We start from the raw sequence: 56,715 nt of genomic DNA on the forward strand, positions 1-56,715 counted from the left end.
AAACCATGCTACAGAGAAAAGGTTTTACGTTGGAAAGTTTTCTTGAGGCAATGAACGAATTCGCCTCTTTTCACGGAAAAAGCACGCGTTCTAGAGGGATTTATCTAAATAGCACGCCGTGCAAAACCACACTTACGCTATATTTTTCATACACTTATGGATAATTCAAGACAAAAACAACCGGGATAAAAAAAGCGCCGCCCGCGCGAAGATCGCGGGCGGCGCCGTTCACACCGGTCCTGCAGCAGATGCTTACTCGCGCTTCGACACCAGGGTCAGGATATCGTAGCTGGCCACCAGTTCCTCGTTCTGGTTCGTCACCTGCACGTCCCACGCGACCACGCCCTGGCCCACGCCAAACACGTCCTTGCGGTTGCGGTCGACCTTGCGCTTGCACGTCAGGCGGGCGCGGATGGTGTCGCCAATGGCGACGGGGGCGACGAAGCGCAGGTTGTCCAGGCCATAGTTGGCCAGCACGGGACCGACGCCGGGCGAGACGAACAGGCCGGCGGCGGCCGACAGCACGAAGTAGCCGTGGGCGATGCGCTTGCCGAACTGCGACTCTTTCGCCGCGATTTCGTCGAAGTGCATGTAGAAGAAGTCGCCCGAGATGCCACCGAAGGCGACGATGTCCGCTTCGCTGACGGTGCGGCGGTGCGTGAGCAGCGAGTCGCCCGTCTTCAAGTCCTCGAAGTGCTTGCGGAACGGGTGGATCGGGCTTTCGTTGACGTCCGCGCCGCGCACGTATTCACCGGTGATCGCCGCCAGCATGGTCGGCGAGCCTTGCACGGCCGCCCGCTGCAGGTAGTGGCGCACGGCACGCACGCCGCCCAGCTCCTCGCCACCGCCCGCGCGGCCAGGGCCGCCGTGCTTCAGTTGCGGCAGGGGCGAGCCATGGCCCGTCGAATCGACGGAAGCGACGCGCTCGAGCACGTGGACGCGACCATGCGTGGCCGCCACTTGCGGCACCACGCGCGCGGCGATCTTCGGATCGCGCGTCACCAGGGTGCTCACCAGGCTGCCCTTGCCGCGCGCGGCCAGGGCCAGCGCCTCGTCGATATCGTGGTAGCCCATCATGGTGCTGACGGGGCCAAACGCTTCCACGTCATGCACGGCGTCGTTGCCAAACGCATCGCGGCACATCAGCAAGGTCGGCGAGAAGAAGCTGCCGTCCTGCGCGCCATCACCGAGCGGATTGAAACCGTCGGCCGCGCCGAACACCACTTCATTCCCCTGCGACAGGGTGGCCACGCGTTCGGCCACGTCGCTCTGCTGCTCTTTCGAGGCCAGCGCGCCCATGCGCACGCCTTCGATGGATGGATCGCCCACCACCACCTTGGCCAGGCGCTCGCGCAGGCGCATGCCGACGGCGTCCATCAGGTGCTCGGGCACGATGATGCGGCGGATCGCCGTGCACTTCTGCCCCGACTTGCCCGTCATTTCGCGCACGACTTCCTTGACGAACAGGTCGAATTCCACGTCGTCTGGCGTGACGTCCGGCGCCAGGATGGCGCAGTTGAGCGAATCGGCTTCGCCGTTGAAGGGCACGGACTGGGCGATCAGGTTCGGATTCGTGCGCAGCTTGGCGGCGGTGGCGGCCGATCCCGTAAAGGTGACAAAGTCCTGGCCATTCAGGCGGTCCAGCAAGTCGCCCGTGGAGCCGATCACCAGCTGCAAACTGCCGGCCGGCAGCAAGCCCGATTCATGCATCATGCGCACGACGGCCTGCGTCAGATAGCTCGTCGCCGTGGCCGGCTTGGCGATGCAGGGCATGGCCGCCAGGAAGCTGGGCGCGAATTTTTCCAGCAAGCCCCAGATGGGGAAATTGAAGGCGTTGATGTGAACTGCCAGGCCGCCGCGCGGCACCAGGATGTGCGTGCCGGCGAAACCGCCTTTTTTACCAAGCGCGATGGCCGGACCTTCGTGCAGCACGTTCGACGACGGCAGCTCGTTGCTGCCCATGCTGGCATAGGCGAACAGGGTGCCCGTGCCGCCTTCGATATCGACCCAGCTGTCGGCGCGCGTGGCGCCCGACAAATGCGAGATCGCATACAGCTCTTCCTTGCGTTCGACCAGGTACAGGGCCAGCGCCTTCAGGCGCGCTGCGCGCTGCTGGAAATCGAGCGCCATCAGGCCCGGCACGCCCGTCTTGCGCGCATACGTAACGGCTTCGTCGAAGTCGATCTTTTCCGCATGCGTGTGATAGATGACGCGGTTGTTCAAGGCGCTGTGCAAGGGCACGGCGGCACTTTCGCCCAGCCAGCGGCCGGCGATCAGGCTTTGCAGGGTGGATATTTGAGCCATTTTTTTCTCCATAATTGATGTTGGCGGTGGCGTCGGATTACGCGGGGCTTGGCCCCGCTAATCCGACCTACGCCCATATTGCTTATTGCGCGGCGGCGTTCTTGTGCAGGTGCAGCGGCAAGGCGGATTCGAAATTGAGGCGCTGGCGGTTCGCCTCGACTTGCGTCAGGGCTTCCACTTCGCGCATCGTCTGCATGGAGCGCACTGCCAGTTCGTGGTACTGGCCCGTGCCCGAGCTTTTCCATTTGATTTCATCGTCGGTCAGCGCGCGGATGATCTTGGCGGGCGTGCCCACCACCATGCTGCGCGGTGCGACGATCATGCCCGCCTTCACAAAACTCATGGCCGCGACGATCGATTCCTCGCCGATGACGGCGTTATCCATCACCACCGCGTTCATGCCGACGAGCGCATTGCGGCCGATGCGGCAGCCGTGCAGCACGGCGCCATGGCCGATATGGCCATCGACTTCGACCACCGTGTCGCAGCCGGGAAAGCCGTGCATGACGCAGGTATCCTGCAGGTTCGCGCCCTCTTCCAGGATCAATCGGCCGAAATCGCCGCGGATCGAGGCCAGCGGCCCGATATAGCAGCGCGGGCCGACGATCACGTCGCCGATCAGCACGGCCGACGGGTGCACGTAGGCGCTGGGGTGGACGACGGGGGTGACGCCGTTGATTTCGTAGACTTTGACCATATTGCTCTCCAAAACATTATTGCCAGCCGTAGCGGCTGATGTCGGATTACGCGCAAGCGCTAATCCGACCTACGTCATCACATACCCAAGTAGGCGCTCTGCACCTGCTCGTTATGCAGCAATTCGGGACCAGGCCCGGACAAGGTGATGGCGCCCGTCTCGATCACATAACCCACGTCGGCAATCGACAGGGCCGCATGCGCGTTCTGCTCGACGAGGAAGATGGTGATGCCCTGGTCGCGCAGTTCGGCCACGATGCGGAAGATTTCCGCGATCAGGAGCGGCGCCAGGCCCATGCTCGGCTCGTCGAGCAGCAGCAGTTGCGGGCGCCCCATCAGCGCGCGCGCCATGGCCAGCATCTGCTGCTGTCCGCCCGATAGCGTCCCGGCCAGCAGCAGGCGCTTTTCCTTCAGGATCGGAAACAGGCCGTACATGCGTTCCATATCACCGGCCACGTCCTGCGGCGGACGGGTAAACGCGCCCAGGCGCAGATTATCTTCCACCGCCATGGGGCCGAACACCTGGCGGCCTTCCGGCACCTGGCAAATGCCGCTGCGCACGCGCTTGTCCGCGCTCATGCGGCTGACGTCCTGGCCGGCGAAAGCGATGCTGCCGGCGCTGATCGGCTGCACGCCGGAAATCGCCCGCAGCAGGGTCGTCTTGCCGGCGCCATTCGCGCCCACCAACGCCACCAGCTGGCCCTGGCGCACCTGCAGGTCGATGCCGTGCAAGGCCTGGATGCGGCCGTAATGACTGGTCAATCCCTGGATGTCGAGCACCAGCGGTGTCTGAGGTTTTTCCATCTTCATCATGCCGCCACTCCCAGATATGCCGCCACCACGTCGGGATTGGCGCGCACTTCGGCGGCGGTCCCTTCGGCCAGCTTCTTGCCATAGTCGAGCACCAGGATATGGTCCGACAGATTCATCACCAGCTTCATGTCATGCTCGACCAGCACCACCGTCACGCCCGATTGCGCCACCTTGCGAATCAGGGTTTCGATCTCGCCCGTCTCCGTGTGGTTCAAGCCCGCAGCCGGTTCATCGAGCAGCAGCACCTTCGGCTTGGCCGCCAGCGCGCGGGCGATTTCCAGGCGCTTTAATGCGCCATACGACATCTGCCCCGCCTCGTCATCGATATGCCGGCCCACGCCGACAAATTCCATCAGGCCCGCCGCCTCGTCACGGCAGGCGGCATCGGCGCGGCGCACGGACGGCAAACGCAGCATGGAAGCGAACAGGTTCTGGTTCAGGCGCAGATGCGCGCCCACCATCACATTGTCGATGGCCGTCATGTTCATGCACACTTGCAGGTTCTGGAAGGTGCGGCTCATGCCGCGCCGCGCCAGCGCATCGGGCGACATGGCGGCCACGTTCTCGCCATTGAGCAGAATTTCGCCCCTGGTCGGCGTGTAGACACCGGTGATCAGGTTGAACAGGGTCGTCTTGCCGGCCCCGTTCGGCCCGATCACGGAGTGGATATTGCCTTCCTTGACCGTAAAACTGACGTCCTGCACCGCGTGCACGCCGCCGAAGCTCTTGCTCAGCTTGTTAATCGTCAGCATCTCAGACCTCCTGCGCGGATTTGACGGGCGCCTTCGGAGTGGCTGCCCGCTTGCGCGAACGGCTGGCCAGGCTCGGCACCAGGCCCTTGGGCATGAAGATCATGGTCGCCATCAGGATCACGCCGAAGACCACCGTTTCCCAGCCCTCGAAACTGGACAGCAGCTGCGGCAGAATCGTCAGCAGGGCCGCGCCGATGATGGAGCCGAAGATCGACGCCATGCCACCCACCACCACCATCGTCACCAGCTCGATCGAGTGGAAGAAGCCGGCCAGGTTGGGCGTGATGAAGCCGATGTAATGGGCGCTGATGCTGCCCGCGATGCTGGCAATGACGGCCGACAGCACGAACACGCGCACCTTGAAACGCGTCGTATCGACGCCGACCACGCGGGCCGCCACTTCCGAACCGTGGATGGCCTGCAGCGCGCGCCCGACGGGCGAATCGATCAGGTTCAGGGCCAGCCACGTGACCAGCAACAGCAACACGGCGCACACCAGGTACCACGATTTTTCGCCGGCGATGTCCAGGCCGGCGACGCTGAAGGCGGACACGCCGATGCCGTCCGGGCCGCCCGTCCACTGCGTCTCGTTGTTGATGACGATGGAAATGATGATGCCCAGGCCCAGGGTCGCCATGGCCAGGGTATGGCCCTTGAGTTTCAGCACGGGGCGCGCCAGCAGCAGCGCCAGCAGGCCGGTGGCGACGGCACCGGCGGCCAGGGCGGCCAGCGGCGGCCAGCCATAATGCGTGGTCAGCACGGCCGACGCATACGCGCCCAGGCCATAGAAACCCGCGTGACCGAGGCTGATCTGGCCCGTGTAGCCCATCAACAGGTTCAGGCCGATGACGACGATGGCGTTCAGGGCGATGCGGATCGCCACGTCATAGTAGAACGCATTCGTAAGGAACAGGGGCAGGATGGCCAGCACCAGGGCCAGCACCAGCAAGCCGCCGTGGCGCGAGCGTGTGAAAAAGTTGGTCATACACGCTCCGAATTTTTGGCGCCAAACAAGCCTTGCGGCAGGAAGAACAGGATCAACAGGATCAGCACGAAGGGCACCGCGTCCTTGTAGGCCGAGGAGATGTAACCGGCCGTCATGGCTTCGGCGATGCCGAGGATCAGGCCACCGGCAATCGCGCCAGCACCACCGCCGAGGCCACCCAATACGGCGGCGACAAAGCCTTTCAGGCCCAGCATGATGCCCGCGTCATACGAGGTGTAGGTGATCGGCGCAACGAGGATGCCGCCCGCCGCGCCCAAAAGTGCCGACAGGCCGAACGAGAACAGCAGCACCTTGCGCGTGTTGATGCCCACCAGTTGCGCGGCCAGCTTGTTGTGCGACGTGGCCAGCATGGCCTTGCCCATCAGAGTGCGGCCGAAGAACCAGCCCAGCACCAGCACGATGACGACGGTCACGCCCAGCACCCACAGGCTTTGCGGCAGCAGGCTGGCGCCGAGGAATTCGATCGGCGCGTCGCCGGAAAACGCCGGCAGCGAGTGCGTATCCTTGCCCAGCCAGATCTGCACGAGGCCGCGCAGCACGAGCGAGGCGCCGATGGTGATGATCAGCAAGGTGATGACCTGCGCATTTTGCGCCGGCTCGATCACGGTTTTTTCCATCAACAGGCCGACGAGGCCGGTGGCGATGACGGCCAGGATGATGGCCAGCGGCAGCGGCACGCCGGCGGCCGACATCACGGCGGCCAGCATCCCGCCCAGCATGATGAATTCGCCCTGGGCGAAGTTGATCACGCCGCTGGTGTTGTAGATGATGGTAAAGCCCAGCGCCGCCAGCGCATAGGCGGAACCGACCGTCATCCCGGAATACAGAAATTGTAGAAATTGTGCGACTTCCATGGTGTCTCCAATATGTTCGGCGATGCGCGGGCCGCCTCGGGGGCGGCCTCGCGCAGCTACTTCCGGCTTACCTTGTTTCGAACATCATTTCGACAATTGCCATTCACCGTTCTTCACTTCGACCATGCGGAACGCCGACAGGTCCAGGCCCATGTGGTCTTTGGCCGACATGTTGAACACGCCGGTCGTGCCGACAAAACCCTTGGTCGATTCCAGCGCCGCGCGCACTTTTTCGCGGTCCGTGCCGCCGGCGCGCTTGATGGCGTCCACCGACAGGTTCAGGGCGTCGAGCGCATAGCCGCCGAAGGTCGATGGATCGATCTTGTAGCGGTCTTTGTACGTCTTGTCGTAGCCGACAACGACGGCCTTCTGCGCGTCGCTGTCGGGCAGCATGGCGCCGATCAGCAAGGCTGGCGTTGGCAGGCGCACGCCTTCTGCGGCCTTGCCCGACAGTTTCAGATATTCGTCCGACGCCACGCCATGCGACTGGTACAGCGGCAGCGCGGCCATGCCCAGCTGGCCATAGTTCTTGGTCACCACGGCCGGGCCCTGGCCCAGGCCGAAGACGAAGACGGCTTGCACGCCTGCCGTGTTCTTGATGCGCGTGAGCTGCGCCGTGATGTCCGTGTCTTTCGGGCCGTAGGTTTCATCGGCCACCAGGGTGATGCCGTATTTGGAGGCGACGATTTGCGACTCCTTGCGGCCGGAGGCGCCAAAGCCGCTCGTTTCCGACAGCAGGCCCACCTTGCTGATGCCGCGCTTCTTCATGTCCTCGAACACCTTCTCGGCCGCCATGCGGTCCGTATGCGGCGTCTTGAAAACCCATTTCTTGACCGGGTCGATGATCACCACGGCGCCTGCCAGCGAGATGAACGGCATGCTGGCGCGCTCCACCAGCGGCGCCATCGCCATCGTCGCACCGGTGGTCGTGCCGCCGATCAGCACGTCGACCTTGTCGGACTCGATCAGGCGCTTGGTAAAGCCATTGGCCTTGGCGGCGTCGCTGCCATCGTCGTAATGCACGAGTTCGAGCTTGCGTCCCAGGACGCCGCCGGCCGCGTTGATCTTCTCGATGTACAGCTGCAGGGTTTTCAGTTCCGGGTCGCCCAGGAAGGCGGCCGGGCCCGTGACGGACAGCACGGAACCGATCTTGATGTTATCGGCCGCATACGCGCCCGCTGCGGACATGGCCAGCACGCCGGCGATCAGGGTTTTCTTGAAGATATTGGCAATCATTGTGGTCTCCACCAGGTTGGCACTACGGTCAATTATGGTCGGCGCTTTTTTACAAGCCTGCGCCTTTTTTGTTTTTACTTTGTTATACGCGTTCAATCACGACGGCAATCCCCTGCCCCACGCCGATGCACATGGTGCACAGCGCATAGCGCCCTCCCGTGCGCTCCAGTTGGTTCAGCGCGGCCATCACCAGGCGCGCGCCCGATGCGCCCAGCGGGTGGCCGATGGCAATCGCGCCGCCATTCGGGTTCACGTGGGCCGCGTCGTCCGCCAGCCCCAGGTCGCGCGTGACGGCCAGCGCCTGGGCGGCAAACGCCTCATTGAGTTCGATCACGTCCATCTGCTCGATGGTCAATCCCGTCTGCGCCAGCACCTTGCGCGTGGCCGGCGACGGGCCAAAACCCATGATGCGCGGCGCCAGGCCGGCCGTGGCCATGCCCAGCACTTTTGCGCGCGGCGTCAGCTTGTATTTGTCGACGGCGACGGCGGACGCCAGCAAGATCGCGCAGGCGCCATCGTTCAAGCCCGAGGCATTGCCGGCCGTGACGCTGCCATCCGCCTTGACCACGCCCTTGAGCTTTGCCAGCATCTCGATCGACGTATCGGGACGCGGATGTTCGTCGCTGGTGACCATCTTCGGATCACCCTTTTTTTGCGGCACGGCGATGGGCACGATTTCGCGCTCGAACACGCCGGCCGCGTGGGCGGCGGCCCAGCGCTGCTGGCTGCGCAAGGCCAGGGCATCCTGGTCGGCGCGGCTGATGCCGAACTCCACGGCCACGTTTTCCGCCGTTTCCGGCATGGTGTCGATGCCGTACTGCGCCTTCATCTTGCCGTTCACGAAGCGCCAGCCCAGGGTCGTGTCTTCGATCTTCGCCGCGCGCGAAAACGCGCTGTCGGCCTTGCCCATCACGAAAGGCGCACGCGTCATGCTTTCCACGCCGCCGGCGATGATCAGGTCCGCCTCGCCCGCCTTGATCGAGCGCGCCGCCAGGCCCACGGCATCCAGGCTGGAGCCGCACAGGCGGTTGATGGTATTGGCCGGCACGTCGACCGGCAGGCCGGCCAGCAGCGCGGCCATGCGGCCCACGTTGCGGTTGTCTTCGCCCGCCTGGTTGGCGCAGCCGTAGAACACGTCGTCGATGGCGGACCAGTCGACGGACGGGTTGCGGGCGATCAGCGCGGCGATCGGCAGCGCACCCAGGTCGTCCGCGCGCACGCTGGACAGCGCGCCGCCATAGCGGCCAAACGGAGTACGTACGGCGTCACAAATAAAGGCTTCGTTCATGTCTGCTTCCTTGTTCGGGCTATCAGGAGAAAATCTTCGGGCGCTGGTCGACCACGCGGCGGGCCTTGCCCGTCAGGGTGCGTTCGATGCCGGCAGCGGCCACCAGGCGCACGCGCGTGCTCACGCCCACGTGCGTCTTGATGCGGTGTTCCAGCTCGCGGGCCAGGGCGTCCGTCTCGCTGGCCGAAATGGTGGCGCTCAGGTCGATGCGCAGCTCGGCGATCACTTCCAGTTTGTCGAGGTGGCCGTCGCGCGTCACCACCAGCTGGTATTGCGGCGCCAGGCGCGGCATCTTGAGGATCAGCTCTTCGATCTGCGTGGGGAAGACGTTGACGCCGCGGATGATCAGCATGTCGTCCGAGCGGCCCGTGATCTTGCCGATGCGGCGCATCGAGCGCGACGTCGGCGGCAGCAAGCGCGTCAGGTCGCGCGTGCGGTAGCGGATGATGGGCAGCGCCTCTTTCGACAAGGAGGTAAACACCAGCTCGCCCTCTTCGCCGTCCGGCAGCACTTCACCCGTTTCCGGATCGATGATCTCCGGGTAAAAATGGTCTTCCCATATGACGGGACCATCCTTGCTTTCGATGCATTCGGACGCCACGCCAGGGCCCATCACTTCGGACAGGCCGTAGATGTCGACGGCGTCGATGCCGGCGCGCGCCTCGATTTCCGAACGCATGGCGTCCGTCCACGGCTCGGCGCCGAAGATGCCCACCTTCAGCGACGATTCGGCCGGGTCCAGGCCCTGGCGCGTGAATTCCTCGATGATGTTGAGCATGTACGATGGCGTGACCATGATGATAGACGGCTTGAAATCCTGGATCAGCTGCACCTGCTTTTCCGTCTGCCCGCCGGACATCGGGATGACCGTGCAGCCCAGACGCTCGGCGCCGTAGTGCGCGCCCAGGCCGCCCGTGAACAGGCCATAGCCGTAGGAGATATGCACCATGTCGCCCGCGCGGCCGCCGCCGGCGCGGATCGAACGCGCCACCACGTTGGCCCAGGTGTCGATGTCGTTCTGCGTGTAGCCGACCACCGTGGCCTTGCCCGTCGTGCCGCTCGATGCGTGGATACGCACCACTTGCTCGCGCGGCACGGCGAACAGGCCGAATGGGTAATTGTCGCGCAAGACCTTTTTATCGGTGAACGGGAATTTGGCCAGGTCGGACAGGGATTTGAGGTCGTCCGGATGCACGCCCGCTTCGTCAAAAGCGGCGCGGTAATGGGGCACGTTGTCATACGCGTGCTTGAGCGTCCATTTCATGCGTTCGAGCTGCAGCGCCTGCAGTTCATCCTTGCTGGCGCGCTCGATCGGCTCGAGGTCATTCGGGGAAGGCGTACGTTGGACCATCATTGTCTCCTGTTTAATTCTTTAACTGTTCAATCGGTACTGGCAGTTCAAACCTGCTCTTGTCACTTCAATTGCTGATGACTTCACCGGCCACCCGGATCGACTTGCCGCGGAAGAGCGCAATGGCGCGCCCTTCCTGGTTGCTGACCTTAACGTCATAGACGCCGCTCTTGCCGGCCAGCGCCTGCTCGACGGCATGCGCCGTCAGCACGTCGCCTTCGCGGCCCGGCGCCAGGTAGTCGATGGTGCAGCCGGCGCCCACGGTGTTCATGTTGTAGCTGTTGCAGGCAAAGGCGAAGGCGCTGTCGGCCAGGGCGAAGATGAAACCGCCGTGGCAGGTCTGGTGGCCGTTGAGCATGTCGGCGCGCACCGTCATGGTCATGCGCGCATGGCCGGGCCCCACGTCGGCCAGGGCGATGCCCATGGCGGCGGTGGCGTTATCGCGCGACAGCATGGAGGCGGCGGCCGCTTCGGCCAGGGCTTGCGCGGTCATGTTGCGGTCCTTATTTGACATATCATTCGGCATGAAAGCGATCTCCATTGGCGAGTTTGCGGCGCAGCAGCGGCGATACCCGGTAGCGGTCTTCGCCATAGCCTTGCGCCAGGTGCTGCAATACGGTGACGATGTGCTGGATGCCGACGGCATCGGCCCAGGCCAGCGGTCCGCGCGGATAGTTGACGCCCTTCTGCATGGCGATATCGACGGCGGCCACCGTGCACACGCCCTGGTTGACGGCGTCGGCCGCCTCGTTGGCCAGCATGGCGACCGTGCGCATGACGGCCAGGCCAGGCACGTCGTCCAGGCGCGTGACGATGAAACCGGCGGCCTGGAACAGGCCGACGACGGCCGCGTAGGCGGCGTCGCTGCACTGGTCGGCGCGGACCACGGCGATGCGCTTGGCACCGGCATAATCGAGCGCCAGGTCGAACAGCACCGTGTCCGGATGCTGGTTGTCGTGCGCGCGCTGGGTGGCGCTGCGGCCATCGGTGAGGTAAATCGCGGCGCCGTGGCAATGCAGGGCCGGCGCTTCGTCGTGCGCCTGGCCTTCCTGCGTCACGCGGCGGCTGACGGTGATGCCGGCCTGCTCCAGGCGCTGCACCAGGCTGTGGATGATGCCGCTATGGCCACGGCCATCGCCGCCGATGGCGGCCGACAGGGCGACGAATTCCGGGGTCGCTTGCGCGCCTTCCGCCTGCGCCACAGGCGCGCTGGCGCCTTCGCCATACGGGTAGAAGCCACGGCCCGATTTGCGGCCGAGGAAACCGGCGTTGACCATTTCCTGCTGCAGCACGGAAGGCGTGAAGCGCGGATCGTTGAAATAGGCGCCGAACACGGATTGCGTGACGGAGAAATTCACGTCGTGGCCGATCAGGTCCATCAATTCGAATGGCCCCATGCGGAAACCGCCCGCTTCGCGCAGCACGGCATCGATGGTGGCGGCATCGCCCGCCTGCTCGTTCAACAGGCGCCAGCCTTCCGCGTAAAACGGACGGGCGACACGGTTGACGATGAAGCCCGGCGTCGATTTCGCATGCACGGGGTTCTTGCCCCAGGCGATGGACGTGTCGTAGACGGTGGCGGCCACTTGCTCGCTGGTGGCCAGGCCACTGATCACTTCCACCAGCGCCATCAGGGGCACGGGGTTAAAGAAATGCATGCCGACCAGGCGCTCCGGACGGCGCAGCTTGGCGGCAATCGCCGTGACGGAAATCGACGACGTGTTCGTCGCCAGGATGCAGTCGTCGCCGACCAGCGCTTCCAGTTCGGCGAACAGGCCGCGCTTGACGTCAAGGTTTTCCACGATGGCTTCCACCACCAGGGCGCAATCGCTCACATCGGCCAGGCTGCCGGCCGCCTGCAGACGCGCCGTGGCCGCCGCCGCTTCATCTGCCGTCATGCGGCCCTTTTCGGCCAGCTTCGCGTACATCTTGCCGATATCGAGCAGGGCCTTGCTGACGGCCTCCGCGCGCGTGTCGTACAGTTTGACGCGGTAACCGGCGGCGGCGGCCACCTGCGCGATGCCGGCGCCCATGGCGCCGCTGCCGATGACGGCGACGATACTGTTGTTGTCCAAAGCTGCCATATCAATGTCCCTTGAATTGCGGTGCGCGCTTTTCCATGAAGGCGGCCACGCCTTCGCGGTAATCGTCGCTGTTACCGAGATCTCTCATCATGCGCGCTTCCAGCGCCAGCTGCTGCGGCAGGGTATTGGCGCCGCTGGCGGCCAGCGCCTGCTTGGTGTAGGCCAGACCCTTGGTCGGCGCCGTGGAAAAGTGCACGGCCAGCTTGCGCGTTTCTTCGGCCAGCTGCGCGTCGTCCACGCATTTCCAGATCAGGCCCCAGTCTTCCGCTTTTTCCGCAGTCAGTTTTTCACCGAGCATGGCCAGGCCCATGGCGCGCGCCGAACCGATCAAGCGTGGCAGGAAGAAGGTGCCGCCCGTGTCCGGGATCAGGCCCAGCTTGCAGAACACTTCGACGAAGCTGGCCGACTTGCCGGCGATGACGATGTCGCAGGCCAGCGCCAGGTTGGCGCCCGCACCGGCGGCCACGCCGTTGACGGCGCAGATCACGGGCATGGGCAATGCCTTCAAGGCCAGCACCAGCGGCGCATAGTTCTTTTCCACGGATTCGCCCAGGTCCACGCCCTTCGAACCCGGCTCCACGGCGCGGTCGGACAAATCCTGGCCCGCGCAAAAACCGCGGCCCGCGCCCGTCAGCACGAAGACGCGCACGGTGCTGTCCGCATTGACCTTGGCAATCGCGTCGCGCACTTCCTCGTGCATGGCTTGGGTAAAACTATTGAGCTTGTCGGGACGGTTCAGGGTCAGGGTGGCTATGCCCTGCTCGATGGTGAAGAGGATGTTTTGGTAGGTCATGGCGTGTCTCGGTTTTTAGTTTTCAACCCAAGGACAAGTGCCGGGGTCGGACCTTAAGGTCCGACCCCAGTCTTCGCTTGGGGTCTGATGTTATTCAGCCTGGTCGAAGTCGACGACCACCTTGTCGGTCAGCGGAAAACTCTGGCAACTGAGGACGAAACCGCGCGCCACTTCGTAGTCTTCCAGCGCGTAGTTGACGTCCATTTCGACTTTGCCGTCGAGGATCTTGCAGCGGCAGGTCGAGCATACGCCACCCTTGCACGAGTAGCGCATGTCCAGCCCGGCGCGCAGGCCCGCGTCGAGGATCGATTCCTTGTCCTTGTCCATCGTGAAGGTAGTCTGGTTGCCGTCCATGATGACGGTCACTTCCGTTTCCTGCACAGTGTCGGCGGCCAACTGGGCGCGCGGCTTGTGGGCATTTTTCGGGATGCTGGCGGCGAACAGTTCGATCTTGATGTTCTGCTTGGGCATGCCGGCCGCCTGCAGGGCGGCGGACACGCCCAGCATCATGTCTTCCGGGCCGCAGATGAAGGCGTTGTCGTAGTCTTCGACCTTGATCCAGTGCTGCAGGAACTGTTCGCATTTTTCTTGCGTGATGCGGCCGTTGAACAATTCGATGTCCTGCTGCTCGCGGCTCATCACGTAGACGAGGTTCAGACGCTCCAGGTACACATCCTTCAAGTCCGTCAATTCTTCCTTGAAGATGACGGACGACGAAGCGCGGTTGCCGTAGAACAGGGTAAAGCGGCTCAGGGGTTCCGTCAGCAGGGTCGTCTTGATGATGGAGAGGATGGGCGTGATGCCGCTGCCTGCCGCAAAGGCCAGGTAGTGCTTGCGGTTGACGCAATCGAGCGGCACGTTGAAATGGCCCATGGGCGGCATCACCTCGATGGTGGCGCCGGCCTTGAGGGTATCGTTCGCCCAGGTGGAGAAAGCGCCGCCCGGCGTGCGCTTGATGGCCACGCGCAGGGTGCCGTCCTGCACCGCCGAACAGATGGAATACGAGCGGCGCACGTCTTCCGCATTGATATTGGCGCGCAGGGTCAGGTGCTGGCCCTGCTGGAAGCGGAACTGCTGCTGCAATTCAAATGGCACGTCGAACGTGACGGCGATGGTGTCGCGCGTTTCGTTGCGCACGTTCGCTACGCACAGCGGATAAAATTTACTCATGCTTCATCTCCAGTTTCTTCGGAACGTGTGCCTGATTTTTTTAGTGGCACTTGAAGTAGTCAAACGGTTCGCGGCAAGCCATGCATTTGTACAGGGCCTTGCACGGCGTGGAGCCGAACTGGCTGGTCAGCTGCGTATGGGTCGAGCCGCAGTTCGGGCAGATCACGTCCAGCTTCGGCATGGGCTGACGCTTGACGCCACCTGCTGTTCCTCTACCAAGGCCACTGATGTCGATCACCTGCTGCTGCGGCGGGGCGATCCCATAGCCTTTCAGCTTGGCCTTGCCCGCTTCGCTCATCCAGTCCGTCGTCCACGCGGGCGCCAGCTGGTTCACCAGCGTGACCTTGGCCACGCCGTGGCTGCGCAAGGCATCCGTGACGGCATCGGCAATCACCTGCATCGCCGGGCAACCCGAATAGGTCGGGGTGATCGTCACCACGCAAGCGTCGCTGCCGGTCACTTCGACGGCGCGCACGATACCCAGGTCCACCACCGAAATGACGGGGATTTCCGGGTCCGGCACGTCGCCGAGCCAGGCCCATACCTGGGCGGCGTCCAGCGCCGCGGCGCCAGCGGCCGTGCTCATTACCACTCCGCCCCGGGATAGGCGCGCTGCAGGAACTGCATCTCGGCCAGGATAAAGCCCAGGTGCTCCGTGTGCGTGCCCTGCTTGCCGCCCTTTTGCATCCAGGCGTCGGGCGCCGGCATGGTCAAGGTGGCTTCGGCGAAGATCTCGGCCACGTGTTCGAGGAAAGCCCTGCGCAGCACGTCCGATGGCGGCGCGATGCCGGCGGCAACCATGGCCTGGTCGACGGCGTCGTACGTGAACATCTCGCCCGTGTACATCCACAGCTTGTCGGCGGCGGCCTGCGTTTTCGCGTGGCTGTCGGCCGTACCGTCGCCGAGGCGCACGATCAGGTCGCCGCTGCGGCGCAAGTGATACGTGACTTCCTTGATCGATTTTTGCGCCACTTCGACGATGCGCGCATCCGTCGATTTCGTCAGTTCCAGCAGCTGGAAGTAGTGCCAGCTGTCGAAGAAGAACTGGCGCATCATGGTGTCGGCGTAATTGCCGTTCGGCTGTTCGACCAGCAGGCAGTTCTTGAAATCGTGGGCGTCGCGCAAAAAGGCGATGTCGTCCTCGTCGCGGCCCGCGTTTTCCAGTTCGGCCGCATAGCTGAACCACAAGCGCGTCTGGCCCAGCAAGTCCAGCGCCACGTTGGTCAGCGCCATGTCTTCTTCCAGTGCCGGACCCTTGCCGCACAGCTGCGACAGCTGCTGGCTGAGGAGCAGGGCGTTGTCGCCCAGGCGCAAGAGGTAATTGACCTTGTCATCCATTACAGGCGCTCCCATCACAGGTTCTTGACTTCTTCCGGCATCGGGAAGAAGGTGGGATGGCGGTACACCTTGCTGTTCGACGGTTCGAACAGGGCGCCCTTGTCGCCGGGGCTGCTGGCGACGATATCGGCCGCGCGCACCACCCAGATGCTCACGCCTTCATTGCGGCGCGTATAGACGTCGCGCGCATGGTTGACCGCCATGGTGGCGTCGGAAGCGTGCAGGCTGCCCACATGCTTGTGCGCCAGGCCGTGCTGGCTGCGGATGAAAACTTCCCACAATGGCCATTCTTTGCTCATGTTGCTATCCCCTTTTATCGATGTTTTTCAGGCTGCCGCTTTGCTAGCGGCTTGCTTGTCTGCGTAGGCGACCAAGGCATCGCGGAACCATGCGCCGTCTTCATACGCTTTGACGCGCGTTTGCAGGCGTTCGCGGTTGCACGGGCCATTGCCCTTCAGGACATTGTTGAACTCGGACCAGTCGATCTCGCCGAATTCATAATGGCCTGTTTCCGCATTGAACTTCAGGTCGGGATCGGGCACGCTCAAGCCCAGGTATTCGATCTGCGGCACGGTCTGGTCAACCATGCGCTGGCGCAGTTCGTCGTTCGAGAACAGCTTGATGCGCCATTGCGCCGACTGGGCGCTGTTGACGGAGGCGGCATCGGACGGGCCGAACATCATCAGGGACGGCCACCACCAGCGGTTCAAGGCATCTTGCGCCATGGCTTTCTGCGCGGGCGTGCCCTTGCACAGCGACATCATGATGTCGTAGCCCTGGCGCGCATGGAACGATTCTTCCTTGCAGACGCGGATCATGGCGCGCGCATACGGCCCATACGAGCAGCGGCACAGGGGAATCTGGTTGATGATGGCGGAACCGTCGACGAGCCAGCCGATGGCGCCCATGTCCGCCCACGACAGGGTGGGATAGTTGAAGATGCTCGAATACTTGGCTTTGCCCGAGTGCAAGGCGGCCAGCAAGTCGTCGCGCGACACGCCCAGGGTTTCCGCGGCGCTGTACAGGTACAGGCCGTGGCCCGCTTCGTCCTGGATCTTCGCCAGCAGGATGGACTTGCGTTTCAGGGTCGGGGCGCGCGTGACCCAGTTACCTTCGGGCAATTGGCCGACGATTTCCGAGTGCGCGTGCTGCGAAATCTGGCGGATCAGGGTCTTGCGGTAGGCGTCCGGCATCCAGTCCTTGGCCTCGATCTTGATGCCTTCGTCGATGCGCGCCTGGAAAGCGCGCTCTTCCTGGTCCATGTCGTCGAGGGAACGGACGTTCTTGAGGCCGGTTTCAACCATTTGTGCGTACATGATGTGTCTCCCATGTCTTTGATTTGCGCAGCAACGCGGTGCGATGAACAGATAATACGATACAAAAAACGATTTGCATACACTTGATGTGAATCATTTTAAAAATTCGTATCTTGTGCCGCTTTTTTGTGCGTATGATATTGCTTATGAGAAAACACCATGAAGCGCCACCAGCGCTTCCGGCAAATTATTGCCGCGCTACCCGCGCAGCCAAGTAAACTGCTGCTTTTATTGAACCGACCGCTACACGGCCAGACCGGAACCACATGAAGAACACCCGCTGCACGGCATGGATAGCCGATTTCCTGGAAAGCGACCCACCGCGCTCGAAGTCCCTGGTGATGACCATCTTTGGCGACGCCATCGTGCCGCGCGGCGGCGCCATCTGGCTGGGCAGCCTGATCGAACTGCTGGCGCCATTTGGCGTCAATGACCGGCTATTGCGCACCAGCGTGTTCCGCCTGGCGCAGGAAGGCTGGCTCAGCTCGCAGCGCGACGGCCGCCGCAGCGCCTATACGATACGCCCGGAGGCCCTGGCCCGCTTCGAACGCGCCTACCGCCGCATCTATGCGCCGCTGGTCGTGCACTGGGATGGCAGCTGGACCCTTGTGATCGGGCCGGCCGGCAGCATCGGCGCGGCCGAGCGGGGGGCGCTGCGCAAGGAATTATTGTGGGCCGGCTACGGCTTGATTTCTCCCGGCATCTTTGGCCACCCGGCCAGCAATGCGGAGGCGCTGGAAGATATCCTCGTGCGCAACGAGGTGCAGGGCAAGCTGTACGTTTGCCACACAAAAGAGTTGCCGGGTGTCAGCACGCGTCCCCTGCGCGACATGGTGGGCGACTGTTGGGACTTGTCGGAAGTGATGGCCGGCTACGAAAAATTCATCGCCAGCTTCCAGCCCCTGCTGACCTTGCTCCAGCAGGAACCCGTGTTCGACGCGGAGCAAGCGTTCGTCATCCGCTCGCTGCTGACGCACGCCTACCGCCGCGTGCAGTTGCACGACCCGCAACTGCCCGTCGAACTGCTGCCCGAACCGTGGCCCGGCACGCAAGCCTATGCGCTGGCGCGCGACCTGTACCGCATCACGTATGCGGCGGCCGAGGAACATATCCTGGCCACCCTGCGGCGCGAGGATGAGCATGCCCCGGACGTCGAGCCGTGGTTTTTTGAACGTTTTGGCGGACTGAACACCTGAGAAAACGTCCATGGCGGCGTTGCAGGGCCTAGGCGTACATTCGTACTGCCTGCGGCCCTGCGCCTTGCCCTGAACATTTTTCAGGCGTTCAGGAATAAGTCACTACCTGCTCACTGCTTTACCGCCACTTGCTTGGCCCCTGCCAACAAATCCTGCCCCAGCTTTTCCAGCGCATTGGCCTGCACCAGCATGGTGTCGAGGATGGCGACGTTGAAGGTGTATTCGGCCGGCGTCGTATAGCCGGGAAAGCGCAGGATGCGCAGCAATTCCTGCAAGGTCGTGCCCTTGCCCAGGTGCGCCAGGGCGTCGCTGAGGGCGCTGACTTTCTTTTCCAGCTCGTGTATGTGCTTGCCGTTGTCGTTCATGATGCTCTCCCGTGTTGGAACTTCCACGTTAGCAAAGCACGTCCGTCGTCGTTTGCGCCAGCACAAAGGCGCGCCTAAAACGGGTATCATCGCGCCATTGCACACGATGCAAAACCCATACGTTTTTATCAGGAACACACATGACCATTAAAATCAGCCAGCAATTCGACGCCGGCGCGATCGAGGTGCTGCGCGCCGACGATGCCCACTCCATCGAGCTGAACATCCGCAAGGATTCCCACGCCGACATCACGCAGTGGTTTTACTTCCGCCTACAAGGCGCGCAAGGCGAGGCATGCACGATCCGCTTCATGAACGCAGGCAAGTCGGCCTACCCGGACGGCTGGAAAGATTACCAGGCCGTGGCCAGCTACGACCGCGAAACCTGGTTCCGCGTGCCCACCAGCTTTGACGGCACGGTGATGACCATCGAACATACGCCCGAAGAAGAAAGCGTGTACTACGCCTACTTCGAACCGTACCCATGGGACCGCCACCTGGCCCTGATCGACAGCGCGCAAGCGTCGCCGCTGGTGCGCCTGGTCGACCTGGGCAGCACCGTCGAAGGCCGCGACATGAATTTGCTGGTCGTCGGCGACGCCGATGCGGAGAAAAAAGTCTGGGTCATCGCGCGCCAGCACCCGGGCGAGACGATGGCTGAATGGTTTGTCGAAGGCATGCTCGAAGCCTTGCTGGACCAGGCCAACCCGTTTGCCCGCCAGTGCCTGCAAGACGCCGTCTTCTACGTGGTGCCGAACATGAACCCGGACGGTTCCGTGCATGGCAACCTGCGCACCAACGCGGCCGGCGCCAACCTGAACCGCGAATGGATGACGCCGACGATGGAACGCAGCCCGGAAGTATTCCTGGTGAAACAGAAAATGCATGAAATCGGCTGCGACCTGTTCCTCGACGTGCATGGCGACGAAGGCTTGCCTTACGTCTTCGTGGCCGGCAGCGATGCGCTGGAAAATTTCACGCCGGCGCAAAAAGCCGAGCAAGACCGCTTCATCGCCGACTTCAAGGTGGCCAGCCCCGACTTCCAGGATGAGCACGGCTACGAAGACGGCCCGTTCACGCCGGAAGTGCTGACCATGGGTTCGCCCCACATCACGCACGCCTTCGGCTGCCTGTCGCTGACCCTGGAATTGCCGTTCAAGGACAATGCCAACGATCCCGACCCGCAAACGGGCTGGAGCGGCGCCCGCAGCGCTGCCCTGGGCGCGGCCGTGCTGCAGCCTATCCTGTCGACCTTGCGCGCCTGATCCACGCATGATGCCGGCCCGCCACGCATGCGGTGGCGGGCCAGTCCAGGCCGGCGGCTCCCCTGCCGTCGGCTATTTGCCTGCCACTTTCTTGCGCAGCGCAACATCGTAAATCGTTGCCACGCCGCCCATTGCTGCCTATACTGGCCCCAGCACTTCTGTCCCCCTTCTTGCCGACAACTCATCCTGCCCATGATCACTCGAGACCAGCCATGCGCCACGGCGCGCTTTTTCAGGAGCAAGTTTGCACACGTGTGCATATTTTTGTTTGCCAGCTTGTCTGGCATGCCAGGCATGGCGGCCGAACTCAGCCCGGCCGCGCAGCTGGGACGGCAAATTTTCCACGATGCCAGCCTGTCCGCCTCGGGCAAGCAGTCCTGCGCCAGCTGTCACGACCCGGCCCACGCTTACGCGCCCGGCAACAAGCTGGCCGTGCAACTGGGAGGCGCCGATGGCCAGGCGCCCGGCTACCGCGCCACGCCATCGCTGCGCTACCTGGAACACACGCCCCCTTTCCGCTTTGATGAGGAAGGCGCGCCCAACGGCGGCATCAACCGCGACGGCCGCGCCGCCAGCCTGGCAGAACAGGCGGAGCGGCCGTTCCTGGCAGCGCACGAAATGGCCAATGCCAGCACGGATGCGGTGGTGGAACGGCTGCGCAAGGGCAGTTACGCGCAAGCATTCCAGCGCGTCTTTGGCGAGGCCATCTTTGCGCAGCCACAACAGGCATTCAGCCGCATCACCTATGCCTTGCAGCAATTCCAGCAGGAAGAGCCGGACTTCCACCGCTACGATTCCAAATATGACCTCTACCTGGCCAACAAGGTTCCGCTGGAACTGGCCGAATTGCGGGGCCTGGCCCTGTTCAACGATGAACGCAAGGGCAATTGCGCCGCGTGCCACCCCAGCGTGCGGGGCGACCATGGCACGCCGCCCTTGTTCACAGATTTCAGTTTCGACAATCTGGGCGTGCCGCGCAATACGCGCATTCCCGCCACCGCCGATCCTGCCTATTTCGACCTGGGCTTGTGCGGCCCCGACCGCACGGACCTGGCGACAAAAGGCGAGTTATGCGGCGCCTTCAAGGTGCCCAGCCTGCGCAATGTCGCCACGCGGCAGGTGTTTTTTCACAACGGCGTGTTCGATAACCTGACGGATGCCCTGCGTTTTTATGTGCGGCGCGATACGCATCCGCAAGAATGGTATCCGCGCGACAAACGGGGAAAAGTGCAGAAATTCAACGACGTGCCGGCCCGGTACCGTGCCAGCGTGAACACCACCGAGGCCCCGTTCGACCGCAGGCGCGGCATGGCGCCCGCGCTGACGGCGGGCGAGATCGAGGATATGGTGAAATTCCTGGCCACCCTGACGGATGGCTATCAGGTACAGCAATGACGGCGGAGGGCGCCTCCGCATCCATCAGGTGCGAGCCACCTTGCGCAGGGCATCGACCAGCTTGTCCAGGTGCGACTCCGGCGTAAAGATGCCTGGCGTCACGCGCACGCACGCGCCCGACGCGAGGCCGTCGCGCGGCACGGCAAAGATGCCGTGCTGCTGCACCAGCTGTTTCGACAAGGCATAACTGTCGGCCACGCTGCTCTTGCCTGTCAAGCGGAACGACGCGATGGCGCTCGTCAGGCGCGGGTCGCTCGATGCCAGCACTTCGATGCCATCGATGGCGCGTGCCGCTTCCACCCAGCGGTTGCGCAGCAGCCGCAGCCGGGCCTGCTTGTTGGCCACGCCGATCTGCGCGTGCAATTCCAGCGCCTTCGGCAAGCTCAGGTAGGCGGCGAAATTGACCGTGCCCGTGTGCACGCGCGAACGGATATCGTCGCCCGCCTTTTCACCAAGCCAGGGGTCGATATCGGCCACCCTGCCCCGCTTGATGTAGGCGGCGCCCACGCCCACGGGCGCGCCTATCCATTTATGCAGGTTGATGCCTGCAAAATCCGCCTGCAAGTCGGGGATCGTCATGTCCAGCTGGCCAAAGCCGTGCGCCGTATCGACGATGACGTCGATGCCCCGTTCGCGCGCCAGGCGGCTGATCTCGGCCACGGGCAAGACCATGCCGTTGCGGTGGTTCACGTGCGTGAGCAGCATCAGCTTCAGCTTTGGATGACGCGCCATGGCGTCGGCATAGGCGGCGATCACGTTGTCATGCGTAAATGGCTCCGGCATGGCGATGCTGACGACGTTGGCGTCGCGCCGCTGCTGCAGCCAGCGCGTGACGGTGATCATATTGTCGTAATCGATGTCCGCGTACAGCACCGTATCGCCGGGCTGCAAGCGGTTATAGCCGGCGATCAGCACTTGCAGCGCTTCCGTGGCGCCCCGCGTCAGCACGATTTCATCGGTCGCCACGCCCAGCGCCCTGGCCGCCGCCGCCCGCGCCGCCTCGAAGTCGGCAGGAAAGCGCATGCGCGCATACCAGGCGTTGTCGCGGTTGACCATCGCCAGTTGCTGCTCGTAATGTTCCAGCACGGGCCTGGCCATGGAGCCCCAGAAGGCATTGTCGAGCTGTATCACGTCCGCGGGATGGTCGTATTGTGCGGCCACCGCCTGCCAGTAAGCCTGGTTGGTGGCCAGCACGTCCGGCGTGGCGCCCACCGGCACCGCCGGCAAAGGTAGCGCCAGCGCGGCGCCCGCAGTGAAGGGCAGCGCCGCCGCCAGCGATCCCGCGCGCAGCAAGGCGCGGCGTTGTGGATTCATGTTCAACATGGCCCCTCAGAATTTCAGTTTGTACTCGACGTACAGGTTGCGGCCATCCGTGTCGTACGGCGCGTTGCGCGAATAGATCAGACCGCGGCTGGCCTGGAAGGTTGCCTCGTCAGGATATTTGTCCAGCACATTGTCGACGCCAGCGCGTATCGATTGCTTGTCGCTGATCTTGTAGCCGACGGCCAGGTCAAGAAATTGCATGGCGCCAAAACGCTGGAAGATATCGCCCGTGGCATTGCCGGAATTGTCCGTCCACGCGCCGTAGTAGCGCACGCGGGCCAGCGTATTCCAGCTGCCGAGGTCATAGTTGCCGCTGATGGTGGCTTTCTGGCGGGGCAAACGTTCTTCGAAGACCTGGCGCTGGGCCGGGTTTGTCACCAGGCTGGACTTGCCGCCGTCGACTTTCGTCGTGTTGTAGTTGTAGGCCAGGGTCAGGTTCAGCTTGCCGTCGCCGACGCGGCTCAGGTGGCTGCCGACGATATCGATGCCGCGCGTGGTGGTGTCGAAATCATTCGTGAAATAGCTGACGGACGTGTAGCGAAGCGGATTGGCCACGCCGGCCGGCACGGCAAACGCGGCGGAAGTGCTGAAGCGGTCACTGACCTTGATGTCATACACGTCGACGGAACCGGAGAAACCGGCCGGCGTCTTCCAGGTAAAACCCAGCGACAGGTTCTTCGATTTTTCCGGCTTCAGCGCCTGCGCACCGAGCAGCATGGCCAGCGGATCGTTGTTGGCCAGGCGGCCGCTGGTAAACAACAGCAGGGTCTTGGTGTCGAGGCCCTGGTTCGTGCTGTTGGTGTTCGACTGGCCAGGCGTTGGCGCGCGGAAACCCGTCGAGTAGGAGCCGCGCAAGGCCATGTTGTCGCTCAAGGCATAACGGGCCGACAGCTTGCCGTTGACGGTACTGCCAAATTCCGAGAAATGCTCATAGCGGGCCGCGCCGCCCAGGCTCAGGGCCTTCGTGACGGGCACTTCCACGTCCAGATAGGCCGCATAGCTATCCTGGCCCCAGCTGCCCGCCTGGCGGTCGCTGAAACCGGGGGCGCCGTTCGCGTTCGCGTCGAGACCGATGGCCGCGCCTGGCCCCACCGTCCACGACGCCGTATCACCCGCCTTCACGCCATAGCTTTCATTGCGCGCCTCGGCACCGAAGGCGATGTTGACCGGTTGCGGCAAGGATGCCACGGGCAATTCATAGTTGAAGTTGGCGTTGAGTATCTTTTCCGTCTGCGACAACTGGCCCAGGTAGAACGCCGTCGGGCTGCCGGGGCCCATCGAGGCATTGATGGAATTGGCCAGATTGTAGTCGATGCGGTTACGGCCCCAGGAGGCGCTCACGTCCCAGCCGAAGCGGTCGTTGAAATGGCCGCGCACGCCGGCCACCACCTGCATGTCATCCTGCTCGTTCGAATAGCTGGGGCTGAAGCCGAGCGGGTAGATGCTGCGCAAGTCCCAGCCTGGGAACAGGGTGCTGGTTTTATACGCGCCCGTGCTGGTGTCCGGATTACGCCAGTTAAAGTCGGAGGTGCCATCGCTGTGGCTGAACAGGCCGAAGCCGTACAGTTCCGTCGTGTCGGACAAGGCCATGCTGGCATTGAATCCCAGGCGCTTGCTGTCGAGTTCAGGCTGGCCCCAGCGCTGCACGGGATTGGGCACCTTCAGTTCCGGATGAGCGTTCTGGAAAGCGATCGCATCGGCCCGCTGGCGCGTGCGCGAAGTAGGGTCGGACTTGGCCAGGGCGCCGAACAGCGTTGCCTTGCCCGTCTCGCCAAAGGTGAAACCCGTCTTCAGGTTGATCTCATTGCCCTTGCCGTCCCCTTCCGAATACTGCGAGTGGTGCACGGAGAGCTCCGTGCCGGGCGTATCGTCGAGAATGATGTTGATCACGCCGGCGATCGCGTCGGAACCGTACTGGGCCGAGGCACCGTCGCGCAGCACTTCGATGCGCTTGATGGCGGAGACGGGAATCTGCGCCAGGTCGGGCGCCTGCGCGCCGCGGGCACCGAGCAGAGCACTGCGGTGGAAGCGCTTGCCGTTGACCAGCACCAGGGTCTGGTCCGGCGACAGGCCGCGCAAGGTTGCGGGGCGCACGAAGACTTGTCCGTCAGCCATCGGCAAGCGCTGCACCACGTACGACGGCACCAGTTGCGCCAGCACGTCGTTCAAGTCCGACGACTCGACGGCGCCGATGTCTTCGCGGTTGAACACATCCACGGGCGCCATGGTGTCGAATTGCGTGCGGTTGCTGCCGCGCGTGCCCGTGACGATCACGGCTGGCGGGGCATCGCTGGCGTCGCTGGCGCTAACGGGGGCAGCGGGCGCGGCGCCATGGGCCTGGGCCTGATTGGTGAACACGGCGGTCATGGCACACATCAGGGCCACCGCGCGGGCGATGCGGGTACGGGAGTAGGTCATGGGAGAGTCAGTTGGCAGGTTGGATCAACAACGACGCGATGCCGCAAGACAGCATCTTGCATGAAATATCACGAAGTTCGGCTTACTTACATTAAAAGCATTTAAATTTCGCCAATAACGTTCGATGGCGACATCATACGAAGGCAATATTTCATCCGTATGACGAGCTGATCACTACTGAAAAAAACCACACGCCCATGAAAAAAGGCGCCAGCGGCGCCTTGAGTGAAGCAAATAACGACGTCAACCGCCCGCCACCACCATGCTTTCGATGAGGATGGAACCCGTCTCTTTGGTGCCGCGGCGCAAGGCGTCGGCGCCCACGGCCACGATGTTGCGCAGCATGTCCTTCATGTTGCCGGCGATGGTGATTTCTTCCACCGGGTATTGAATGACGCCGTTTTCCACCCAGAAACCGGATGCGCCGCGCGAATAGTCGCCCGTCACGTAGTTCGTTCCTTGTCCCATCAGTTCCGTCACCAGCAAGCCCGTGCCCAGCTTTTTCAGCATGGCGACAAAATCATCGCTGGCGGCCGTCAGCTTCGAGGTCAGGTACAGATTGTGCGAGCCGCCCGCGTTGCCCGTCGTCTGCATGCCCAGCTTGCGGGCCGTGTAAGTCGACAGGAAATAGCCTTGCACCACGCCATCCTTGACGACGTCGCGGCTGACGGTTTTCACGCCCTCTTCATCGAACGGCGCCGAACCGACGCCGCCGATCACGTGCGGGTCTTCGAAGATCTGCACGTGCGAGGGCAGCACTTGCGTGCCCAGGGAATCGTTCAGGAACGTGGACTTGCGGTACAGGGCGCCGCCCGAGGTCGCTTGCACATAGGTACCGAGCAAACCGGCCGCCAGCGGCGCCTCGAACAGCACGGGGCAAGTGCGCGTGCCCAGCTTGCGCGCGTTCAGGCGCGACAGGGCGCGCTCGGCGGCGTACCGGCCGATGGCTTCCGGGCTAGCCATTTTGGCGGCGTCGCGCACGGACGAATACCAGTCGTCGCGCTGCATCTTCGCGCCCTTGCCGGCGATGGGCGCCACGGACAGGGTGTGGCGCGAGAACGGGTAGCCGCCGATGAAGCCGCGCGAGTTGGCGGAAACGAAATGCGATTGCTGCACGTGCACGCTGGCGCCCTCGCTGTTGGTGATGCGCGAATCGACGGCGAACGCGGCCGCTTCGGCCCGCTGGGCCAGCGCGACGGCTTCCTCGGTGGAAATGAGCCAGGGATAGAACAGTTGCAAGTCGCGGGGGGACATTTCCAGCATGTCGGCGTCGGCCAGGCCCGCGCAATCGTCCTCGGCCGTGAAACGGGCGATGTTGTAGGCGGCGTCCACCGTGGCGCGCAGGGCGGACGGCGAAAAGTCGGAGGTGCTGGCATTGCCGCGCTTCTTGCCGACAAACACGGTCACGCCCATGCCCTTGTCCTTGTTTTGCTCGATCGTCTCGATCTTGCCTTTTCGTACAGAAACGGACAGGCCACCGCCTTCGCTGACTTCGACGGCAGCGTCGGTGCCGCCCGCTTCCCGCGCAAAAGACAACACATCACGGGCCAGTTGCTGCAATTGCTCTTGACTATGGGTAAATACGGAGTCGTTCATGCGCTGTTTTCTTCGGAAAGCCGCTAAAAAGGTTATCATAGCAGTCGTTTACAGTTTACAGGTGCGGCCTACGCGGCCAATCCCGCCTTATCATGCCAAATCCAAACCGGGGAGCTTGCGGCTTCCAATCGACCGAATTCGAACAGGAATATGAACGTCCTTCGAAGTCGGAACTCAAGCGCCAGATGACCGTCCTGCAAAAGCTGGGCGAAGAACTCGTCAATGAGGCACGTGACCGCGTCAAGCGCGTCCCAATGCCGGAAGACGTGCGCGACGCCATTCTCGAATGCCAGCAAATCAAGGACCACGAAGGCCGCCGCCGCCAGCTGCAATACGTGGGCAAGAAAATGCGCACCCTGGATGAGGAAGAAGTTGCCGCCATCCAACGCACCATCGATAGCTGGAAAGGCTTGTCGAAAGCCGACACGGCCAATATGCACGCGATGGAACGCCGCCGCGACAAGCTGTTGACGGATGACAAGGCGTTGACCGTCTTGCTGTCGGAAAACCCGGAGCTGGACGTACAGCACCTGCGCACCCTGATCCGCAACGCCCGCAAGGAACAGGCCGAGAACAAGCCGCCCAAAGCCTACCGCGAAATCTTCCAGATCTTGAAAGAGATCGCCAAGAAGAACAACAGCGGCAAGAAAGATGCCGACGAAGATGGCGTTGAAGGCGAAGAAGAATAAACCCCAGGCAAGGACTGGGGTCGTACCCTCAGGGTACGACCCCGGCTTTTGCACTTGGGTTGGCAAAAACCGGGATCAGCCCGGTTTTTTTACGACATAGACAGGTGCCCCATGACCACGATAGAAGACGAATTGATTATCGGCCTCGTGTCGATCTCGGACCGCGCCAGCGGCGGCGTGTATGAAGACCTGGGCATCCCTGCCCTGGAAAGCTGGCTGTCCGCCGCCATCCGCACGCCATTCCGCCTGGAAAAGCGTCTGATCCCGGACGAGCGCTCGCAGATTGAAAACACCCTGATCGACATGGTCGACCTGAACCACTGCCACCTGATCCTGACGACGGGCGGCACGGGGCCGGCGCGGCGCGACGTGACGCCGGACGCCACCTTGTCCGTGGGGACCAAGGAAATGCCCGGCTTCGGCGAACAGATGCGCCAGATCAGCCTGCAATTCGTGCCGACGGCGATCCTGTCGCGCCAGGTGGCCGTGATCCGCGAAACGCCCGAGCGCGCCGCCCTGATCATGAACTTGCCGGGCCAGCCGAAAGCCATCAAGGAAACCCTGGAAGGGCTGAAAGATGCCGCTGGCGTGCAACTGGTGAACGGCATCTTTGCCGCCGTGCCATATTGCATCGACCTCATCGGTGGTCCTTACATGGAAACCGACCCGGCCATCTGCAAGGCCTTCCGTCCCAAATCGGCGCTGCGTCCGGCGCAACCATTACCAGAGGAAAACACATGAGCACCTTGCTGGAAACCATAGAACTCGACAGCGCACCGAATCCTACCGTCTCCATCATCTGGATGCACGGGCTGGGCGCCGACGGCAACGACTTCGTGCCGTTGGTCAAAGAACTCGACTTGCGCGGCTGCCCCGCCATCCGCTTCATTTTCCCCAGCGCCGGCACCATGCCCGTCACCATCAACAACGGCTATGTGATGCGCGCCTGGTACGACATCCTCGTAAACGACCTCGTGCGCCGTGAAGACGAGGGCGGCCTGCGCGCCTCGCAAGCCCAGATCGAAGCGCTGATCGCGCGCGAAAAGGCGCGCGGCATTCCCGCCAGCCGCATCATCCTGGCCGGCTTCTCGCAAGGCTGCGCCATGACCTTGCAAACGGGCTTACGCCACGCGGAGCCGCTGGCCGGCCTGATGTGCCTGTCCGGCTACCTGCCACTGGCCGACAAGACGGCGCTTGAGCGCACCCCGGCGAGCCTGCACACGCCGATCTTCATGGCGCATGGCACGGCCGACCCCGTGGTGCCGGTCGCCCGCGCACAACAGTCGCGCGACTTGCTCACCGGCATGGGTTACAAGGTGGAATGGCATGAATACATGATGCAGCACTCGCTGTGCCAGGAAGAGATCGACGCCATCGGCGCGTGGCTGAAAAAAGTGCTCGCCTAAAATGAAACAGGCGCGGTGGGCGCCGCGCCTGTTGTTGTACGTGTACGTAACGCCGGGAACGATCAGTTCGCCGGCGTTTTTTCATTCCAGATTTTCAACATATCGGGCGACGCTTCCGAGCGGATGCCGTTGTCCGTCAGTATCGATTCCGTCGCTGCCAGCATGTCCTTGCGGGGCACGACGACCATTTCCGCATCGCGCTGCTGGAAGCGGAACGTCAGCAAGTCATCCTTCTGGTCGCGCAACAAGGCCACCAGGTGCGCCAGGCTGCGCACGCGCACGCCGTTGACGGAATCGACGACCGAGAAGAAGCGGGTGCTGTAGCCATTCATCAGCTTGTGCGGGAAGAACGGCGCGGCGATCACCACCAGCTCGTCGCGCTCGCTATCGGGCGCATCGCCGCGCCGCGTGGCCAGCGGATTGCCGGCAAACGCCATGCCGCCCAGGATCGCCGGGTTGCCATTCGGCGCCGCCATGAATTCCGTCGTGGCGCGCGAAAACACCATCGGGCCGAAGATGAAATAGGACGGGTAATTGCCCTGCAGGCTGGCGATCAGCATCGGATGCGCCGCCGAGACGGGCACCTTGACTTTCAGAGGCGCGCCCTGGCGCACCACCGTCAGCGGCAATTCGCCGTCTTTCGCCAGCTGCTGCACCCGGTACTGGAAGCGCACGCGGCTGTTGGCATTCAGCTTGACCATGCCCTGGTTGTCGATCGGGAAATCGCCGATATGCGTGATGACATCCCACTCCTTGAGCGGATAGGCCGCATCCTTACTGGCCGGCGACATCACGACGGCGCCCTCGACGCCTTTCGCCAGCTTCAGATAGGTGCGCAACGCGGGGTTTTCCAGCGTTTGCGTCACGTCGCGCATGGCCGGCTTGCCCTTGGGGGCGCCACTTTCCTGGTCGCGCAGGAACAGCTCGATTTCCTCGTTGGGGATGATGTAGCCGATGTTTTGCGCATTGAGCATGCCGGCAAAGGCCAGGCCGATCATCTTGTCGCCGGCAATCACGGGACCGCCGCTATTGCCCGGGTTGATGGCCGCATCGATCTGGATGCGCAAGCCGGACACGGGGAAGTTGTAGCGCACGAATTCGATGCGCGAAACGATGCCCTTGGTGATCGACAGCGAGGTGCCGCCCGTCGGATAGCCATACGCCAGCACGGCGTCGCGCACGTCCGGCAAGACGTTCGCGCGTGGCACCGCCTTGTGGCTGGCGAAAAAACTGTCGTCGTCGATTTTCAGCAAGGCCAGGTCCATGCCGCGCGAGATGGCCAGCACGGTGGCCGGTATCTTGTCGCCAGCGCCATTGGCCTGGATCTGCACCTGGCTGGCATAGCCGACCACGTGCGCATTGGTGAGGATGCGGCGGCCTTCGATGACGACGCCGGAACCCGTCACCTCCTGCGGCGCGGCCTTGCTCCACGGCTTGTATGGATCCGGCCCGCGCAGGGTGGAAAATACCTTGACGACGGAGTTTTCCAGGGCGGAAGCGCTGGCGCTGGCGGCCGTCTCGGCGGCCAGCGCGCGCACCGTCATCAAGGGGCAAAAAGAAAGGGCCAGCGCCAGGAAGGCGCGGCCCATCAGGGTGGAGCACGGACGAGTTTTCATTGAGCTTGTTGGCAATGGAAGGGAAGTAAAATTATATATTGAATAATTGCAACTTCATTACACTTTGTCCATCTTTGCCGAAGAAGTCCTCTAAACTCCTCTCATCAGGCGGGCATGGGCGGCACGCCCAATGCGGGCACGGCCGTCTGCGCCCCATTCATCACCATGGCCAGGAAGGTGTAGTAGCCATTGATGCCCATCAAGTCGACCACGCCGTGCTCGCCGAACAGGGTCAATGCCCGCGCATACGTGGCATCGCTGACCCGCTTGTTCTGCTGCAACTCGATGCAAAAGTCGTGCACGGCTTGCTCGTCGTCTTTCAGGGCAGGCGGCACGCGCCGTTCCGCAATGGCGTCCACGGCCGCTTGCGCGATGCCGTTCTGCACGGCCAGCGGCGCATGGATGGCCCACTCGACTTGCTGATCCCACTGGCGCGCCGTCACGAGGATCGCCAGTTCCGACAGGCGCGTGCCGATGGCGCTGCGGTAGCGCAAATACTCTCCCATGCGCTGCGCCGTTTCCATCAGCTCGGGGCTGCGGATCAGCGGCACGAAGGGGCCGTACAGCGCCCCGCGCGGGCCGTCGATGATGGCTTGCGCGGCCGCGCGCTGCTGCGAGTCCAGCTGGTCCAGCGGCAACGCGGGCAAACGGTCGATATCGCTACCGGCCATCAGGCGGTCCAGGCGACCACGTCCTGCTGCTGTTCGCCCAGGCCGGCGATACCCAGACGCATGCTGTCGCCTTTTTTCAGGAAACGCTGCGGCTTGCGGCCCTGGCCCACGCCCGGTGGCGTGCCCGTGGCGATGACGTCGCCCGGTTCCAGGGTCATGAATTGCGACAAATAGCTGACGATCTGCGCCACCGTGAAGATCATGGTTTGCGTATTGCCGGTCTGCATGCGCTTGCCGTTCACTTCCAGGTACAGGTCCAGGTTTTGCTCGTCGATGACTTCATCGCGCGTCACCAGCCACGGGCCGACAGGGCCGAAGGTGTCGCAACCCTTGCCCTTGTCCCACTGGCCGCCCCGTTCCAGCTGGAACGAACGCTCGGAAATGTCGTTGACGACGCAATAGCCGGCCACGTATTTCAAGGCGTCTTCTTCGCTCACGTATTGCGCGCGCGTGCCGATGACCACGCCCAGTTCCACTTCCCAATCCGTCTTCTTGGAACCTTTTGGCAATACGACATTGTCGTCCGGGCCATTCAGGCAAGTAATGGCCTTCATGAAGACGATGGGTTCGGCGGGGATAGCCATGCCGGACTCGGCCGCGTGATCCGCGTAGTTCAGGCCGATGCCGATGAACTTGCCGACTTTCGCCAGCGGCACGCCGAAGCGTGGATTGCCGCGCACGAGAGGCAAGGTCTTTTCGTCGAGCTTGGCCAGCTTGCGCACGGCCTTGTCGGACAGTTGTGTGCCGTCAATATCGGCAATCACGCCGGACAGGTCGCGCAGTTTGCCTTCTTCATCGATCAGGCCCGGTTTTTCCTTGCCTGGACGTCCATAACGAACGAGTTTCATAGTCTTCCTTGGAGTTGATCATTGCCGCTGTGCAGGCTGCCATTTTACCGGATGGCCCGGCACGCCTGTAGCGGTGGATGAAAAACATCGCAAGTCCCGGCAGTTGCAAGGCCGCCAGTACGCCAAACGCCGCCTGGTAGGCCTGCGGCGGATACTGCTGCTGGCTGTTCACGGGCCAGCAGCCGAGGATCAGGCCAAAGCCCGCCTGCACCAGGAAGGCGCCCGTGAAAATGAGCAAATTGAGGCAGGTGGCCGCCCTGCCCGTCAGGCTGGCCGGCATGCTTTGCGCGACGATTGCATACTCGAGCCCCGTCACCGTGCCCAGCAAGGTAAACAGCACGGACAGCAAAGGCAGGCTGGGCACCACATTGCAGGCCATCGCCACTTGCACGGCAACAAACAGGACGATGCCGGCGCCCGCCACTTGCATCGGCTCAATCGCGCGCCGGCCAGCCCATTCCGTCAGCATGCCCATGCCGATGGCGCCGAAGATGACGGCCGCCATGCCCAGGTACAGCAAGTACGCCACATTATCGTCGGACAAGCCGCCCACGTCGGCCAGCCAACGACCTATCCATAAACCCTGGACGCCGAAGAACACCGTGTGCGGCAGCAGGATCAGCGCGATGGCGCGACGAAAACCGGGGTCGCGGTACACGCTCCAGACGCTGACCTTGCTCGCCTTGTCCCTGCCGGCGGCAGGCGCGGACATGGCCGGCGACAGCAGGCGGATCAGCAAGGCTATGGCCAGCGCCGCCAGCGCCAGGCCCAGGAAGACGCCGCGCCAATCCGTGTAGTGCAGGGCCAGCTTGACGGGCATGGTGGCCGTGGCCGCACCCAGGCCGCCCACGGCGATCAGATAGCCATGCACGGAAGGCAGGCGCGATGGGGCGATGGCGCACGAGATCGCTTTCACGGGCGCCATGAAACAGCCGCCCAGGCCAGCTCCCATCAAGGCGCGCGCCCACATCAGCCCGGCAAAGCTATGGCCCCGGCTGAACAGCCACACGCCCAGGGCCGCCAGCGCCAGCAGCCACAGTTGCACCGTGCGGGGACCGTAGCGGTCGAGCGCCATGCCGACCGGCAATTGCACCAGCGCAAAGGCGAGAAAAAAGGCGCTGGTCAGCAGGCCCAGCTGGGTTGGCGTCAGGGCGATGGCGCCCAGCAACTCGGCCGTCAGCACGGCGTTGACGCCGCGCAGCAGGCACGACAGATAATGGCCGAGCGCGAACGGCAGGAATACCAGGCAAAACACAGCCACGCCGGAGCGGGCAGACGCAACGGCCGCGTGCATGCTCAGGCGGCCTGCGCCAGGCGGATGATTTTGTGCGGCAACTGCGGCACGGGCTCATCCGTTTCAAAGAAAAACTTGTCGTGGCCGAACGCGGGCTTCAAATGGTCCAGCCACGTCGCTTCCGCATCGAACTTGGCATAAAACGGCCGGCGCACCCAGTCCGGGTTACGCGCCTGCAAAAATTGCAGGGCAAACAGTTTTTCGCCGTTGATGGTGACGATGCCGTCGATGACGACCTTGCCGGGAAAGGCGCTCATGGACGGTCCCCGCACCGTGCGCGACAGGCCGGACACCATCTGGTAGGCGGCCTGGAAAATCTCGTGCGCCTTCGCCAAGGGCAACTCGAAATAGCCGCGCGGACCCGTGTCCCGCTCGACGAACATGTAATACGGAATCGCCCCCAGGCGCGTGCCCGTCTGCCACAGTTCGGCCCAGCTTGCCGGATCTTCATTGATGTGGCGGATCAGCGGCCCCTGCATGCGCAAGGTGGCGCCCGTGGAGACGATGCGTTTCACGGCTTGCTGGGCGATGTCCTGGCGCAACTCGACGGCATGGCTGTAATGGCCCATCACGGCCAGGTTCTTGCCCGCCTTGACGATGCGCTCGAACAGGCGCATCAAGTCATCCGCATCGCGGTCGGAAACAAAACGCTGCGGCCAGTACGCCACCGCCTTGGTGCCGATGCGAATGTTCTGGATATGTTCCAGGCCCGGCGCCAGCAGCGGCTCCAGGTAGGCGGCCAGTTGCCGCGTGTTCATGATCATCGGGTCGCCGCCCGTGAACAGCACGTCCGTCACTTCCGGATGCAGTTTCAAATAGGCAACCAGCTCATGCGACTCGCGCGCATCGAACTTCATGTCGTCCATGCCGACGAACTGGGGCCAGCGGAAACAGAAAGTGCAATACGCGTGGCAAGTCTGGCCCGCGCTGGGGAAGAACAGCACCGTTTGCGCATATTTATGCTGCAGGCCCCGCACGGGCGCGTCGTTGACCCGCGGCACGTTGTGCGTCATCTGCCCGGCCGGATGGGGATTCATGCCCAGGCGCAAGCCATGCACATAGGCGTCGATGGCGGCCTTGTCCTGCTTGACCAGCACCAGGTCGCGCAAGTGCGCGTACTGCTCGGGCGGCAGCATGTCGCGGTGGGGAAAGACGAGACGGTAGATGGGATCGTCAGGGATATTGTTCCAGTCGATCAGCTGGTCGAGCACATATTCATTGGTGCGAAACGGCAACACGTGCGACACCACTTGCACGGCTGCACGCTGCTCTTCAGGCAGCCATTTCCACTGCCGCGCCTGTTGTATGGTTTGCCGCGTATATGGCTTGAACTTGGGTGGAAACGGCTCGGTAATGAGTGCGGACACGGTCGGCTCCTTGCCTGTAAATAGCGTTAACTTTCATGAAATTGGCCATATGCCAGCCAATTCCAGCCTTTTCCTCCCGCATGCGAGATCACCCCGGCATGCTGTGAAAGTCATCATAGTTCTTGCTTTCCGGAACCAAATTGCTGCATATCAACAAGCCGTCGATACGTTGCATGCTGCCTACAAGCAACACCTTAGTTTGTTCCATCGCAATCTGAGACGGACTTCGGCAACGTAAATTACGACTCGGCAACACATCCCTCGATATCACAAGGAGCTTTCATGCAACGCTTATTCACGGGTAGCCTGCTGTGCCTGGCATTTGCCGGCGGCGGCGTCAGCGCCGCGGTCGAACCAACGGAAAAAGATGCGATCGCCATGGCCGAACGGGGCGCCGCCTTCATGAAGGCGCATGGCAAGGAAGAAATGATGAAGAAAATCACGGCGAAGGACCCGGACTTCGTGCAGGGCTCGCTGTATGTGGACATGCGCGACATCAAGACGGGTATCGTGCTGGCCCACCCCATCAATCCTTCCATCGTGGGCAAGGATTTGACGGATGTGCCCGATGCGAACGGCAAGAAATATCGTCGTGAAATCATCGAACTGGCACAAAAACAGGGCAAGGGCTGGGTCGATTACCAGTACAAGAATCCCACCAGCGGCAAGATCGAACCAAAGACCACCTACATCCTGCGCGTCAACGACGTGGTGCTGGAAGCGGGCATCTACAAAAAATAAGGCAGGGGCGGCGCGCATGCACGCCGCGCGCCGCCTGCGGTGTGAACAGCCATAGCCAGGAGTCAAGCATGCTCAATCAATTACGCATCGGACCAAAATTATTGCTGGCGCCCTCCCTGGTCTTGCTGCTGCTGATACTCAGCTCGACGGGCGCCTGGTATGGCATGGTGCGGCAAAATGCCTCGCTGGAAAACATGGTGCGGGTGCGCATCACACACTTGAAGGCGGCCGCCGACGTGGCTGGCGACGCCAAAGAGGTGCATGGCAATATGTACCAGTTGCTGTCATGGACGAATGGCAGTTTCGCCAAGGCCCGCCTCGACACATTGGAGCAACAGATCAAGGCGCGCCACGCGGCCATCGGCACCCAGCTGGCCACGCTGCGCACCACGGCCACGGATGCCGAGCGCAGCCTCGTCGATGCCGCCATCGCGGCCCTGGCCGGCTATCGCAAGGCCGTGCTGGAAACCATGGAAATGGCGCAGATGGACCAGTCGATCGCCACCAATTCCATGCTCAAGGCGGAAACCCAGTTCGTGCAGTTCAATACCCAGCTGGCGCAACTGTCGGCCCTGGAAACGACGCTCAGCAGCCAGGCCCATGCGGCCGCCAGCGCCGAGTTCCGCAGCCTGGGCTGGAGCTTGCTGCTGACGGTGCTGCTGTCTATTCTCGTCTCCATCGTCGTGACCATGCTGGTGCGGCGCGCCATGCTGGTGGAAATCCGCGGCATTGCCGACGCCGTGCAAGACTTGGCGGCGGGCAAGCTGACGGCCGGCGCACCCAAGCAGGGCAATGACGAAATCGCCGCCACGTCGCGCGTGCTGGACCAGACCATCGCCCACCTGAACCAGACCTTGCGCACCATCATGGGCGCCGTGCAATCGATCGACACAGCGTCGCGTGAAATTGCCACCGGCAACCTGGATTTATCGGCGCGCACGGAAATGCAGGCCAGTTCGCTGGAAGAAACGTCGAGCGCCATGGAAGCGCTGACGCAAGCCGTCAATGACAATGCCGATAATGCCCAGCTGGCCTGCGAACTGGCGGGGCAAGCTTCCACCCTGGCCGTGCAAGGGGGCGCGGCCATGCAGCAGGCGGTGACGACGATGGCGACGATACGGGCCAATTCGCGCCAGATCGTGGATATTATCGGCGTAATCGATGGCATTTCCTTCCAGACCAATATCCTTGCGCTGAATGCGGCGGTGGAAGCGGCGCGCGCGGGAGAACAAGGCCGCGGCTTTGCCGTGGTGGCGTCCGAAGTGCGCACCCTGGCGCAGCGTTCGGCCCAGGCGGCCAGGGAAATCAAGACCCTGATCGCCACATCCGTCACCACCATCGATGGCGGCAGCGTGGCCGTGCAGCAAGCAGGCGACAGCATGGGCGCCATCGTGGCCTCGGTGCAGCAAGTCAATGCAATCATCCAGCGCGTGAAAGAAGCCAGCGCGGAGCAGGCGTCCGGCATCACGGAAGTGAATCAGGCCGTCACACAGATGGATGACGTCACCCAGCAAAATGCGGCCCTCGTGGAGCAGGCGGCGGCAGCGGCGGCCAGCTTGCAGGACCAGGCCGTCAAATTGTCGGCGGCCGTGGCCGTATTCACCCTCGACCCGCTGGCGCCCGCCCAGCCCGCCTCGCCGGACGAGGAAGCGTTCCGGCATCCGGCCAGTGCGCAGCAGGAGCGGCGCGCACTGCACAGCCCGCTGCGCGGCATGCCCGGCTTGCACGGCGCAAACACGACGCCACAGCGCCGGCGCAGCTAGCTGGCCGGCGCGCGCATCGGTTTGCTCAAGTGAGGCGAACCGGCCAGCACGAAGCGCCACGGCGTCTCCATCGCCTTGGAAATACCGATGCGCGGGCCTGCGTGTACCGTCACCTCTTCCTCGCGCGCCAGCAGCATGAATGGCGGCGCATCGAGCGCCAGCCGGTTGTGCATATGCGTGACCCCGAGCGCCTGGCACACCTTGCCCGGCCCCGAGCACAGCAGCCGCGCATCCTCGACGCCGCGCCGTTCGCGCATGGCATCGAGTCCCATCACGGGCTCGATGGCGCGGATCAGCACGCCCGCGCCATGGCCCGCTTCGCGGCACACAAAGTTCAGGCACCAGTGGATGCCATACGAGCGGTAGACATAGGCGTGCGCGGGCGGGCCGAACATGGCCGCATTGCGCGGCGTCATGCCGCCATACGTGTGCGAGGCCGGGTCCAGCCGGTCATACGCTTCCGTTTCCACGATGCGCCCGCCCACGCCATCGACCAGCACGGTCACGCCGATCAGCTGGCGCGCCACGCTGCTGGAATCGTCCGCAAAATCGATACCCGCCAGGATTTTTTTCATCCGGCAATTGTACTGCCGCCCATCCCGCTGCACGCCTACCCCGCTTGAAAACAAATAAAACTTGATTTTTTTATCACAAATATCACGATGGGCCGCGTCGTAAAATGACGAAAATCGCGGCTGGGCCGGGCCAACACAGGGATTTTTGCGAGAATATATTGCAGATATGAACTATTGCCATGCATAAACAGCGATAATCGTCGGGCACTGCGCCAGACGCTCATGCAGCGGGCAGCGGCAGCGCACGACAGAATAAGCACCGGGCACAAAAATGATGATGAAAGCGTGATGATGAGAGCGGCAGCGCAAAAGCAGGTAGTGCAGGAAGATCCGGTTGACGCCCTGATGCGTTCCATCCGCATCCCGCCGCGTCCCAGCCTGCTGGTCGACCTGCAGCGCGAACTGGCGGAACAGGACCCGTCGCCGCGCCGCATCGCGCGCATCATCGCCGACGACGTCGGTATGTCCGGTGCCCTGCTGAAATTGGCCAATTCACCGTTCTATGGCGCCGCGCGCAAGGCCAAGTCCGTCGAGCAAGGCATCAACTTTCTTGGCATTAACCAGTGCAGCGCCATGATGACGGGCTTGCTGGCACGCCAGGCGCTGGAAGCGGACGGCGTGGAACTGAGCAATTTCTGGGACGTGTCGGCCAAGCGCGCGCGCGCCCTGGTATTTACCTCGCGCAAGTTGCGCATCGCCCCGCCCGACATCGCCCACACCTTCGGCCTGTTCTGCGATATCGGCGTGCCCCTGCTGATGAACCGCTTCCCCGATTACGTCAACACGTACGCGGCGGCGGCCAACGATGCGCACAATTGTTTTACGACGCTGGAAGACGCGCGCCACCAGACCAACCACGCGGCCATCGGCTGCTTGCTGGCGCGCAACTGGGGCTTGTCCTCCGACGTGTCCTGGGCGATTTTGCATCACCACGACTACACGGTGCTGGCCGACCCGTCCACGGACGACGCCATCCGCTCGCTCGTCGCCCTGTCGCTGCTGGCCGAAAAGGGCATTCAGCGCTACCATGGCAACAGTACCTCGCTCGAGTGGGACAAGGGCGGCGAACTTGCTTGCCAGCATCTTGGCCTGTCGCAGGAAGAAGCCGCCGACCTGCTCGACGAATTGCACGAGATGTTCGATACCGACCATTGAGGTATCAGGCGGCCGCGTCCGCCTGTATGATCTGTCCCGGCGCCTGGCCTGAGCCATGGCGCCCGTTTCCGTTTGCCTGACCCGTATTTCTTAACCTGTTGACCGCCATGCCCAAAAATAAGCGCCCTGTCCCCCGTAAATCCGCCAACACGCCTGAAGACAAGGACGAGTCCGTCACGCGCATGCTGTGCACGATGGCCTTGAACCTGGCGGAGCAGGAAGACAGCGAATCGCAGGGCACGGTACTGGCCGAGCAGGCCGTCGAGTTCGGCCGCCTGATCCGCAAGGCCTTGAATCAAAAGAAGGATGAAATCCTGTACGACGCCATCGAGCGTTCGAAATACGAAGACGTGGGCGCCTACCAGTATCTGCGCAGCCATATCGAGGAAGCGGCGTCCGTTTCCGTGATCCGCCGCGACAACGCGCCGTCGATGGAAATCAACGCCTTCGTCGTGCCCCTGCTGGTGCAAAGCACGGGCGGCCTGAAGGAAGCGGACAGCTTCCAGGACCAGGACGCGTTCGAAGCGCTGGTGAAAAGTTTCCAGCAGGCAGAGCTGGAAAGCGCCAAGGCCAAGGTGGTCCTGATGAGCCATGCCTACGACCTCGATGAAATCGACCGCATCACCTACAGCCATCTGCACGAAATGGTGCGCGATGCCTATAGCTCGATGACGGACAAGAAGATCGTCGCCACGCCGGGCCTGGAAAGCAGCATCGTCGGCTGGAGCGAAACGGCTTTCGGTCCGCAGGACACGGCCGTCGAACTGCGCTTCCTGCTGGGCTTTGCCTTGAAACGCGTGGACGACCCGTTCTATGCGGAACCAAAGGATGAAGCGGCGCTCGACGCCTGGTTCGACGCGCGCATGGCCCGCTACCAGCAGTGGACGACGGAAGTGGGCGAACTCGTCAAGCGTTGCCTGGCGCCGGCCGGCAGCGCCCTGGAAGTAAGTTTCCTCTACCAGGATCTGTTCCACGGCGGCAAGGAACAAGGCATGAGCGAGTACGCGATGTTGCAGATGATGTCGGGCATCAACCATGCATTGGCGGAAAACAAGGTAGATGCCGGCGACGTCTCGGTGGTCGTCGGCCCGGCCGATGAACATGGCGAAATGCTGCTGCGCGTCAATGTCAGCACGGCGAACGGCCAACTGCTGCACAGCGCCGACAAGCCGCTGGACCTGGCCGCCGACCTGCAGGACGAAGTCGACGACATCTGCGACGCGCTGGCCACCATCGGCGTGACGCAATTGTCCGTGGCGCTGAAATTCGATGCCAAGGGACAGCCGCTGGAAGCGCAACCGTACGCGCCGGCGTAAGCTTTACAAGGGCTGTAGTGTTTTCCATTGCAGCAACTTGGCGCCATACGCGAGCGTGTAAGCCGGGCTGCTCGACGGCAAACTGACGATGCGGTAGCGCTGGGCGTGCTCGCCCAGCACCTTGATGCCCAGCTTCGCGGCCGTGCCGCCGTTGAAGGCGATCGTCTGCAGCTGGGGCAGGCTGGCGGCCAGGGCCACGAGGTCGTTATCGTCGCGGTCGCGGATATTGCTGTCCAGGCTGCCCGTTCGCTGCGCCTGCGCCACCACGTCCCACAATCCCACGCCGCGCGCCAGCAAGGTCGCCAGACGTTCCTCATAGGCCTGGCTTTTCAAATCCACGCCCAGCACTTCGCCCAGCAGCATCCAGAACTTGTTTTGCGGATGCGCATAGTACTGGCTGTGCGCCAGCGATTTTTCGCCGGGCAAGCTGCCCAGTATCAGCAAGCGCGTGCCGGCATCGACGACGGGATCGAAACAGCGCTTGCGCGGGTCGGCGGCGGCGTCTGGCAAGATGGCTGGGCTATTCAAATGCGCGGTCCTGAAGGGGAAATGAAAGGCCATTTTACCCGGCCATGCGACGGTGTAGAATTCCCGGACAACATCCCTATACAAGAGACCACCCATGCGCACCATCGACACCCTGCTGGCCCAGTATGGCGAAAGCCACCGCAACCACGTCAATGAATGGGTGCACATCGTGTGCGTGCCGCTGATCGTTTTCAGCTTGCTGGGGCTGCTGTGGAGCGTGCATCCCAGCGTGGCGCTGCTCTGCAGTATTCTGGCCTTATACTATTACTACAAGCTGTCGCGCCCGTTTGCGGCGGGCATGCTGGCGATGCTGGCCGCCATGCTGGGCCTGCTGCTGCTGATGCCCCCGCTGACCATCCTGCCCGCGTCGCTGGCGCTGTTCGTGCTGGCCTGGATAGGCCAGTTCATCGGCCACCAGATCGAAGGCAAGAAACCGTCGTTTTTGGACGATTTGCGCTTTTTACTGGTGGGACCGCTGTTCGTGCTGGGATTTTTGTACCGGCGCCTGCGGCTGGCGTATTGAGCGGCAAGCGGTTACGTGTAGCTGGTAACAGATTTTTACCATTCGTAACTAGTTATCTGAGGCAAGTGTCCTTATGATAAGTCATCATCTGCCGGTCGACGCAATCGGCAACCTACTTTGTCCAAGGGAGTTCCACATGAAAGCACCAATTATTGCAGTGGCATTGCTCGCCACACTGGCCGGCTGCGCCGTACAACCGAATTCGGCAAACGTCTACAACGCGCGCCAGGCGCAAAATGAACAATCGGTCCGCATGGGCACGGTTGAATCCGTGCGCCAGGTAACCATCGACAAGGGTGAAACGGGCACGGGCGTGCTGGCGGGCGCGGCGCTGGGCGGCGTGGCCGGCTCGACAGTCGGTGGCGGCAAGGGCGCCATCGCGGCCAGCATCCTCGGCGCCGTCGCTGGCGGCATGGCCGGCAAAAGCATCGAAGCGAATGCCTCGAACAAGCCCGGCCTGGAAATCACCGTGCGCCTGGACAATGGCGACATGCGCGCCATCGTGCAGGACGCCGACGAGCTGTTCCGCCCGGGCGAGCGCGTGCGCCTGCTGTCGGACGGCCGCAAGACCCGCGTCACGCACTGATCTGCCAGCCGGCGCATGCGCTCAGCCGAATGCGCCGGCAGCGAGCAAGACCGAAGGGTGCAGCCAGATGGCAATCACCGCCGCCACGGCGACATACGCAAGCACGCTCCATACTTTGATCTGCAGTGAGGCTGGCATGGCGGTCTCCCTTCAAAGATGCAATCCGGAAAATATTTACTTAATATTAATGCAAATATTTTCATAAATTCAACATTTTTCCAGGAGCACTGCGCTGGCTCAATGCCCGCTGTCTCCTGGTTGCACATCGAGCAAGCCCGACCGCACTCGCCATCCCCGCGCGATGCCCGTATACTTGCGCGATGTCATCTCCTCTCCTGTTCATCATTGCCTGCCTGATCTGGGGCTCCACCTTCTGGGCCATCACCTTGCAGCTGGGCGACGTCGCCCCCGCCGTTTCCGTGGTCTACCGCTTCGGCCTCGCGTCCGCCACCCTGTTCGCCTGGTGCGCCGTGCGCGGCGACCGCTTGCGCCTGCCCTGGCGCGCGCAAAAATGGATGCTGCTGCAGGGGCTGGCCTCGTTTGCCCTCAGCTATGTGTGTACTTACAGCTCGGAGCAATACCTGGTGTCGGCCCTCGTCAGCGTGCTGTTCGCGCTGATGGTGTTCTGGACGCCGTTGCTCAACCGTATCGCTTTCGGCACACCGATCACCTGGAGCACCTGCTGCGCGGCATTTGTCGCCATCTGCGGCATCGTGCTGCTGTTTTACCAGTCCATCGGCGCGGCGCTGCAAGATATCCTGGGCGGCGGCAATGGCCATTTTCTGCTGGGCTTTATCCTGGCGCTGGTGGCGACCATCTCGAGCACGGCAGGCAACGCCCTCGTCATGAAAGTGCGCGAACATTCCGGCAACGTGATGCTGACCATGGCCTGGACCATGCTGTGGGGCACCTTGATGGTGGCCGCCTGGGCCATCGCCACGGGCCAGGCCTGGCATTTGCCCACGCGCGCCAGTTACTGGCTGGGATTGGTGTACCTGGCCATCTTCGGCTCGGTGATCGCCTTCAGCGCGTATTTCACCTTAATCGCCCGCATCGGCACCCAAAAGACCGTGTATATCGGCGTCGTCACGCCCGTCATTTCCGTGCTGCTGTCGGTGCAGTTCGAACACTACCGGCCCGCCACCATCGAATGGGTGGGCATGGTGCTGTGCCTGTCGAGCGTGGCCTGGGCCCTGACGTCGGGCGCGCGCAAGACGGCTGCCGTCGCTTCCCTTTCCACCACTCCATCAGCAAAGGCAACATGAGCACCTCTTCCTCCCTCGCCATCCGTCCCGCGACCGCATCCGACGTGGCCGCCATCTTCGGCATGATCCACGAACTGGCCGTGTTTGAAAAACTCGAACACATGATGATCGCCAAGGAATCCATGCTGCACGACAGCCTGTTCGGCTCCCATCCCGCGTGCGAAGCGCTGGTCGGCGAGGAAAATGGCGAAGTCGTGACCTTCGCCCTGTTCTTCCATAATTTTTCCACCTTCCTGTGCCGCAAGGGACTGTACCTGGAAGACCTGTACGTGAAGCAATCGGTGCGCGGCAAGGGTTATGGCAAGCAGATGCTCGTGGCGCTGGCGCAACTGGCCGTCGAACGCGATTGCGGCCGCTTCGAATGGTCGGTGCTGGACTGGAATGAAAACGCGATCAACTTCTACAAGGGCATGGGCGCGGACGTGATGCCGGACTGGCGCATCTGCCGGGTCGCTGGCGATGCATTGACGCAATTGTCGGCAGGCACGCCAACATCGGCCTGATGGGGGAACTGTAAGCGCAAGTTCCAAAAAAAATCCCCGCGGGCTAGCGGCACCGCGGGGCAGAACCCATTGTCAAGTGGGAGGGGGAGAATGCAATCAACGGTTATCAATATAAACGCTGCCGCTTGCGATGGCGCAGACCTTTACATTTGCTTACCGGGCCTTACATTTGACTTAAATCCGCTAACCAAGTGTCACCCAGTGTCGCTCGGATGACACTGATTATTTCCGTGGTTCAATCAATGTGCCGTGCAAGCCGATATGTTGTTGCGCAACCCCACTGCCACCCTGCGATTTTCTATAGATTTGGTACACTGTCAGGCAGGCGATGCAGCCAGCAACCACGGCAAAAATGACCATGCGACGCTCCTTGAATATGCTTGAGGAAATCAGGGCCTGCGGCTGATGATGACACCAGGCGAGCAGGGAAAATTCAGTGTGGCATCTTCGGTCTTGGGGGCATTGTGCAATGTCAAACGCGCCAATTTGACGGGGTCATGGCATTTGATATGGCGCAAAGTGGCAGCATTCCGCTCACACAAAATGAACGCATCGTTACGCATCCGGGAGCCACATCATGAATGTCTCTGCCAAACCGCTCGTCATGAAAATCTACCGCGCCTACCTGCGCTCCCGCCTGGAGCGCTACACGCGCGACTTGCAAGCCATCGCGGAACAGCGCGAAAACGACTTCCAGGCCGAACGCATCCTGCACCAGGCCGTCGTCTCGGTGCGCTCGAAACTGCACTCGCTGTAACCGTGACGCCGTCAGTGCTGCCGGCCGGCAACGGCCCAGCGCTCCACCAGCTCGAACAAGCCCTGCGTCAGCAGGGCCAGCACGGCTGCGGGGATGGCGCCGGCCAGCAGCATGTCGTTGTCATTGAGCGCCAGGCCGATGGTGATGCGTTCGCCATAGCCGCCCGCGCCGATGAAGGCGGCGATGGTGGCCGTGCCCACGCTCATCACGGCAGCCGTTTTCACGCCCGCCAGCATGACGGGCAAGGCCAGCGGCAAGTCCACGTGCAGCAGGCGGTCGCGCTTGTTCAAGCCCAGCGCCAGCGCCGCCATGCGCAAGCCTTGCGGCACCTGCAAGATGCCCGTGCACGTGTTGCGCACGATGGGCAACAGCGCGTACACGAATAGGGCCACCAGCGCCGGCACCGTGCCGATCATGCCCAGCACGGGGATCAATATCGCCAGCAGGGCCAGCGAGGGCACCGTCTGCAGCACGCCGACGAAGGCCAGCACCGTTTGCCGCAGCGGCGCCGAAAACGCCGCCAGCACGCCCAAGGGAATACCGATCAGGCACGCCAGCGCCACCGACAGCAGCACCAGGGTCAGATGCTGGCGCGTCAGGGTCCACAGATCGTCGCCGATGATTTTATCGAGCAGCTTGCCGCGCGCGGTGGACGGTTTGTTCGCCTGCGTGCCGGAAGCCAGCCACTGGCGGGCCACGTCGGAAAAACGCTTGCCGTCGATTTCCACGGCCGCATTCATGGCGATCATGTCGCTCTCGCTGATGCGTCCTTGCAACCCCAGCAATGCCTGCCATGCCGCGGGGAAACGCTGCGGCACGTCGAGCCGGTACAACAGCATGGCGTCGTAGCGGGGAAAATACTGCTGCGTATCGGCCAGCACGCGCAAGCCGTACTGGCGTATCTTCGCATCTGTCGAATAAATGTCGATGACGTCCACCTGGCGCTGCGCCAGCGCTTCGTAGGCGATGCCGTGATCGAGCCCGCGCGGGCGCTGCGGCAAGCCATAGCGCGCGGCCAGTCCCGGCCAGCCATCGACCCGGCCGATGAATTCATGCGACAGGCCGAATGTCAGGGCCGGGTGCTGGGCCAGTTGCGCCAGGCTGGCGATCGATTTTTCATCATGGCGCACTGCCAGCGCATAGGTATTGTTAAAGCCCAGCGGCACGGCCACGCCCAGGCCCAGCGCCGCCAGCTCGCGCCGCATCTGTTCCAGGCCGATGGCCTTGTCGTGCTTGAGGATTTCGCTGCCGATGGTGCCCATGTATTCGGCATACACGTCAATGCTGCCCGCCTGCAGCGCGGCCAGCACGATGGCCGTGTTGCCCAGGCCCTGGCGGTGCTCCGCCTTGACGTGTGGCGCGGCGCTCTGCTGGAGGATTTCGCCAAGGATGTACGATTCCGTAAAGCGCTTCGAACCCACCTTCAGGGTGCCGCCATCCTGGGCATGTGCAGGGGCGGCGGCAAAAAACAGCAACAACAGCAGGTAAGACAAGGAGTAAACAACACGCACGCGGCGCTCCAGGGCGGATGATCAATCCGTCCAGCTTACCACCGGCGCGCGCCAGACACCGCCATGCACCACGCCCGCGCACGGGTTCAGGCCCAGCGCATACGCCAGGTCGGCGGGGCGCGCGATGCGCCACAGGGCGAAATCGGCGCGCTTGCCCACCACCAGGCTGCCCGTCCGATCCTGCAAGCCCAGCGCGCGCGCCGCGTGGCACGTAGCACCAGCCAGCGCTTCCTGCGGTGTCAAGCGCCACAGGGTGCACGCCATGTTCATCGCCAGCAGCAAGGACGTCATCGGTGACGTGCCCGGGTTGCAATCGGTGGACACGGCCATCGGCACGCCGGCCGCGCGCAATGCTGCCACCGGTGGCGGCTGCGTCTCACGCAAAAAGTAATACGCGCCGGGCAGCAGCACGGCCACCGTGCCATGTTGCGCCATGGCGGCGACACCCTCGTCCGACAGGAATTCCAGATGATCGGCCGACAAGCCATCGTAACGGGCCACCAGCGCCGCGCCGCCCTGGTCCGACAGCTGCTCCGCATGCAATTTGACGGACAGCCCCAGCGCCCGCGCCGCGTCAAACATGCGCTGCGTTTGCGCCGGCGTAAAACCGATGCGCTCGCAAAACGCGTCAACGGCGTCGACCAGTCCATCGCCCGCCAGCCGGGGCAGCATCTGCGCGCACAGCAGCTCGATATAAGAGTCGGCCTGGCCCGCATATTCGGGCGGCAGCGCGTGCGCGCCGAGGAAGGTGGTGCGCACAGTGACCGGCAGTTGTTGCCCTATCCTGCGCGCCACGCGCAGCATCTTCGCCTCGCTGTCCGCGTCCAGGCCATAGCCGGACTTGATTTCCAGGGTCGTCACGCCCTCGGCCAGCAGCGCCAGCACGCGGGGCAGGCTTTGCCGCAGCAATTCGTCGTCGCTGGCCGCGCGCGTGGCGCGCACGGTGGACATGATCCCGCCGCCGGCGCGGCTGATGTCTTCATAGCTGGCGCCATTCAGGCGCGCCTCGAATTCGTCGCTGCGGTTGCCCGCGTGGACGATGTGCGTATGGCAGTCGATCAGGCCGGGCGTGAGCCAGCAGCCCTGGCCATCAATCAGCACCGCGCCGCTGGCCGGCAGCTCGTCGCCGGGGCCGAACCACGCGATGCGGCCATCCTTGACGGCGATGGCCGCGTCCAGCAACTCGCCATAGCCGTGTTCCATCGTGGCCAGGTGAACGTTGTGGATGACCATATCCCAGTCTTGCATGTGTTTGCCCTCCTAGATGAACAGGTCGACGCGGAACACGGCCGTGCGCTGCAAGGCGTCGAGCCGCCAGTCCGGCGCATCGTCGGCGTCCAGCAGCAGCGCGTCATGGCGGGCCAGCGCAAACTGCTGTTCCCCGCCGCGCGCCAGCACGTGGCCTTCGCCGGCGACGAACAGCAGGGTCGCCGCGCTGCGCCGCGCCAGCTTGCACGGCGCCGTGATTTTCTCCAGCTGGTGGCGGCAGCGGTCGCGCCGCGTCATCACATTGAAATCCGTCGTCGTCCCCTTGACCTGTGCAACCACGGCCGCCTCGCCGGGGAACCACAGCATCGGTTGCGCCGCGCTCAAGGTCACCTTGCGCGCGCCGTCCAGCGTCAGTTGCACGCTGTCGCCATCGACCAGCATCAGGCTGCGGTCGATGCCGGGAAAGCTGGAAAACGGCCCGCTGGCCGTGATCGTCGCCAGGCTGATGCGCCAGTCGAAATCGTCGAAGCCGGCACCCGGGGGAGCAATCGCGATTTCCGTCGTGCTGCCGCCGCCGTTTTTCCACGGCGCGGCGCGCAGGTATTCCTGCGGGATGAAGGTCGCCATCAGAGTGCCCTCAGTTGCGCCAGGGTGCGCTTGTAGGCGCCGCCGATGGCGTCCTGCGCCACGTGGCGCCCGCCGCGTACCTGCCACTGGCCGCCGCACAGCACGTCGCGCACCAGGTTGTCGTTGCCGCAAAAGAGTACGCTGCCCAGCACATCGGCGATGGCCACGCCGCACAGGTTCACATGCGCGTCGTCGAGCACCAGCAAGTCGGCACGGCAGCCCGGCGCCAGGGCACCGAGCTTGCGCCCGGCCGCCTGCGCGCCGCCCCGCAAGGCCGTTTGCCACAGGTAGTCGCCCACATGGCGTTCATCTGGCGTGGCGGCCACATTGCGCTGCTGGCGCTGCAAGCGCTGGCCATATTCGAGCCAGCGCAATTCCTCCACCGGCGACTGCGACACGTGGCTGTCACTGCCCACGCCGAAGCGCCCGCCGGCGGCGATGAATTCGGCCAGCGGGAACAGGCCATCGCCCAGGTTCGCTTCCGTCGTCGGGCACAGGCCCGCCACAGCGCCGCTGGCGGCCATCAGCGCCACTTCGTCCGGCTGCACATGCGTGGCGTGCACGAGGCACCAGCGTGCGTCGACGTCGACCTGGTCGTACAGATACTGCACCGGGCGCCGGCCGCTATAGTCCAGGCACTGGCGCACCTCGCCCTGCTGCTCGGCGATGTGGATGTGGATGGGACGGTCCGCAGGCAGCGCTTGCACCACTGCGCGGATCTGCGCCACCTCGGCCGCACGCAGGGAATGTGGCGCAAAGCCCACCTCCACCTGGCCGCCGCGCTGCGGCGCCAGCGCTTCGACGATGCGCAGCACGTCATCCGCACCGGTGCGAAAGCGCGCCTGCTCGGGTTTGAGGGGCTGTGCGCCGAAACCCGCATGGCTGTACAGCACGGGCAGCATCGTCACGCCGATGCCGCTGAGGCGCGCCGCGGCCAGCACCCGTTCGGCCGTTTCGGCGGGACGCGCATATAGCGCGCCGGCCGCATCGCGCTGCAGGTAGTGAAATTCGCAGACAGCCGTGTAGCCATGGCGCAGGCATTCGGCAAACAGCTGCGCGGCGATGGTTTCCATCTGCTGCGGCGTGATGTGATGCGCGAAGCGGTACATCAGCTCGCGCCAGGTCCAGAAGCTGTCCAAACCATCACCGGCGACTTCCGTCATGCCGCCCAGCGCCCGCTGGAACGCATGCGAATGCAGGTTGACCATGCCGGGCAAGACATATTCGGCCACTTCCGCGCCAGGCGGCGCGGCGGCGTTGTCCGCCACCGCCGTCAGATCGCCGGCCGCGTCCCACTCCAGCAGCACGTCGCGGCGCCAGCCTTGCGGCAGCAGCGCGTGGCGCGCAAACAGGCAGCCGCTCAACGCGCCACCCATGCCACGGCCGCTTCCATCATCTGGCGCAGCAGCGGCTGCACCTGTGCCGCCAGGTCGGGCCGGTAGCCAAACGGCGCCGATTCGTCCATGTACAGGCATTGGCACATCTCCAGCTGGATCGCCTGCACGCGGCTTTCCGTCTGGCCGTAATGGCGCGTGATATGGCCGCCCTTGAAGCGGCCATTCAGCGCCACGGTAAAGTCATCCTGTGCGCGCGCAATGTCCACCACGGCGGACGTCAGGCCGCCATCGCAGCTGGCGCCATCGGCCGTGCCGAAGTTCAGGTCGGGCAGCTTGCCGTCAAAGAAGCGCGGCACGCGCGAGGCGATGGAATGGGCATCCCACAGCACCACGGCGCCATGCACGCGCAGCAGCCGGTCCAGTTCCGCGCGCAGCTGCGCGTGATACGGCGCCCAGTAGCGCTGCAGCCGATGCCGCATATCGGCCGCATCGGGCTCCTTGCCGGCCAGGTACAGCGGCTCGCGGTGGAAGGTATCGCTGGGCAGCAAGCCCGTCGTATCCTGGCCCGGATACAGATTCGTGTCCTCCTGCGGGCGATTCAAGTCGATGGTGTAGCGCGACCAGCGCGCCGACAGCACGGACGCATCCATCTCCTGCAAAAAGCCATACAGTTCGCGCAAATGCCAGTCCGTATCGGCCTTGACCAGGGCCTCGGGCGTCATGCGCGCGGCGATATCGTCCGGTATATCGGTGCCCACGTGGGGCATCGACACGAGCAGCGGGATGCTGCCTTCGTTGAAGCGGAAATCCATGCTTGTCTCCTTGCGCCCGCTCAGGCGTACAGCGGGGCGAACAAATTCTTGCACGTGCTGCTCAACTCGCCATGCAGCACCATCTGCTTGGCCGCTTCGATATCGGGCGCGAAGAAGCGGTCGGCGTCGAAGAACGGCACTTTCTGGCGCAATTGATGGTGCACGTGCTCGAGGTGCGGCGAGGTTTTCAGCGGACGGTGGAAATCGATGCCCTGCGCGGCGGCCAGCAGCTCGATGCCGACGATGACGGCCGTGTTGTGCGCCATGTCGTCCAGGCGGCGCCCGGCGAACGTGGCCATGCTCACGTGGTCTTCCTGGTTGGCGGAAGTGGGCAGGCTGTCGACGCTGGCGGGATGGGCGAGCGACTTGTTTTCCGACGCCAGCGCGGCAGCCGTCACGTGGGCGATCATGAAGCCGGAATTGACGCCGGGGTCGCGCACGAGGAAGGGCGGCAGGCCGGAAAGCGTGGCGTCGATCAGCAGCGCGATGCGGCGTTCGGCCAGCGCGCCGATTTCCGCGATCGCCAGCGCCAGCGTGTCGGCGGCAAAGGCCACCGGCTCGGCGTGGAAATTGCCGCCCGAGACGATTTCCGCCTGCCCGTTCGGACCATCCTGGAAGATCAGCGGATTGTCCGTGACGGCATTGGCTTCAATCAGCAGGGTGCGGCCGACGTTGCCGATCAAATCGAGGCAGGCGCCCATGACTTGCGGCTGGCAGCGCAGGCTGTACGGGTCCTGCACGCGCTCGTCGCCTTCCAGGTGCGAGGCGCGAATCGCGCTGTGCGCCACCAGTTGGCGGTACATCTGCGCGGCCAGGATTTGCCCCGGCTGCCCGCGCACGGCATGCACGCGCGCGTCGAAAGGAGCGTCGCTGCCCTTGGCCGCATCAAGCGACAGCGCACCCGTGACCATGGCCGCTTCCAGCAGGCGCTCGGCCATGAACAAACCATGCAGCGCCAGCGCGTTCGACACTTGCGTGCCGTTGATCAGCGCCAGGCCCTCTTTCGCCGCCAGCACGACGGGCGCGATGCCCGCCTGCGCCAGCGCGTCCTGCGCCGCCATCAATTCACCGTTGACGCGCACGTCGCCCACGCCCAGCATGGCCAGGGTCATGTGCGACAGCGGCGCCAGGTCGCCCGAAGCGCCGACGGAACCCTTGGCGGGAATGGCCGGCATGATGCCCGCGTTGTACAGCGCGATCAGGGTGTCGACGATCAGCGGGCGCACGCCGGAAAAGCCGCGCGCCAGGCTGCCGATCTTCATCAGCATGATCAGGCGCACGACGGCGTCCGACAGCAGTTCGCCCGTGCCGACGGAGTGCGACAGGATCAGGTTGCGCTGCAATTGCTCGAGCTTTTCATCGGGGATGCGCGTCTTGGCCAACAGGCCGAAACCCGTGTTGATGCCGTAGGCCGCATCGCCCTTGGCGACGATGGCTTGCACGGCGGCGGCCGACGCCTCGATGACGGAGTACGCTTCGGCGGCGAGGATCAGTTTCGCGGGCGCGGCCCACACGGCGCGCAGGTCGGCCAGGGTCATCGCGCCCGGTTTCAGGGTCCAACTTTTGGAGTGCTGTGTCATGTTTGCTTTCACTTCGTATTAAGCATCGGCAGGTTCAGATTGTTGCGCTTGGCGCAGGCGACCGCTGTTTCATAGCCCGCATCGGCATGGCGCATCACGCCCGAGCCGCTGTCGTTGACCAGCACTCTAGCCAGGCGTTTCGCCGCGCTTTCCGTGCCATCGGCCACGATGACCATGCCCGCATGCTGAGAATACCCCATTCCCACGCCGCCGCCATGGTGCAGCGAGACCCAGGTGGCGCCGCCGGCCGTGTTGAGCATGGCGTTGAGCAGCGGCCAGTCGGAGACGGCGTCCGTGCCATCCTTCATGCTTTCCGTCTCGCGGTTCGGGCTGGCGACGGAGCCCGTATCGAGGTGGTCGCGGCCGATGACGATGGGCGCCTTCAGCTCGCCCGTGCGCACCATCTCGTTGAAGGCCAGGCCGGCGATGTGGCGCTCGCCCAGTCCCAGCCAGCAGATGCGCGCCGGCAGGCCCTGGAAGGCGATGCGCTCGCGCGCCATGTCCAGCCAGTGGTGCACCTGCTTGTGGTGCGGGAACAGCTCCTTGATCTTCGCATCCGTTTTATAGATGTCTTCCGGGTCGCCCGACAGCGCCACCCAGCGGAACGGCCCGCGCCCTTCGCAAAATTGCGGGCGAATGTAGGCGGGCACGAAGCCGGGGAAGTCGAAGGCATTCTGCACGCCCTGGTCGAACGCCACCTGGCGGATATTGTTGCCGTAATCGACGGTGTGCACGCCCATGGCGTGGAAATCGAGCATGGCTTGCACGTGGGCGGCGCAGGAATCGGCGGCGGCCACCGTCAGGCGCGCGTGGCGCTGCGGATCCTGCTGCGCCGCCTTCCAGTCCGACACGCTCCAGCCGCGCGGCAGATAGCCGTTGACCAGGTCGTGCGCGGACGTCTGATCCGTCACCAGGTCGGGCACCATCCCGCCCGCTTTCGCGCGGCGCACCAGTTCCGGCAGCACTTCGGCCGCGTTGCCCAGGAGGCCAATGGAGATCGCTTCCTTGCGTTCGGTATGGTATTTGACCAGTTCCAGGGCTTCGTCCAGGCTGGCCGCCTGCTTGTCCAGATAGCGCGTGCGCAGACGGAAGTCGATGCTGCTTTGCTGGCATTCGATGTTCAGCGAGACGGCGCCCGCCATGGTGGCGGCCAGCGGCTGCGCGCCGCCCATGCCGCCCAGGCCCGCCGTCAAGATCCAGCGCCCGCCCCAGTCGCCGCCGAAATGCTGGCGGCCCGCTTCGGCGAAGGTTTCATACGTGCCCTGCACGATGCCCTGCGTGCCGATATAGATCCAGCTGCCGGCCGTCATCTGGCCGTACATGAACAGGCCTTGCCGATCGAGTTCGTTGAAGTGTTCCCAGTTCGCCCATTTCGGCACCAGGTTGGAGTTCGCGATCAGCACGCGCGGCGCGTCCGCATGGGTCTGGAACACGCCCACCGGCTTGCCGGACTGGATCAGCAAGGTCTGGTCGTCTTCCAGTTCGCGCAAGGAGGCGAGGATCTGGTCGAAGCAGGCCCAGTTGCGGGCGGCGCGGCCGATGCCGCCGTAGACGACCAGATGCTGCGGATTTTCCGCCACTTCCGGGTCCAGATTATTTTGCAACATGCGGTAGGCCGCCTCGGCCTGCCAACTCTTGCAAGCCATGACCGTGCCGCGCGGGGCGCGGATGGTACGGCTGGCATCAAAGCGTGGATCGGTGTCCATTGTGCTGTTCATGCTGTCTCCTCGTAGGGTGCGAGCGGACATGCGTGGCCCGCTCAGGTGCTCCCAGCATAGGTTGTCTATACAACCAAGTCAACAGATTTTCTTTAGGGTCAGACCCGGCGGGTCTGACCCCAGCCTTTATTTTTTCTCGTACACGCGCTTGCCCGCCACCCACGTCTGCAGCACCTGCGTCTTGCCGATGGCGGCTGGCGCCACGGTAAACAGGTCCTGGTCGACGACGATGAAGTCCGCCCATTTTCCCGCTTCCAGGGTGCCGATGACCTTTTCCTGGTGCGCCGCCCACGCCGCGTCGAGCGTGAAACAGCGCAGCGCTTCCGTCACCGTCATGGCTTGCTGCGGGTACCAGCCGCCGGCCGGGAAACCTTCGCTGTTTTGCCGCGTGACGGCCGCGTGAATGCCCTCGAACGGGTTCGGCGACTCGATGGGGAAGTCCGATCCGCAGGCGATGCGCGAACCCTGCTTGAGGAAGGTGCGCCACGCATACGCGCCCTTGATGCGCTCGTGGCCCACGCGCTGCTCCGCCATGTTCTGGTCGGACGTGGCGTGTGTCGGCTGCATCGACGGCACGATGCCCAGCGCCTTGAAACGGGGGATGTCGGACAACTGCACCACCTGCGCATGCTCCATGCGGTGGCGCAGGCCCACGCTGCGGTACTGCGCGATCAAGGCCTGGTAGCCGTCGAGGATTTGATGGTTGCCCGCGTCGCCGATGGCGTGCACGTTGACCTGGTAGCCGGCGCGCATGGCTTTTTCCATCTTCGCGCGCATGACGGCGTCCGGGTAGAACAGCAGGCCACGGGTAGAGGGATCGTCGCTGTACGGTGCCAGCAGGGCCGCGCCGCGGCTGCCCAGGGCGCCGTCGGACAGCAGTTTCACGGCGCGCAAGGCGTACATGTCGCGCGCATAGCTGGTCAAGGGGCCGTTTTTCGACAGCGCGTCGAAGTCTTCCGTCGTGTCGGCAATCATGCCGTACACGCGCACCGTCAGCTTGCCGTGATCCGCATAGTCGCGGAACAGCCGGTCCTGCATCTGGCCGATGCCCGCATCGTGCACGCTGGTCAAGCCCACCTGCGACAGCTGCGCCAGTGCGCCATCGAGGGCGGCGCGGTTTTCCACGTCGCCCGGCTTGGGCAGCACGGCATCCATCAAGTCCATGGCGCTGTCGACCAGCACGCCGGTGGCATTGCCATCCGCGTCGCGGACTATCTTGCCACCCGCCGGATCCGGCGTAGTGCGCGTGATGCCGGCCAGCGCCAGCGCGCGGCTATTGGCCCAGCCCGCGTGGCCGTCGACCCGGCGCAGCCAGACGGGTCGCGCGCTTTCCGCCGCATCGAGTTCCTGGGCCGTGGGAAAGCGCCCCAGCTTCCAGATTTCCTGGTTCCAGCCGCTGCCAATGATCCAGCTGCGTTCGGGATGTGCCTTGGCGAAGTCGCCCGCGGCCTGCACGGCGGCCGGCAGCGAGGACGAACCGTACAGCATCACGCCGCTGGCAATCGTGCCCAGGCCGAACACGTGGCCATGCGCGTCGATCAGGCCAGGCAGCACGGTTTTTCCCTGCACGTCGACGTGGGTCGCGCCCTTGGCCGCCTTGCGTTTCACCTGCGCGGCGCTGCCGACGGCGAGCAGCTTGCCCGCATCGTCAAAGGCCAGCGCCGTGAAGCACACCACCTTGCCGTTTGCATCGAGCGTGTAGCCGTTGGCATTGTCGACGACGGTATCGGCGCGGGCATGGCCCAAGGCGCCCAAGCAGGCGAGAACGAGCAGGGTGCGGCGCGGGATCGACATTTCCATCTCCAAGTCTTGAATGAAGAGACGAGTGTATAGAAATTGGCAAAATGGTCAATCAGGCAGCGTGAGGTTCCCTTACCATCAGCCAGTAATCGCAGCCCGTGACGGCTTCCCCATACCGCCCCGCCACCACGAAACCCAGGCGGGCATAGAACGGCAGACTGCGCTCGTTGTACGTCTCCAGGAAGCACGCGGCGCCCGCCGCATCGACGGCCGCCAGGCCAGGCGCCAGCACGGACGCGCCCAGCCCCCGGCCCTGTGCGGCGGGATCGATGCCGGCGATCGACAGATACCACGCGTCCTGCAGACCATGCGGCGCCAGCGCATGCTCCATATTCCCGACGATGGCCGTGAAATGCGCGTAGCCCTGCTCTCCCAGCAGCGTGCGCAACGCTGATTCGCGCTGCGCGTACGCGGCCTGGCGCAGGGCCGCCGGCGTGTCCGTCGTCCAGATAGCGGCGCCATTGCCCGCCCCATTGCACACCCCGTCAGCCAGGTCGACGCGGCCCGCCTGCTCCCCCTCGGCCAGCGCCAGCGCGAAGTACGCTTCCAGCATCGCCAGCCGCGCCGCGTCATCGTCGCCGCACGCCACCGTGACGGTGCGGTAAAACGGGTCGCCGATCAGGGCGGCGGCCAGGCTGCGGGCGGCGCGGGAGGTGTCGGCGGGAGATGGACTGGACATGGTTCTCTTTCTTTTCGTGGAAACGCCGGCATCTTAGCGCAAGCGCGCAGGCCTTGCGCCCAGTCAATACCGGCAAGGCTCCGCTGGCCTACGCTGGCGTTTTATCGCGGAGTCCCCATGGCCAGCCACCATGTCATCAGCACCACCGCATGCGACGTGTTCTTCAAGCTCGTGGCCCACCAGAAGAAAAGCCTGGGCGCGCGCTTCATGAGATCTACCTCGAAGCTATCTGCCTTATTTGTCGCCCTCCGGCATCACGACTACAGCTGGAACGTCATTTTTCTGCACGATTGTGAACGTCTTGAATGCTGGCCGGGACTGGATGATCGTGACGGACTTGTCCACTTTACCGACATATTTTCGAAATGACTCAACTGTAGCGTCACATCGTGATCCCACAATGATTTCCCTAAGAACAAACGTTTCACTAAACGGTAGATAAAAACTTCCATTGATAGGATCTGGTTCTTTCAACTCTCCAAGAAGCCGCCACTCTTCTTCGTAAGACCAACCTTTTGCCTTTGTAGTCGAAAGTCCCTTCATCATGTCAAACGTGACGCCGCCGTGCGGGTCGTTGGGGACCAAGATGTGAGTCGTCCGTTCTTCGGTGTATGTGATCTGAGTTGGCATGTCCTCATCCGTCACATCAAATCCCAAACATACGCCCTGATGATTCTGGGTATAGTGTGCCCACATAAGCGGGCTTTTCCAGTGTTCGACCATACATAGGAGGCCTACGTTTTTGATGTAGTGTTCGAGCACCTTTTTAAAAATGTATCGTCCATCACGCCCTTCAAACTTTATGCTTTTCAACTCGAAAGGATCGTTGAGATTATCGAATCGTGAAAACCGCATACGGCGTTCTGGCAAAATGTAGTCAACGGCGTTTTTAAGGGTAGTCATGTGGTAAAGGCGCATAAAACTCCATAGCAGCAACACCTGGCAAGGGTATTAGGCAAATCTACTTCGAGCTGCCTTTTAGTTTTCCATACATTACCCAGTTACCCACATAGAAGAGGAAAAACGATGTGAGCGGTAGTCCGAGTGCCAGCCGTAAGGCTAGATACGTATCTTCCAAACGGCTCGCCCGAATAGGAATTAGTCGGTCGATGGTTTCGCGTGAATCTCTCATGCTTCCGCATAGGATAGGTTTTTGAAAATCGGGTTCATTCGGATCGAGGCACTGACGGCCCATCTCAATCGAATTTTTCGCTTCGGACGCAATGTATTCTGAAAGCTTTTGATATTGGTAGTAGCTATATCCCGACCAAACGCCAAAG

53 protein-coding genes are annotated in these 56,715 nt (G+C 63.3%); 15 read left to right on the forward strand and 38 right to left on the reverse strand.

Annotated features, from left to right (window positions below):
* Positions 1 to 252: 252 nt before the first annotated feature.
* From paaZ to paaA, 17 genes are all read right to left on the reverse strand, one after another.
* Positions 253 to 2,304 carry a phenylacetic acid degradation bifunctional protein PaaZ gene (gene paaZ, locus CLU90_RS15130; protein ID WP_092711642.1) on the reverse strand — a complete coding sequence of 684 codons (2,052 nt, stop codon included), beginning with the start codon at positions 2,302 to 2,304 and terminating at the stop codon, positions 253 to 255.
* Positions 2,305 to 2,386: 82 nt separating this feature from the next.
* Entirely contained in the window at positions 2,387 to 3,001 is a 615-nt protein-coding gene (paaY, locus tag CLU90_RS15135) for a phenylacetic acid degradation protein PaaY (RefSeq protein ID WP_046684302.1), read from the reverse strand.
* Between the two features lie 77 nt (positions 3,002 to 3,078).
* On the reverse strand, positions 3,079 to 3,810 hold the full coding sequence (locus CLU90_RS15140; RefSeq protein ID WP_092711646.1) for an ABC transporter ATP-binding protein: 732 nt from the start codon (positions 3,808 to 3,810) through the stop codon (positions 3,079 to 3,081).
* The gene (locus CLU90_RS15145) at positions 3,810 to 4,565 is read right to left on the reverse strand and encodes an ABC transporter ATP-binding protein (protein ID WP_092711648.1); all 756 of its coding nucleotides are present in this window, start codon (positions 4,563 to 4,565) and stop codon (positions 3,810 to 3,812) included. Before CLU90_RS15145 ends, CLU90_RS15140 begins: the two co-directional genes overlap by 1 nt.
* Position 4,566: 1 nt before the next feature.
* Positions 4,567 to 5,550: a branched-chain amino acid ABC transporter permease gene (locus tag CLU90_RS15150; protein WP_100428300.1), complete on the reverse strand. Its 984-nt coding sequence runs from the start codon at positions 5,548 to 5,550 to the stop codon at positions 4,567 to 4,569.
* Positions 5,547 to 6,425: a branched-chain amino acid ABC transporter permease gene (locus tag CLU90_RS15155; RefSeq protein WP_046684305.1), complete on the reverse strand. Its 879-nt coding sequence runs from the start codon at positions 6,423 to 6,425 to the stop codon at positions 5,547 to 5,549. Before CLU90_RS15155 ends, CLU90_RS15150 begins: the two co-directional genes overlap by 4 nt.
* An 84-nt stretch (positions 6,426 to 6,509) precedes the next feature.
* Positions 6,510 to 7,661, reverse strand: a complete 1,152-nt coding sequence (locus tag CLU90_RS15160; protein ID WP_092711653.1) for an ABC transporter substrate-binding protein — start codon at positions 7,659 to 7,661, stop codon at positions 6,510 to 6,512.
* An 82-nt stretch (positions 7,662 to 7,743) separates the two neighbouring features.
* Positions 7,744 to 8,949: a 3-oxoadipyl-CoA thiolase gene (pcaF, locus tag CLU90_RS15165; protein WP_092711655.1), complete on the reverse strand. Its 1,206-nt coding sequence runs from the start codon at positions 8,947 to 8,949 to the stop codon at positions 7,744 to 7,746.
* 22 nt (positions 8,950 to 8,971) lie between these two features.
* The gene (gene paaK / locus CLU90_RS15170) at positions 8,972 to 10,300 is read right to left on the reverse strand and encodes a phenylacetate--CoA ligase PaaK (protein ID WP_092711657.1); all 1,329 of its coding nucleotides are present in this window, start codon (positions 10,298 to 10,300) and stop codon (positions 8,972 to 8,974) included.
* A gap of 67 nt (positions 10,301 to 10,367) precedes the next feature.
* Entirely contained in the window at positions 10,368 to 10,793 is a 426-nt protein-coding gene (paaI, locus tag CLU90_RS15175; protein WP_419177867.1) for a hydroxyphenylacetyl-CoA thioesterase PaaI, read from the reverse strand.
* 22 nt (positions 10,794 to 10,815) lie between these two features.
* Complete coding sequence (gene paaH, locus CLU90_RS15180; RefSeq protein ID WP_100428301.1) at positions 10,816 to 12,384, reverse strand: 3-hydroxyacyl-CoA dehydrogenase PaaH; 1,569 nt, start codon at positions 12,382 to 12,384, stop codon at positions 10,816 to 10,818.
* A gap of 1 nt (position 12,385) precedes the next feature.
* Positions 12,386 to 13,177 carry a 2-(1,2-epoxy-1,2-dihydrophenyl)acetyl-CoA isomerase PaaG gene (gene paaG, locus CLU90_RS15185; protein WP_100428302.1) on the reverse strand — a complete coding sequence of 264 codons (792 nt, stop codon included), beginning with the start codon at positions 13,175 to 13,177 and terminating at the stop codon, positions 12,386 to 12,388.
* 90 nt (positions 13,178 to 13,267) lie between these two features.
* Positions 13,268 to 14,347 carry a 1,2-phenylacetyl-CoA epoxidase subunit PaaE gene (gene paaE, locus CLU90_RS15190; protein WP_092711665.1) on the reverse strand — a complete coding sequence of 360 codons (1,080 nt, stop codon included), beginning with the start codon at positions 14,345 to 14,347 and terminating at the stop codon, positions 13,268 to 13,270.
* Positions 14,348 to 14,387: 40 nt separating this feature from the next.
* On the reverse strand, positions 14,388 to 14,933 hold the full coding sequence (paaD, locus tag CLU90_RS15195; protein ID WP_100428303.1) for a 1,2-phenylacetyl-CoA epoxidase subunit PaaD: 546 nt from the start codon (positions 14,931 to 14,933) through the stop codon (positions 14,388 to 14,390).
* Positions 14,933 to 15,685, reverse strand: coding sequence for a 1,2-phenylacetyl-CoA epoxidase subunit PaaC (gene paaC, locus CLU90_RS15200; protein ID WP_100428304.1), 753 nt, complete (start codon positions 15,683 to 15,685; stop codon positions 14,933 to 14,935). Before paaC ends, paaD begins: the two co-directional genes overlap by 1 nt.
* Before the next feature lie 14 nt (positions 15,686 to 15,699).
* Positions 15,700 to 15,984: a 1,2-phenylacetyl-CoA epoxidase subunit PaaB gene (gene paaB / locus CLU90_RS15205; protein WP_034746356.1), complete on the reverse strand. Its 285-nt coding sequence runs from the start codon at positions 15,982 to 15,984 to the stop codon at positions 15,700 to 15,702.
* Between the two features lie 27 nt (positions 15,985 to 16,011).
* Complete coding sequence (gene paaA, locus CLU90_RS15210; protein WP_100428305.1) at positions 16,012 to 17,001, reverse strand: 1,2-phenylacetyl-CoA epoxidase subunit PaaA; 990 nt, start codon at positions 16,999 to 17,001, stop codon at positions 16,012 to 16,014.
* A 266-nt stretch (positions 17,002 to 17,267) separates the two neighbouring features.
* On the opposite strand from paaA, the gene paaX reads away from it, so the two are divergent.
* The gene (gene paaX / locus CLU90_RS15215; protein ID WP_092711671.1) at positions 17,268 to 18,197 is read left to right on the forward strand and encodes a phenylacetic acid degradation operon negative regulatory protein PaaX; all 930 of its coding nucleotides are present in this window, start codon (positions 17,268 to 17,270) and stop codon (positions 18,195 to 18,197) included.
* A 110-nt stretch (positions 18,198 to 18,307) separates the two neighbouring features.
* Here paaX and CLU90_RS15220 read toward each other — a convergent pair whose 3' ends face one another.
* Positions 18,308 to 18,562 (reverse strand): hypothetical protein, encoded by a 255-nt coding sequence (locus CLU90_RS15220; protein WP_092711673.1) that lies wholly within the window; start codon positions 18,560 to 18,562, stop codon positions 18,308 to 18,310.
* Between the two features lie 140 nt (positions 18,563 to 18,702).
* On the opposite strand from CLU90_RS15220, the gene CLU90_RS15225 reads away from it, so the two are divergent.
* On the forward strand, positions 18,703 to 19,827 hold the full coding sequence (locus CLU90_RS15225) for a M14 family metallopeptidase (RefSeq protein ID WP_100428306.1): 1,125 nt from the start codon (positions 18,703 to 18,705) through the stop codon (positions 19,825 to 19,827).
* A 294-nt stretch (positions 19,828 to 20,121) separates the two neighbouring features.
* Positions 20,122 to 21,222, forward strand: a complete 1,101-nt coding sequence (locus CLU90_RS15230; RefSeq protein ID WP_232731210.1) for a cytochrome-c peroxidase — start codon at positions 20,122 to 20,124, stop codon at positions 21,220 to 21,222.
* 24 nt (positions 21,223 to 21,246) lie between these two features.
* Here the strand turns inward: CLU90_RS15230 and CLU90_RS15235 are convergent, their stop codons facing one another.
* From CLU90_RS15235 to pmbA, 3 genes are all read right to left on the reverse strand, one after another.
* Positions 21,247 to 22,536 carry an aminotransferase class V-fold PLP-dependent enzyme gene (locus CLU90_RS15235; RefSeq protein ID WP_100429470.1) on the reverse strand — a complete coding sequence of 430 codons (1,290 nt, stop codon included), beginning with the start codon at positions 22,534 to 22,536 and terminating at the stop codon, positions 21,247 to 21,249.
* Positions 22,537 to 22,551: 15 nt separating this feature from the next.
* Positions 22,552 to 24,963, reverse strand: coding sequence for a TonB-dependent receptor plug domain-containing protein (locus CLU90_RS15240; RefSeq protein WP_198511219.1), 2,412 nt, complete (start codon positions 24,961 to 24,963; stop codon positions 22,552 to 22,554).
* A gap of 243 nt (positions 24,964 to 25,206) precedes the next feature.
* Complete coding sequence (gene pmbA, locus CLU90_RS15245) at positions 25,207 to 26,559, reverse strand: metalloprotease PmbA (RefSeq protein WP_100428308.1); 1,353 nt, start codon at positions 26,557 to 26,559, stop codon at positions 25,207 to 25,209.
* A gap of 92 nt (positions 26,560 to 26,651) precedes the next feature.
* Between pmbA and yjgA the strand changes: the two genes are divergently transcribed.
* The 3 genes from yjgA (at position 26,652) to CLU90_RS15260 (ending at position 28,654) form a co-directional block, all read left to right on the forward strand.
* Positions 26,652 to 27,248, forward strand: coding sequence for a ribosome biogenesis factor YjgA (gene yjgA, locus CLU90_RS15250; protein WP_100428309.1), 597 nt, complete (start codon positions 26,652 to 26,654; stop codon positions 27,246 to 27,248).
* 111 nt (positions 27,249 to 27,359) lie between these two features.
* Positions 27,360 to 27,989, forward strand: coding sequence for a molybdopterin adenylyltransferase (gene mog, locus CLU90_RS15255; RefSeq protein ID WP_092711684.1), 630 nt, complete (start codon positions 27,360 to 27,362; stop codon positions 27,987 to 27,989).
* Positions 27,986 to 28,654: an alpha/beta hydrolase gene (locus CLU90_RS15260; RefSeq protein WP_092711686.1), complete on the forward strand. Its 669-nt coding sequence runs from the start codon at positions 27,986 to 27,988 to the stop codon at positions 28,652 to 28,654. The genes mog and CLU90_RS15260 overlap by 4 nt, the downstream gene beginning before the upstream one ends.
* Before the next feature lie 62 nt (positions 28,655 to 28,716).
* Here the strand turns inward: CLU90_RS15260 and CLU90_RS15265 are convergent, their stop codons facing one another.
* The 5 genes from CLU90_RS15265 to CLU90_RS15285 form a co-directional block, all read right to left on the reverse strand.
* Positions 28,717 to 30,270: a S1C family serine protease gene (locus CLU90_RS15265; protein ID WP_232731211.1), complete on the reverse strand. Its 1,554-nt coding sequence runs from the start codon at positions 30,268 to 30,270 to the stop codon at positions 28,717 to 28,719.
* 104 nt (positions 30,271 to 30,374) lie between these two features.
* The gene (locus CLU90_RS15270) at positions 30,375 to 30,941 is read right to left on the reverse strand and encodes a carboxymuconolactone decarboxylase family protein (RefSeq protein ID WP_100428311.1); all 567 of its coding nucleotides are present in this window, start codon (positions 30,939 to 30,941) and stop codon (positions 30,375 to 30,377) included.
* Complete coding sequence (locus tag CLU90_RS15275) at positions 30,941 to 31,789, reverse strand: fumarylacetoacetate hydrolase family protein (protein WP_092711693.1); 849 nt, start codon at positions 31,787 to 31,789, stop codon at positions 30,941 to 30,943. The genes CLU90_RS15270 and CLU90_RS15275 overlap by 1 nt, the downstream gene beginning before the upstream one ends.
* Positions 31,734 to 33,083: an MFS transporter gene (locus CLU90_RS15280; protein WP_198511220.1), complete on the reverse strand. Its 1,350-nt coding sequence runs from the start codon at positions 33,081 to 33,083 to the stop codon at positions 31,734 to 31,736. Before CLU90_RS15280 ends, CLU90_RS15275 begins: the two co-directional genes overlap by 56 nt.
* Before the next feature lie 2 nt (positions 33,084 to 33,085).
* On the reverse strand, positions 33,086 to 34,450 hold the full coding sequence (locus CLU90_RS15285) for a KamA family radical SAM protein (protein WP_232731212.1): 1,365 nt from the start codon (positions 34,448 to 34,450) through the stop codon (positions 33,086 to 33,088).
* Between the two features lie 282 nt (positions 34,451 to 34,732).
* Here CLU90_RS15285 and CLU90_RS15290 point away from each other — a divergent pair, with 282 nt between their 5' ends.
* Together CLU90_RS15290 and CLU90_RS15295 are read left to right on the forward strand one after the other, a co-directional pair.
* A complete protein-coding gene (locus CLU90_RS15290; protein ID WP_092711697.1) occupies positions 34,733 to 35,191 on the forward strand; it encodes a cache domain-containing protein in 459 nt (152 codons plus the stop codon).
* A 68-nt stretch (positions 35,192 to 35,259) separates the two neighbouring features.
* Positions 35,260 to 36,954 (forward strand): methyl-accepting chemotaxis protein, encoded by a 1,695-nt coding sequence (locus CLU90_RS15295; protein WP_100428313.1) that lies wholly within the window; start codon positions 35,260 to 35,262, stop codon positions 36,952 to 36,954.
* Here the strand turns inward: CLU90_RS15295 and CLU90_RS15300 are convergent.
* Positions 36,951 to 37,529: a DNA-3-methyladenine glycosylase gene (locus CLU90_RS15300; RefSeq protein WP_092711701.1), complete on the reverse strand. Its 579-nt coding sequence runs from the start codon at positions 37,527 to 37,529 to the stop codon at positions 36,951 to 36,953. The two genes, CLU90_RS15295 and CLU90_RS15300, sit on opposite strands and share 4 nt — an antisense overlap.
* Before the next feature lie 288 nt (positions 37,530 to 37,817).
* Between CLU90_RS15300 and CLU90_RS15305 the strand changes: the two genes are divergently transcribed.
* Both CLU90_RS15305 and CLU90_RS15310 read left to right on the forward strand, forming a co-directional pair.
* Positions 37,818 to 38,684, forward strand: coding sequence for an HDOD domain-containing protein (locus CLU90_RS15305; protein ID WP_100428314.1), 867 nt, complete (start codon positions 37,818 to 37,820; stop codon positions 38,682 to 38,684).
* Positions 38,685 to 38,791: 107 nt separating this feature from the next.
* Positions 38,792 to 40,000, forward strand: coding sequence for a hypothetical protein (locus CLU90_RS15310; RefSeq protein ID WP_100428315.1), 1,209 nt, complete (start codon positions 38,792 to 38,794; stop codon positions 39,998 to 40,000).
* A gap of 3 nt (positions 40,001 to 40,003) precedes the next feature.
* On the opposite strand, the gene CLU90_RS15315 is transcribed toward CLU90_RS15310, so the two are convergent.
* Positions 40,004 to 40,528 (reverse strand): DNA-deoxyinosine glycosylase, encoded by a 525-nt coding sequence (locus CLU90_RS15315; protein WP_232731213.1) that lies wholly within the window; start codon positions 40,526 to 40,528, stop codon positions 40,004 to 40,006.
* A gap of 94 nt (positions 40,529 to 40,622) precedes the next feature.
* Between CLU90_RS15315 and CLU90_RS15320 the strand changes: the two genes are divergently transcribed.
* From CLU90_RS15320 to CLU90_RS15340, 5 genes are all read left to right on the forward strand, one after another.
* Positions 40,623 to 41,051 (forward strand): Mpo1 family 2-hydroxy fatty acid dioxygenase, encoded by a 429-nt coding sequence (locus CLU90_RS15320; RefSeq protein WP_100428317.1) that lies wholly within the window; start codon positions 40,623 to 40,625, stop codon positions 41,049 to 41,051.
* A 136-nt stretch (positions 41,052 to 41,187) separates the two neighbouring features.
* Positions 41,188 to 41,637: a glycine zipper 2TM domain-containing protein gene (locus tag CLU90_RS15325; protein ID WP_034780449.1), complete on the forward strand. Its 450-nt coding sequence runs from the start codon at positions 41,188 to 41,190 to the stop codon at positions 41,635 to 41,637.
* A gap of 320 nt (positions 41,638 to 41,957) precedes the next feature.
* Entirely contained in the window at positions 41,958 to 42,902 is a 945-nt protein-coding gene (locus CLU90_RS15330; protein WP_100428318.1) for a DMT family transporter, read from the forward strand.
* Entirely contained in the window at positions 42,899 to 43,405 is a 507-nt protein-coding gene (locus CLU90_RS15335) for a GNAT family N-acetyltransferase (protein ID WP_100428319.1), read from the forward strand. Before CLU90_RS15330 ends, CLU90_RS15335 begins: the two co-directional genes overlap by 4 nt.
* 577 nt (positions 43,406 to 43,982) lie before the next feature.
* A complete protein-coding gene (locus CLU90_RS15340) occupies positions 43,983 to 44,162 on the forward strand; it encodes a hypothetical protein (protein ID WP_034746290.1) in 180 nt (59 codons plus the stop codon).
* 11 nt (positions 44,163 to 44,173) lie between these two features.
* Here the strand turns inward: CLU90_RS15340 and CLU90_RS15345 are convergent, their stop codons facing one another.
* From CLU90_RS15345 to CLU90_RS15390, 10 genes are all read right to left on the reverse strand, one after another.
* Positions 44,174 to 45,673, reverse strand: coding sequence for a glycine betaine ABC transporter substrate-binding protein (locus tag CLU90_RS15345; RefSeq protein ID WP_442906702.1), 1,500 nt, complete (start codon positions 45,671 to 45,673; stop codon positions 44,174 to 44,176).
* Between the two features lie 21 nt (positions 45,674 to 45,694).
* Positions 45,695 to 46,921: an imidazolonepropionase gene (gene hutI, locus CLU90_RS15350; RefSeq protein ID WP_100428320.1), complete on the reverse strand. Its 1,227-nt coding sequence runs from the start codon at positions 46,919 to 46,921 to the stop codon at positions 45,695 to 45,697.
* A 12-nt stretch (positions 46,922 to 46,933) separates the two neighbouring features.
* A complete protein-coding gene (locus CLU90_RS15355; RefSeq protein WP_100428321.1) occupies positions 46,934 to 47,509 on the reverse strand; it encodes a HutD/Ves family protein in 576 nt (191 codons plus the stop codon).
* Positions 47,509 to 48,885 (reverse strand): formimidoylglutamate deiminase, encoded by a 1,377-nt coding sequence (locus tag CLU90_RS15360; RefSeq protein ID WP_100428322.1) that lies wholly within the window; start codon positions 48,883 to 48,885, stop codon positions 47,509 to 47,511. The genes CLU90_RS15355 and CLU90_RS15360 overlap by 1 nt, the downstream gene beginning before the upstream one ends.
* Positions 48,870 to 49,658, reverse strand: a complete 789-nt coding sequence (hutG, locus tag CLU90_RS15365; RefSeq protein WP_100428323.1) for an N-formylglutamate deformylase — start codon at positions 49,656 to 49,658, stop codon at positions 48,870 to 48,872. The genes CLU90_RS15360 and hutG overlap by 16 nt, the downstream gene beginning before the upstream one ends.
* Positions 49,659 to 49,678: 20 nt before the next feature.
* The gene (hutH, locus tag CLU90_RS15370) at positions 49,679 to 51,238 is read right to left on the reverse strand and encodes a histidine ammonia-lyase (RefSeq protein WP_092711721.1); all 1,560 of its coding nucleotides are present in this window, start codon (positions 51,236 to 51,238) and stop codon (positions 49,679 to 49,681) included.
* An 8-nt stretch (positions 51,239 to 51,246) separates the two neighbouring features.
* Positions 51,247 to 52,956 (reverse strand): urocanate hydratase, encoded by a 1,710-nt coding sequence (hutU, locus tag CLU90_RS15375; protein WP_100428324.1) that lies wholly within the window; start codon positions 52,954 to 52,956, stop codon positions 51,247 to 51,249.
* A gap of 126 nt (positions 52,957 to 53,082) precedes the next feature.
* Positions 53,083 to 54,756, reverse strand: a complete 1,674-nt coding sequence (locus CLU90_RS15380) for an amidohydrolase (protein WP_100428325.1) — start codon at positions 54,754 to 54,756, stop codon at positions 53,083 to 53,085.
* 52 nt (positions 54,757 to 54,808) lie between these two features.
* The gene (locus CLU90_RS15385) at positions 54,809 to 55,435 is read right to left on the reverse strand and encodes a GNAT family N-acetyltransferase (RefSeq protein ID WP_092711727.1); all 627 of its coding nucleotides are present in this window, start codon (positions 55,433 to 55,435) and stop codon (positions 54,809 to 54,811) included.
* A gap of 234 nt (positions 55,436 to 55,669) precedes the next feature.
* Positions 55,670 to 56,338, reverse strand: a complete 669-nt coding sequence (locus CLU90_RS15390) for a DUF2971 domain-containing protein (RefSeq protein WP_157808831.1) — start codon at positions 56,336 to 56,338, stop codon at positions 55,670 to 55,672.
* Between the last annotated feature and the right edge of the window lie 377 nt (positions 56,339 to 56,715).

Origin of the sequence: Janthinobacterium sp. 67, from assembly GCF_002797895.1 — a bacterium.
Taxonomy (GTDB): Bacteria; Pseudomonadota; Gammaproteobacteria; order Burkholderiales; family Burkholderiaceae_D; genus Janthinobacterium.

Coding starts and splice junctions, on each gene's coding strand:
- paaZ (WP_092711642.1), bottom strand. CDS start 2,304: ATGGCTCAAATATCCACCCTGCAAAGCCTGATCGCCGGCCGCTGGCTG.
- paaY (WP_046684302.1), bottom strand. CDS start 3,001: ATGGTCAAAGTCTACGAAATCAACGGCGTCACCCCCGTCGTCCACCCC.
- CLU90_RS15140 (WP_092711646.1), bottom strand. CDS start 3,810: ATGAAGATGGAAAAACCTCAGACACCGCTGGTGCTCGACATCCAGGGA.
- CLU90_RS15145 (WP_092711648.1), bottom strand. CDS start 4,565: ATGCTGACGATTAACAAGCTGAGCAAGAGCTTCGGCGGCGTGCACGCG.
- CLU90_RS15150 (WP_100428300.1), bottom strand. CDS start 5,550: ATGACCAACTTTTTCACACGCTCGCGCCACGGCGGCTTGCTGGTGCTG.
- CLU90_RS15155 (WP_046684305.1), bottom strand. CDS start 6,425: ATGGAAGTCGCACAATTTCTACAATTTCTGTATTCCGGGATGACGGTC.
- CLU90_RS15160 (WP_092711653.1), bottom strand. CDS start 7,661: ATGATTGCCAATATCTTCAAGAAAACCCTGATCGCCGGCGTGCTGGCC.
- pcaF (WP_092711655.1), bottom strand. CDS start 8,949: ATGAACGAAGCCTTTATTTGTGACGCCGTACGTACTCCGTTTGGCCGC.
- paaK (WP_092711657.1), bottom strand. CDS start 10,300: ATGGTCCAACGTACGCCTTCCCCGAATGACCTCGAGCCGATCGAGCGC.
- paaI (WP_419177867.1), bottom strand. CDS start 10,793: ATGACCGCGCAAGCCCTGGCCGAAGCGGCCGCCGCCTCCATGCTGTCG.
- paaH (WP_100428301.1), bottom strand. CDS start 12,384: ATGGCAGCTTTGGACAACAACAGTATCGTCGCCGTCATCGGCAGCGGC.
- paaG (WP_100428302.1), bottom strand. CDS start 13,177: ATGACCTACCAAAACATCCTCTTCACCATCGAGCAGGGCATAGCCACC.
- paaE (WP_092711665.1), bottom strand. CDS start 14,347: ATGAGTAAATTTTATCCGCTGTGCGTAGCGAACGTGCGCAACGAAACG.
- paaD (WP_100428303.1), bottom strand. CDS start 14,933: ATGAGCACGGCCGCTGGCGCCGCGGCGCTGGACGCCGCCCAGGTATGG.
- paaC (WP_100428304.1), bottom strand. CDS start 15,685: ATGGATGACAAGGTCAATTACCTCTTGCGCCTGGGCGACAACGCCCTG.
- paaB (WP_034746356.1), bottom strand. CDS start 15,984: ATGAGCAAAGAATGGCCATTGTGGGAAGTTTTCATCCGCAGCCAGCAC.
- paaA (WP_100428305.1), bottom strand. CDS start 17,001: ATGTACGCACAAATGGTTGAAACCGGCCTCAAGAACGTCCGTTCCCTC.
- paaX (WP_092711671.1), top strand. CDS start 17,268: ATGAAGAACACCCGCTGCACGGCATGGATAGCCGATTTCCTGGAAAGC.
- CLU90_RS15220 (WP_092711673.1), bottom strand. CDS start 18,562: ATGAACGACAACGGCAAGCACATACACGAGCTGGAAAAGAAAGTCAGC.
- CLU90_RS15225 (WP_100428306.1), top strand. CDS start 18,703: ATGACCATTAAAATCAGCCAGCAATTCGACGCCGGCGCGATCGAGGTG.
- CLU90_RS15230 (WP_232731210.1), top strand. CDS start 20,122: ATGGCGGCCGAACTCAGCCCGGCCGCGCAGCTGGGACGGCAAATTTTC.
- CLU90_RS15235 (WP_100429470.1), bottom strand. CDS start 22,536: ATGAATCCACAACGCCGCGCCTTGCTGCGCGCGGGATCGCTGGCGGCG.
- CLU90_RS15240 (WP_198511219.1), bottom strand. CDS start 24,963: ATGACCTACTCCCGTACCCGCATCGCCCGCGCGGTGGCCCTGATGTGT.
- pmbA (WP_100428308.1), bottom strand. CDS start 26,559: ATGAACGACTCCGTATTTACCCATAGTCAAGAGCAATTGCAGCAACTG.
- yjgA (WP_100428309.1), top strand. CDS start 26,652: ATGCCAAATCCAAACCGGGGAGCTTGCGGCTTCCAATCGACCGAATTC.
- mog (WP_092711684.1), top strand. CDS start 27,360: ATGACCACGATAGAAGACGAATTGATTATCGGCCTCGTGTCGATCTCG.
- CLU90_RS15260 (WP_092711686.1), top strand. CDS start 27,986: ATGAGCACCTTGCTGGAAACCATAGAACTCGACAGCGCACCGAATCCT.
- CLU90_RS15265 (WP_232731211.1), bottom strand. CDS start 30,270: ATGAAAACTCGTCCGTGCTCCACCCTGATGGGCCGCGCCTTCCTGGCG.
- CLU90_RS15270 (WP_100428311.1), bottom strand. CDS start 30,941: ATGGCCGGTAGCGATATCGACCGTTTGCCCGCGTTGCCGCTGGACCAG.
- CLU90_RS15275 (WP_092711693.1), bottom strand. CDS start 31,789: ATGAAACTCGTTCGTTATGGACGTCCAGGCAAGGAAAAACCGGGCCTG.
- CLU90_RS15280 (WP_198511220.1), bottom strand. CDS start 33,083: ATGCACGCGGCCGTTGCGTCTGCCCGCTCCGGCGTGGCTGTGTTTTGC.
- CLU90_RS15290 (WP_092711697.1), top strand. CDS start 34,733: ATGCAACGCTTATTCACGGGTAGCCTGCTGTGCCTGGCATTTGCCGGC.
- CLU90_RS15295 (WP_100428313.1), top strand. CDS start 35,260: ATGCTCAATCAATTACGCATCGGACCAAAATTATTGCTGGCGCCCTCC.
- CLU90_RS15300 (WP_092711701.1), bottom strand. CDS start 37,529: ATGAAAAAAATCCTGGCGGGTATCGATTTTGCGGACGATTCCAGCAGC.
- CLU90_RS15305 (WP_100428314.1), top strand. CDS start 37,818: ATGATGAGAGCGGCAGCGCAAAAGCAGGTAGTGCAGGAAGATCCGGTT.
- CLU90_RS15310 (WP_100428315.1), top strand. CDS start 38,792: ATGCCCAAAAATAAGCGCCCTGTCCCCCGTAAATCCGCCAACACGCCT.
- CLU90_RS15320 (WP_100428317.1), top strand. CDS start 40,623: ATGCGCACCATCGACACCCTGCTGGCCCAGTATGGCGAAAGCCACCGC.
- CLU90_RS15325 (WP_034780449.1), top strand. CDS start 41,188: ATGAAAGCACCAATTATTGCAGTGGCATTGCTCGCCACACTGGCCGGC.
- CLU90_RS15330 (WP_100428318.1), top strand. CDS start 41,958: ATGTCATCTCCTCTCCTGTTCATCATTGCCTGCCTGATCTGGGGCTCC.
- CLU90_RS15335 (WP_100428319.1), top strand. CDS start 42,899: ATGAGCACCTCTTCCTCCCTCGCCATCCGTCCCGCGACCGCATCCGAC.
- CLU90_RS15340 (WP_034746290.1), top strand. CDS start 43,983: ATGAATGTCTCTGCCAAACCGCTCGTCATGAAAATCTACCGCGCCTAC.
- hutI (WP_100428320.1), bottom strand. CDS start 46,921: ATGCAAGACTGGGATATGGTCATCCACAACGTTCACCTGGCCACGATG.
- CLU90_RS15355 (WP_100428321.1), bottom strand. CDS start 47,509: ATGGCGACCTTCATCCCGCAGGAATACCTGCGCGCCGCGCCGTGGAAA.
- CLU90_RS15360 (WP_100428322.1), bottom strand. CDS start 48,885: ATGGGTGGCGCGTTGAGCGGCTGCCTGTTTGCGCGCCACGCGCTGCTG.
- hutG (WP_100428323.1), bottom strand. CDS start 49,658: ATGGATTTCCGCTTCAACGAAGGCAGCATCCCGCTGCTCGTGTCGATG.
- hutH (WP_092711721.1), bottom strand. CDS start 51,238: ATGACACAGCACTCCAAAAGTTGGACCCTGAAACCGGGCGCGATGACC.
- hutU (WP_100428324.1), bottom strand. CDS start 52,956: ATGAACAGCACAATGGACACCGATCCACGCTTTGATGCCAGCCGTACC.
- CLU90_RS15380 (WP_100428325.1), bottom strand. CDS start 54,756: ATGGAAATGTCGATCCCGCGCCGCACCCTGCTCGTTCTCGCCTGCTTG.
- CLU90_RS15385 (WP_092711727.1), bottom strand. CDS start 55,435: ATGTCCAGTCCATCTCCCGCCGACACCTCCCGCGCCGCCCGCAGCCTG.
- CLU90_RS15390 (WP_157808831.1), bottom strand. CDS start 56,338: ATGACTACCCTTAAAAACGCCGTTGACTACATTTTGCCAGAACGCCGT.